The organism is Actinoplanes subtropicus, assembly GCF_000721705.1.
GTDB lineage: Bacteria > Actinomycetota > Actinomycetes > Mycobacteriales > Micromonosporaceae > Actinoplanes > Actinoplanes subtropicus.
Window position 1 is genome coordinate 54,295 of record NZ_JOJL01000027.1, and the last position, 57,671, is coordinate 111,965.

At 72.4% G+C, this 57,671-nt stretch carries 50 protein-coding genes and 2 pseudogenes (2 of these 52 only partly in view); 26 read left to right on the forward strand and 26 right to left on the reverse strand.

Annotated elements, in window-relative coordinates:
- Both IH26_RS63330 and IH26_RS0133715 read right to left on the reverse strand, forming a co-directional pair.
- On the reverse strand, positions 1-1,462 hold the 5' portion of the coding sequence (locus IH26_RS63330; protein ID WP_084599259.1) for an ATP-binding cassette domain-containing protein. It extends 44 nt beyond the left edge of the window; only the first 1,462 of its 1,506 coding nucleotides appear in the window; the start codon lies at positions 1,460-1,462; the stop codon falls past the left edge of the window.
- Entirely contained in the window at positions 1,459-2,604 is a 1,146-nt protein-coding gene (locus IH26_RS0133715) for an MFS transporter (protein ID WP_051808978.1), read from the reverse strand. The genes IH26_RS63330 and IH26_RS0133715 overlap by 4 nt, the downstream gene beginning before the upstream one ends.
- Before the next feature lie 78 nt (positions 2,605-2,682).
- Between IH26_RS0133715 and IH26_RS0133720 the strand changes: the two genes are divergently transcribed.
- From IH26_RS0133720 to IH26_RS0133730, 3 genes are all read left to right on the forward strand, one after another.
- Complete coding sequence (locus tag IH26_RS0133720) at positions 2,683-3,360, forward strand: response regulator transcription factor (RefSeq protein WP_030440312.1); 678 nt, start codon at positions 2,683-2,685, stop codon at positions 3,358-3,360.
- Between the two features lies 1 nt (position 3,361).
- Positions 3,362-4,693, forward strand: coding sequence for a HAMP domain-containing sensor histidine kinase (locus IH26_RS0133725; RefSeq protein ID WP_051808980.1), 1,332 nt, complete (start codon positions 3,362-3,364; stop codon positions 4,691-4,693).
- A gap of 503 nt (positions 4,694-5,196) precedes the next feature.
- Positions 5,197-6,072, forward strand: a complete 876-nt coding sequence (locus tag IH26_RS0133730) for a phytanoyl-CoA dioxygenase family protein (protein WP_030440314.1) — start codon at positions 5,197-5,199, stop codon at positions 6,070-6,072.
- 529 nt (positions 6,073-6,601) lie between these two features.
- On the opposite strand, the gene IH26_RS0133735 is transcribed toward IH26_RS0133730, so the two are convergent.
- The 4 genes from IH26_RS0133735 to IH26_RS0133750 form a co-directional block, all read right to left on the reverse strand.
- A complete protein-coding gene (locus tag IH26_RS0133735) occupies positions 6,602-8,536 on the reverse strand; it encodes a thioesterase domain-containing protein (RefSeq protein WP_030440315.1) in 1,935 nt (644 codons plus the stop codon).
- A complete protein-coding gene (locus IH26_RS0133740) occupies positions 8,533-9,735 on the reverse strand; it encodes an NAD(P)-binding domain-containing protein (protein ID WP_030440316.1) in 1,203 nt (400 codons plus the stop codon). The genes IH26_RS0133735 and IH26_RS0133740 overlap by 4 nt, the downstream gene beginning before the upstream one ends.
- 187 nt (positions 9,736-9,922) lie before the next feature.
- Complete coding sequence (locus IH26_RS0133745) at positions 9,923-11,227, reverse strand: aspartate aminotransferase family protein (protein WP_030440317.1); 1,305 nt, start codon at positions 11,225-11,227, stop codon at positions 9,923-9,925.
- A 16-nt stretch (positions 11,228-11,243) separates the two neighbouring features.
- Positions 11,244-12,596, reverse strand: a complete 1,353-nt coding sequence (locus tag IH26_RS0133750; RefSeq protein ID WP_245665753.1) for an aminotransferase-like domain-containing protein — start codon at positions 12,594-12,596, stop codon at positions 11,244-11,246.
- Between the two features lie 215 nt (positions 12,597-12,811).
- On the opposite strand from IH26_RS0133750, the gene IH26_RS0133755 reads away from it, so the two are divergent.
- From IH26_RS0133755 to IH26_RS0133785, 7 genes are read left to right on the forward strand one after another with little or no spacing between them, the layout of a single operon-like run.
- A complete protein-coding gene (locus IH26_RS0133755; protein ID WP_030440319.1) occupies positions 12,812-13,651 on the forward strand; it encodes a nitrilase-related carbon-nitrogen hydrolase in 840 nt (279 codons plus the stop codon).
- Complete coding sequence (hydA, locus tag IH26_RS0133760; RefSeq protein WP_030440320.1) at positions 13,648-15,048, forward strand: dihydropyrimidinase; 1,401 nt, start codon at positions 13,648-13,650, stop codon at positions 15,046-15,048. Before IH26_RS0133755 ends, hydA begins: the two co-directional genes overlap by 4 nt.
- An 8-nt stretch (positions 15,049-15,056) precedes the next feature.
- Positions 15,057-16,052 (forward strand): TIGR03842 family LLM class F420-dependent oxidoreductase, encoded by a 996-nt coding sequence (locus IH26_RS0133765; protein ID WP_030440321.1) that lies wholly within the window; start codon positions 15,057-15,059, stop codon positions 16,050-16,052.
- Positions 16,049-16,891, forward strand: coding sequence for an ABC transporter permease (locus IH26_RS0133770; protein ID WP_034216562.1), 843 nt, complete (start codon positions 16,049-16,051; stop codon positions 16,889-16,891). Before IH26_RS0133765 ends, IH26_RS0133770 begins: the two co-directional genes overlap by 4 nt.
- Positions 16,888-17,661, forward strand: a complete 774-nt coding sequence (locus IH26_RS0133775; protein ID WP_030440323.1) for an ABC transporter ATP-binding protein — start codon at positions 16,888-16,890, stop codon at positions 17,659-17,661. The genes IH26_RS0133770 and IH26_RS0133775 overlap by 4 nt, the downstream gene beginning before the upstream one ends.
- On the forward strand, positions 17,658-18,410 hold the full coding sequence (locus IH26_RS0133780) for an ABC transporter permease (protein ID WP_030440324.1): 753 nt from the start codon (positions 17,658-17,660) through the stop codon (positions 18,408-18,410). Before IH26_RS0133775 ends, IH26_RS0133780 begins: the two co-directional genes overlap by 4 nt.
- Before the next feature lie 9 nt (positions 18,411-18,419).
- Positions 18,420-19,547 (forward strand): ABC transporter substrate-binding protein, encoded by a 1,128-nt coding sequence (locus tag IH26_RS0133785; RefSeq protein WP_030440325.1) that lies wholly within the window; start codon positions 18,420-18,422, stop codon positions 19,545-19,547.
- On the opposite strand, the gene IH26_RS0133790 is transcribed toward IH26_RS0133785, so the two are convergent.
- From IH26_RS0133790 to IH26_RS63335, 4 genes are read right to left on the reverse strand one after another with little or no spacing between them, the layout of a single operon-like run.
- Complete coding sequence (locus IH26_RS0133790) at positions 19,548-20,327, reverse strand: hypothetical protein (protein WP_030440326.1); 780 nt, start codon at positions 20,325-20,327, stop codon at positions 19,548-19,550. It abuts the gene before it with no gap.
- Between the two features lie 38 nt (positions 20,328-20,365).
- Positions 20,366-20,857: a hypothetical protein gene (locus IH26_RS0133795; RefSeq protein WP_030440327.1), complete on the reverse strand. Its 492-nt coding sequence runs from the start codon at positions 20,855-20,857 to the stop codon at positions 20,366-20,368.
- Positions 20,858-20,866: 9 nt separating this feature from the next.
- Positions 20,867-23,125 (reverse strand): putative bifunctional diguanylate cyclase/phosphodiesterase, encoded by a 2,259-nt coding sequence (locus IH26_RS0133800; protein ID WP_245665755.1) that lies wholly within the window; start codon positions 23,123-23,125, stop codon positions 20,867-20,869.
- 40 nt (positions 23,126-23,165) lie between these two features.
- Positions 23,166-25,586, reverse strand: a complete 2,421-nt coding sequence (locus IH26_RS63335; RefSeq protein ID WP_245665757.1) for a putative bifunctional diguanylate cyclase/phosphodiesterase — start codon at positions 25,584-25,586, stop codon at positions 23,166-23,168.
- Between the two features lie 371 nt (positions 25,587-25,957).
- On the opposite strand from IH26_RS63335, the gene IH26_RS60245 reads away from it, so the two are divergent.
- The 3 genes from IH26_RS60245 to IH26_RS64690 all read left to right on the forward strand — a co-directional run bounded on the left by IH26_RS60245 (position 25,958) and on the right by IH26_RS64690 (position 27,386).
- Positions 25,958-26,395 carry a hypothetical protein gene (locus IH26_RS60245; protein ID WP_157437517.1) on the forward strand — a complete coding sequence of 146 codons (438 nt, stop codon included), beginning with the start codon at positions 25,958-25,960 and terminating at the stop codon, positions 26,393-26,395.
- A 134-nt stretch (positions 26,396-26,529) separates the two neighbouring features.
- Positions 26,530-26,940, forward strand: coding sequence for a hypothetical protein (locus IH26_RS60250; protein ID WP_157437518.1), 411 nt, complete (start codon positions 26,530-26,532; stop codon positions 26,938-26,940).
- 62 nt (positions 26,941-27,002) lie between these two features.
- The gene (locus IH26_RS64690) at positions 27,003-27,386 is read left to right on the forward strand and encodes an Hpt domain-containing protein (protein WP_425394419.1); all 384 of its coding nucleotides are present in this window, start codon (positions 27,003-27,005) and stop codon (positions 27,384-27,386) included.
- Between the two features lie 578 nt (positions 27,387-27,964).
- On the opposite strand, the pseudogene IH26_RS64695 reads toward IH26_RS64690, so the two are convergent.
- The 4 genes and pseudogenes from IH26_RS64695 to IH26_RS0133835 all read right to left on the reverse strand — a co-directional run.
- Positions 27,965-28,693: pseudogene (locus IH26_RS64695) on the reverse strand (response regulator); the annotation flags it as partial.
- Between the two features lie 31 nt (positions 28,694-28,724).
- Positions 28,725-29,354, reverse strand: a complete 630-nt coding sequence (locus IH26_RS0133825; protein WP_051808984.1) for a pyridoxamine 5'-phosphate oxidase family protein — start codon at positions 29,352-29,354, stop codon at positions 28,725-28,727.
- A 56-nt stretch (positions 29,355-29,410) separates the two neighbouring features.
- Positions 29,411-29,827: a response regulator gene (locus tag IH26_RS0133830; protein WP_030440331.1), complete on the reverse strand. Its 417-nt coding sequence runs from the start codon at positions 29,825-29,827 to the stop codon at positions 29,411-29,413.
- Positions 29,818-30,708, reverse strand: coding sequence for an SAM-dependent methyltransferase (locus IH26_RS0133835; protein WP_169789861.1), 891 nt, complete (start codon positions 30,706-30,708; stop codon positions 29,818-29,820). The genes IH26_RS0133830 and IH26_RS0133835 overlap by 10 nt, the downstream gene beginning before the upstream one ends.
- A gap of 87 nt (positions 30,709-30,795) precedes the next feature.
- Here IH26_RS0133835 and IH26_RS0133840 point away from each other — a divergent pair, with 87 nt between their 5' ends.
- A complete protein-coding gene (locus tag IH26_RS0133840; RefSeq protein WP_030440333.1) occupies positions 30,796-32,763 on the forward strand; it encodes a hybrid sensor histidine kinase/response regulator in 1,968 nt (655 codons plus the stop codon).
- Positions 32,760-33,416, forward strand: a complete 657-nt coding sequence (locus tag IH26_RS0133845) for an aspartate/glutamate racemase family protein (RefSeq protein ID WP_030440334.1) — start codon at positions 32,760-32,762, stop codon at positions 33,414-33,416. The genes IH26_RS0133840 and IH26_RS0133845 overlap by 4 nt, the downstream gene beginning before the upstream one ends.
- A 3-nt stretch (positions 33,417-33,419) precedes the next feature.
- On the opposite strand, the gene IH26_RS54305 is transcribed toward IH26_RS0133845, so the two are convergent.
- Positions 33,420-34,163, reverse strand: coding sequence for a hypothetical protein (locus IH26_RS54305; protein ID WP_245665759.1), 744 nt, complete (start codon positions 34,161-34,163; stop codon positions 33,420-33,422).
- A 258-nt stretch (positions 34,164-34,421) separates the two neighbouring features.
- On the opposite strand from IH26_RS54305, the gene IH26_RS0133855 reads away from it, so the two are divergent.
- Positions 34,422-35,927 carry a PP2C family protein-serine/threonine phosphatase gene (locus tag IH26_RS0133855; protein ID WP_030440336.1) on the forward strand — a complete coding sequence of 502 codons (1,506 nt, stop codon included), beginning with the start codon at positions 34,422-34,424 and terminating at the stop codon, positions 35,925-35,927.
- On the opposite strand, the gene IH26_RS0133860 is transcribed toward IH26_RS0133855, so the two are convergent.
- Positions 35,924-36,310, reverse strand: a complete 387-nt coding sequence (locus tag IH26_RS0133860) for an ATP-binding protein (RefSeq protein ID WP_030440337.1) — start codon at positions 36,308-36,310, stop codon at positions 35,924-35,926. The genes IH26_RS0133855 and IH26_RS0133860 overlap by 4 nt on opposite strands.
- Before the next feature lie 2 nt (positions 36,311-36,312).
- Positions 36,313-36,630, reverse strand: coding sequence for an STAS domain-containing protein (locus IH26_RS0133865; RefSeq protein ID WP_030440338.1), 318 nt, complete (start codon positions 36,628-36,630; stop codon positions 36,313-36,315).
- A gap of 175 nt (positions 36,631-36,805) precedes the next feature.
- Between IH26_RS0133865 and IH26_RS0133870 the strand changes: the two genes are divergently transcribed.
- Both IH26_RS0133870 and IH26_RS54310 read left to right on the forward strand, forming a co-directional pair.
- A complete protein-coding gene (locus IH26_RS0133870) occupies positions 36,806-37,504 on the forward strand; it encodes a laminin G domain-containing protein (RefSeq protein WP_030440339.1) in 699 nt (232 codons plus the stop codon).
- 73 nt (positions 37,505-37,577) lie between these two features.
- A complete protein-coding gene (locus IH26_RS54310; RefSeq protein WP_034216566.1) occupies positions 37,578-39,032 on the forward strand; it encodes a serine/threonine-protein kinase in 1,455 nt (484 codons plus the stop codon).
- 115 nt (positions 39,033-39,147) lie between these two features.
- On the opposite strand, the gene IH26_RS0133880 is transcribed toward IH26_RS54310, so the two are convergent.
- A complete protein-coding gene (locus tag IH26_RS0133880) occupies positions 39,148-40,158 on the reverse strand; it encodes a LacI family DNA-binding transcriptional regulator (RefSeq protein WP_030440341.1) in 1,011 nt (336 codons plus the stop codon).
- Between the two features lie 244 nt (positions 40,159-40,402).
- Here IH26_RS0133880 and IH26_RS0133885 point away from each other — a divergent pair, with 244 nt between their 5' ends.
- From IH26_RS0133885 to IH26_RS0133900, 4 genes and pseudogenes are all read left to right on the forward strand, one after another.
- Positions 40,403-41,707, forward strand: coding sequence for a glycoside hydrolase family 3 C-terminal domain-containing protein (locus IH26_RS0133885; RefSeq protein WP_245665760.1), 1,305 nt, complete (start codon positions 40,403-40,405; stop codon positions 41,705-41,707).
- Between the two features lie 31 nt (positions 41,708-41,738).
- The gene (locus IH26_RS0133890) at positions 41,739-43,331 is read left to right on the forward strand and encodes a cellulase family glycosylhydrolase (protein ID WP_030440343.1); all 1,593 of its coding nucleotides are present in this window, start codon (positions 41,739-41,741) and stop codon (positions 43,329-43,331) included.
- A gap of 161 nt (positions 43,332-43,492) precedes the next feature.
- A pseudogene (locus tag IH26_RS0133895) lies at positions 43,493-43,834 on the forward strand (TetR/AcrR family transcriptional regulator C-terminal domain-containing protein); the annotation flags it as partial.
- An 18-nt stretch (positions 43,835-43,852) separates the two neighbouring features.
- Positions 43,853-44,620: an esterase/lipase family protein gene (locus tag IH26_RS0133900; RefSeq protein WP_157437519.1), complete on the forward strand. Its 768-nt coding sequence runs from the start codon at positions 43,853-43,855 to the stop codon at positions 44,618-44,620.
- On the opposite strand, the gene IH26_RS0133905 is transcribed toward IH26_RS0133900, so the two are convergent.
- The 4 genes from IH26_RS0133905 to IH26_RS0133920 form a co-directional block, all read right to left on the reverse strand.
- Entirely contained in the window at positions 44,617-45,450 is an 834-nt protein-coding gene (locus tag IH26_RS0133905) for an ABC transporter permease (protein ID WP_030440346.1), read from the reverse strand. The two genes, IH26_RS0133900 and IH26_RS0133905, sit on opposite strands and share 4 nt — an antisense overlap.
- Positions 45,447-46,364: an ABC transporter ATP-binding protein gene (locus tag IH26_RS0133910; RefSeq protein ID WP_030440347.1), complete on the reverse strand. Its 918-nt coding sequence runs from the start codon at positions 46,362-46,364 to the stop codon at positions 45,447-45,449. The genes IH26_RS0133905 and IH26_RS0133910 overlap by 4 nt, the downstream gene beginning before the upstream one ends.
- Positions 46,361-47,488, reverse strand: coding sequence for a hypothetical protein (locus IH26_RS0133915; RefSeq protein ID WP_169789862.1), 1,128 nt, complete (start codon positions 47,486-47,488; stop codon positions 46,361-46,363). Before IH26_RS0133915 ends, IH26_RS0133910 begins: the two co-directional genes overlap by 4 nt.
- A 247-nt stretch (positions 47,489-47,735) precedes the next feature.
- The gene (locus tag IH26_RS0133920; protein WP_030440349.1) at positions 47,736-49,274 is read right to left on the reverse strand and encodes a GGDEF domain-containing protein; all 1,539 of its coding nucleotides are present in this window, start codon (positions 49,272-49,274) and stop codon (positions 47,736-47,738) included.
- Between the two features lie 81 nt (positions 49,275-49,355).
- On the opposite strand from IH26_RS0133920, the gene IH26_RS0133925 reads away from it, so the two are divergent.
- Positions 49,356-50,084: a hypothetical protein gene (locus IH26_RS0133925; protein ID WP_030440350.1), complete on the forward strand. Its 729-nt coding sequence runs from the start codon at positions 49,356-49,358 to the stop codon at positions 50,082-50,084.
- On the opposite strand, the gene IH26_RS0133930 is transcribed toward IH26_RS0133925, so the two are convergent.
- Positions 49,972-51,366 (reverse strand): M36 family metallopeptidase, encoded by a 1,395-nt coding sequence (locus IH26_RS0133930; protein ID WP_245665762.1) that lies wholly within the window; start codon positions 51,364-51,366, stop codon positions 49,972-49,974. The genes IH26_RS0133925 and IH26_RS0133930 overlap by 113 nt on opposite strands.
- Before the next feature lie 228 nt (positions 51,367-51,594).
- Here IH26_RS0133930 and IH26_RS0133935 point away from each other — a divergent pair, with 228 nt between their 5' ends.
- A complete protein-coding gene (locus IH26_RS0133935; RefSeq protein WP_157437521.1) occupies positions 51,595-54,228 on the forward strand; it encodes an AAA family ATPase in 2,634 nt (877 codons plus the stop codon).
- Here IH26_RS0133935 and IH26_RS0133940 read toward each other — a convergent pair whose 3' ends face one another.
- Positions 54,229-54,831 (reverse strand): response regulator transcription factor, encoded by a 603-nt coding sequence (locus IH26_RS0133940; protein ID WP_030440353.1) that lies wholly within the window; start codon positions 54,829-54,831, stop codon positions 54,229-54,231.
- 149 nt (positions 54,832-54,980) lie between these two features.
- On the opposite strand from IH26_RS0133940, the gene IH26_RS0133945 reads away from it, so the two are divergent.
- Complete coding sequence (locus IH26_RS0133945; protein ID WP_157437522.1) at positions 54,981-55,301, forward strand: hypothetical protein; 321 nt, start codon at positions 54,981-54,983, stop codon at positions 55,299-55,301.
- Between the two features lie 18 nt (positions 55,302-55,319).
- Here the strand turns inward: IH26_RS0133945 and IH26_RS0133950 are convergent, their stop codons facing one another.
- The gene (locus IH26_RS0133950) at positions 55,320-55,787 is read right to left on the reverse strand and encodes an Lrp/AsnC family transcriptional regulator (protein ID WP_030440355.1); all 468 of its coding nucleotides are present in this window, start codon (positions 55,785-55,787) and stop codon (positions 55,320-55,322) included.
- Positions 55,788-55,918: 131 nt separating this feature from the next.
- Between IH26_RS0133950 and ald the strand changes: the two genes are divergently transcribed.
- On the forward strand, positions 55,919-57,034 hold the full coding sequence (gene ald, locus IH26_RS0133955; RefSeq protein ID WP_030440356.1) for an alanine dehydrogenase: 1,116 nt from the start codon (positions 55,919-55,921) through the stop codon (positions 57,032-57,034).
- 55 nt (positions 57,035-57,089) lie between these two features.
- On the opposite strand, the gene IH26_RS0133960 is transcribed toward ald, so the two are convergent.
- Positions 57,090-57,671: the 3' portion of an aldo/keto reductase gene (locus tag IH26_RS0133960; protein ID WP_030440357.1), read on the reverse strand. It continues 468 nt past the right edge of the window; 582 of the gene's 1,050 nt are visible here — the last part of the coding sequence; the start codon falls outside the window, past its right edge; its stop codon occupies positions 57,090-57,092.

Below are 57,671 nucleotides of genomic sequence, written 5' to 3' on the forward strand. Positions count from 1 at the left end.
TCGCCAGGCAGATGAGGGTCCAGCCGGCGCTCACGGCCAGGCCGGTCCGCAAGGGTCCGTGGAAGGGGTGCTCGGCGAAGAGGCCGTGCCACGCCTCGAACGGCGTGGTGAGCAGCAGCTTGCGGGTCAGGTCGAGGCCGCTGACGCTGCCGAGCAACTGCATCGCGAAGCCGGCCACGACCGGCGCGGCGATGCCAAAGGCGGGGTTCCGGGTACGTACGGACAGCAGCAGGGCGAGCGCGGTGAACCCGATGATCGGCGGGATCGCCGTCGCCCACGCCAGGACGACCAGCCGCAGCGCGGGGCCGGAGGCGATGGTCTGCCCGGAGAGCCCGGTCAGCGGCTGGTGGCCGATGATCAGCACGCTGGCGGCGATGGTGCTGGCCGCGAAGACGGTCAGCAGCAACAGGTTGTAGGCGAGCGCGGTGAGCGTCTTGGCCCAGAAGATCTGGCTGCGGCTGACCGACCGGGTCAGGATGGTCTTCCAGGTGCCGTGCTGGTCCTCAGCTGCGAAGATGTCCCCGGCCACGATCGCGGCCAGCAGCGGGAGCGCCCACTGGGCGGCCCAGGCGAGCATGAGCAGCGGCATCGCGTAGCCGCTGAGGTGGACGAGCCGGCCGTAGATGGTGTCCGAGGGCACCTGCGCCTGGCCGTTGAGCACGGCCACCACCGGGATCGGGACGATCAGGGCGGCGGCCAGCAGGGCGCGGCTGCGGATCTGGGCGGCCAGCTTGACGATCTCCCAGCGGAGCGCGGCGGCCAGGCCGGGACGGCGGGTGGCGACCACCGGGGCGGTCATCGTGGCGGTCATCGGGCCGTGGTACACGACCTTGCCCGTACGCATGATGGTCACGTCGTCGCAGATCTCCTCGACCTCGCCCATGTCGTGGCTGGAGAGGAGCACCGTGAGGCCGCTGCCGGCCAATTGCTTGACCAGCGCCCGCATGTCCCGGATGCCGGCCGGGTCGAGCCCGTTGGCCGGCTCGTCGAGGACCAGCAACTTCGGGTCGCGCAGCAGGGACGCGGCGACGCCGAGGCGCTGCCGCATGCCGAACGAGTATCCGCCCACCTTGTCCCCGCCGCGGTCGCGCAGGTCGACCGTCTCCAGCACCTCGTCGAGCCGGCTCCCGCTGACGCCGCCGTCGAGGCCGGCGAGCAGCTGGAGGTTCTTGCGGCCGGAGAGGCCGGGGTAGAACTTCGGGCTCTCGATGAACCCGGCCACCCCGTCCAGCGCCCGGACGCCGTCGCGGTCCCAGCTGCGGCCGAAGACGCTCAGCTTCCCCGAGTCCGGCCGGATCAGCCCGAACAGCATCCGCAGGAAGGTGGTCTTGCCGGCCCCGTTCGGGCCCAGCACCCCGTACACCTCACCCTGGCCGACCCGCACGCTGAGCCGGTCGACCGCGGTGAGCATGCCGTAGGTTTTCGTGAGGCCGACCGCGTCGACCGCCAGCACGTCGCTCATGGCCGGGGACGGTAAAGATCGGGCATGAAAGCCACATGAAGCACCGCCCCGACCGCCAGCAGAAAACCGAGAACCACAAAACCAAGACCCAGGCTTGCGTACGTCGCGACGCCCGCGACCAGCAGCGGCCCGCCGGCGTCGCCGAGCTCGCGGCCCAGCTCGGCGGTCCCCATGGTCTGCCCCAGGCGCTCCTTCGGCGTGCCCGCGGCCAGCGCGGCGAAGCCCAGCGGCGTGATCAGCCCGGTGCCCACGCCGATCAGCGCCGCCCCGGCCAGCACGCCCACGAGACCCGGCAGCGTGGCGGCGGCCAGTCCCCCGGCGGTGGCCGCGAGGCCCACGCTCAGCCCGGTCCGCAGGCGCAGTCGCCCGTCGTCGAGGGCCCGCCCGGCGCGCGGCTGCACGACGGCCGCGCACAGCGCGAGCACGGATACCGCGGCGCCGGTCGCGATCGTGCCCAGCCCCGCCACGCGCCCGAGCACGGGCAGGAAGCCCACGCCCACGGACAGGGCGGCGGTCGCGGCGGCGAGGGCGGCGGTCGGCCCGAGGAAGACCGGGTCGGCGATCCGGCGGGCCAGGTCGAGCACGGTCTGCCGGGCCCTGGGCAGCGGCGGCACCGCCGGGACGGCCGCGAAGGCCCACCCGGCGACGGCCAGCCCGAGCCCGGTGAGCACCACGAAGAGCAGCCGCAGGCCGCCGGCCCAGACCAGCACGCCGCCGAGCAGTGGTCCGAGCGTGTAGCCGATCGACTTGGAGAACCCGTACGAACCAAATGCTCTGCCGTGTCTTGCGGCCGGATTGAGGCGGGCGACCAGGGCCGAGGCCGCCGGGGAGAACGCCGAGGCGGCGGCGCCCTGACCGAGCCGGGCGGCCCACAGCCAGCCCGGGCTGTCCGCGAGCGCGTAGATCGCCGAGGCGAGGGCGAACGCGACCAGCCCGCCGAGCAGGACCGGCCGCGCCCCGACCCGGTCGGCGAGGGTGCCGAAGACCGGCTTGAGCAGCACCTCGGCGCCGTCGTAGAGAGCCAGCAGGCCGCCCAGTACGAGCAGCGACGTCACCGCGTCGGCGGAGAAGCCGCCCAGGTTCGCGGCGACCGCGTGCGCCCCGAACGCGGTGGTGAACCCGGCCGCATACAACGGCCACATCCGTCGCACTCCGGCCCTCCCGCGCTTCGGCCCGCCCGAGCACCATGATGCACTGGCCCTCGTACGACGGAGGTGGGCGTGCGGGTGTTGGTGGTGGAGGACGAGCGGCGGCTGGCCGACCTGCTCGCGCGCGGGCTGCGGGAGGCCGGGCACGACGCCGACGTGCGGCACACCGGCGGGGACGGCCTGCTGGCGGCGACCGTGGGCGGCTACGACGCGATGGTGCTCGACGTGATGCTGCCGGAACTGGACGGGCTCAGCGTCTGCCGGAAACTGCGGGACCGGGGCGTACGCGTGCCGGTCCTGATGCTGACCGCCCGGGGTTCGGTGCCGGATCGGGTGGCCGGGCTGGACTCCGGGGCGGACGACTACCTGAGCAAGCCGTTCTCCTTCGACGAGCTGCTCGCCCGGCTGCGCGCGCTGCACCGGAGGACCACAGCGGACGCCGCCGCCGAGCTGCGGGCCGGGAACCTGCGGCTCGACCCGGCGACCCGGCGGGTGTTCCGGGACGACGCCGAGATCGCCCTCTCCGCGCGCGAGTTCGACATCCTCACGCTGCTGATGAGCCGGGCCGGGCAGTGCGTCACCCGCTACCAGATCCTGGACGAGGTCTGGGACGGCGAGACCGACCTGCGGTCCAACGTCATCGACGTGTACATCGCCAGCGTACGGTCCAAGGTGGACCGGCCGTTCGGCCGGCACGCCATCACGACGCTGCGCGGGGCCGGCTACCGCCTCGAGGCCGACGGTGGCTGAGATGCGGTCCCGGCTGCGGCGGCTGCCGTTGCGCGTACGGCTGATCGCGGGTTTTTCCGTGGCGATGTCGATCGTCCTGGCCGGCGCCGGGGCGTTCGTCTACCTGCGCGTGCGGTACGCCCTCGACCTGCGCCTCAACGAGGACCTCACGGCACAGGCCACCCTGATCACCCAGGAGGTCGCCGCCCGGCGCCCGCTCGCGATCGCGCCCGGCACCGAATACCAGATCCTCGACCCGGGCGGCCACGTGCTGTTCGCCAGCACCGGCAGCACCGGCCCGCCGCTGCTCACCGCCCACCAGCTCGCCACCGCGCGGACCCGCCCGGTGCGCGCCGACCGCGGCGACCTCTTCCCCATTCGCCCCGGCACGCTCCGGTTGTACGCCGTCCCGCTCCCGCCGTCCGGCAGCGGCGGGTCCGTCGCGGTCGTGGCCACCCGGCGCGACCAGCGCGACGAGGCCTTACGGGAACTGATCGGCCAGCTGGTGCTCGCCAACCTCGCCGCGCTGGCCGTCGCGTCGCTGGTCGGCTACCGGCTCACCCGCGCCGCGCTCGCCCCCGTCGAACGCTACCGAGCCGAGGCCACCCGGATCGCCGCCGACGCCACCGGCCTGCGCCTCGACGTGCCCGCCCACCGCGACGACGAGCTGACCCGGCTCGGGCACACGCTCAACGACATGCTCGCCGCCCTGGAGAAGGCGCTCGATCGGGAGCGCCGCTTCGTGCACGACGCCAGCCACGAGCTGCGCACGCCCCTGACGCTGATCAGCACCGAGATCGAGCTGGCGCTACGGCGGCCGCGAAGCAACGCGGAGCTCGAGGAGACGCTGCGGAACGTGGCGGCGGACGCGGAACGGCTGCGGCAATTGGCGGACACGCTGCTGACGGTAGGGGTGCAGGCGCCGCCGGGGGCGGGCGAGACGGCGGACCTGGCGGAGGTGGTGGTTGCGGTCGCCGGGCGGTATCCAGGGGTGCGGGTTTCGGCGGGAGAAGGGGTGATCGCGCGGGCCGACGCGGGGCGGATGCGGCAGGTGATGACGAATCTGCTGGACAACGCGGTTCGGCACGGGGCGCCGCCGATCACGGTGGATACCGGGCGGGAGGAGGGGGCGGTGTACGTGCGGGTGAAGGATGCGGGGAAGGGGATGGAGCCGGGGTTTCTGGCGGAGGCGACGGGGCGGTTCAGCAGGGGGGATACGGCGCGTAGCACGCCGGGGGCGGGGTTGGGGCTGGCGGTGGTGGAGGCGATCGTTCTGGCTCATGGCGGGGAGTTGCGGCTGCACAGCGACGAGTCCGGGACGACGGTCACGGTGATGCTGCCGGCCGCCGAGTAGCACATCCTGCCGATCATTGGGCTTCGTCCACACGCGGGATGTTCGGGATACGCGGAGGGGCGCTGTGCTGCGCGGAGCATGGCGCGACGCGGCAGAACGGGAACGGGCACGGCGGGACGTCGATTCGCGGTGTGGGCCGCCGCCAGGCCCGGCCAATCGCATAGCCGCCGAGCGGGACGCGCGTCAGCGGGCGGGCATCCAGGACGGCGCGTCCAGGACGGGATGTCGGGGGCGGGGTGCCGGGGGCGGGTGTCGTACGCCACACGCAGGGAGGAATCTCCTGGTCATTGCGGCGGTGCGGAAGGGGCGCATCGCCGGGTCCGCGGCGTGGTGCGCCCGGGTTGTCCGGATCGTCGGTGAAAACTGTGCAATTACGGTGGGTAACTTCAAAACTCCTCGAAAAACGTTGCAACGGATTGGGGGGCCGGTCGCGTCTTCACACATGAGGCACCGGATCCCCCGGGGGACAAATGAAGAGCGAAGCATTGAGGGGGTCCGCCACAATGGCATTGACCGGGTTCGAGGCGATCACACCGGAGCAGCGGGAGGAGTTCCAACGGGAGGGCATTCTGCTGATTCGTGGCGCGCTCACCGAGGAGCAGCGCGCCGGGCTCGAGGTCGCGGTCGACCGGGTCTACGCGCGGGAGCGCGAGGCCGGTCGGCTCAAGTCCGACGGCACGCTGCACCTGCTCGGGTTCCTCGATCGCGACGAGGCGTTCGGCGAGCTGCTGACCCACCCCACCACTTTTCCGTACGTGTGGGGGCTGGCCGGCTGGAACATCTACAGCCACCACAACCACCTCGACGTGACGCCGCCGAACCCGTCCGAGGAGCCGCCGGGCTGGGGCTGGCACCAGGACGGCTACCGGCAGAACTCGGATCCCGAGTCGCTGAGCGGCGACCCGCGGCCGATGCTGTCGCTGAAGGTGGCCTACGTGCTGTCCGACCTGTCGCGCACCGGGCGGGGCGCCACCAAGGTGATCCCGGGCAGCCACCTGAACAACACGCTGGAGCGGACCGAGGCCGGGCGCGACCCGAGCGGCGCCGTGGAGATCACGGCGAACCCGGGCGACGCCTTCGTGTTCGACCGGCGGCTGTGGCACTCGCGCTCGGTCAACCGCAGCGCGGTAACCCGCAAGATGCTGTTTGTCGGTTACACCTATCGTTGGATCCGGCCGCTCGACGACATGCCGATCGATCGCGACAGCGAATGGTGGTCGAATCGGACGCCGTTGCAGAGACAATTGCTCGGCGAGGCTACCAGCACCGCCAATCACTGGGGTGTGAACTGGGACGGCTACATCGACGAGAAAATCCCGCTGCGGCACGAATTGCAGAGCCGCGGATTGCTCGATCGCTCCATTCCGTGGCTCCGTTAGCCGAGCACGGAGCGTAGTCACCGCCGGTCCCGCCACGCGACGGAGCCCGCCCCCAGTGCAACCGGACGGGCGGGACTGGCGGCCACCCGCGCGTCCAACCATGGCCGGCACAGGACGCGCGGAGAAGGCACGCGGGCCGACCGCCGGGTGAGCGGTCGCCCGCGTGCCGTGCCGCCTCTCGGCCGGAAAGGGCCCGGTAGGTGGTTGGACCGCGGGCCCGCAGGGCTGCGCCCACACGACGGGCGCAGCCCTGCCCCGCCTGCAGGACACGGGACCTGGCCCGCAGAAGTATGCGCGGCCCGGAACATGCCGGGTGCCCGGAAGACGCACGCGGCCTGGAAAAGCGCACGCGGCCCGGGCGGGCACACGCGGCCCGGGCGGGCACACGCCGCCCGGGCGAGCACACGCCGCCCGGGCGAGCACACGCCGCCCGGGCGAGCACACGCCGCCCGGGCGAGCACACGCGTCGGGCAAGAACGGGGCCCGCGTTCCACGGGGGCAGAACGCGGGCCCCATTCGGTCCGGAGGGTCACTCCTTCGGGGTGTTCAGCCTCTTGGTCAACCGCCGGCCCCAGCGGCTCAGCGGGTGCGACCGCCGCGCCACCGTCCGCTCCCCCAGCTCGATCAACGCCAGCGACCGCCGCGGGACGTCCAGCTTCTCGACCGGCGCGCAGTCGGCCGGGAACAGCGTCAGCACCTCGCCGACCGGGTGGCCGCCCTCGACCAGCAGGTGACAGGTCGGCGTCACCCGGGAGTTCAGCTCGACCAGGTAGGCCTCGCCGTCCGCGTCGATCAGGAAGTCCATCCCGCAGAAGCCGCTCAGCCCGAACCGCTTCACCACGTGCCGGGCCGTCGCGGCCATCCCCGGGTGGTCGATCACCCGGACCACCTCGGCCGGCCCCTGGGTCTGCGTCGCCCGCACCACCTCGAGGCAGATCAGGTCGCGGACCAGCCCGTCCTGGCAGACCACCGTGGCGACCGCCTCGCGGCCCTCGACGTACTGCTGGGCGTTGACCACCGGGCGGCGGCCGCGCAGCCGGTTCGTCAGCCCCTCGGTCTCCCGGTTGACCACCAGCCGTTTGAGCGCCCGAGGGTACGACATCGGCCGGGAGATCCGCGCGAACGTCGGCCCCAGCCGGCTCTCGTCGCGGACCACCGCCACCCCACGCCCGCCCCAGCTGCCGTCGGTCTTCAGCACCAGCGGGTAGCCCCAGCCGGCCAGCGTCGCCGGGTCGGTGACCACCGAGGTGTCCGGTGCCACCGCGCCCGCCTTCTGCGCCTCCTGCGCCACCGACGCCCGGGACGAGATGCGCTCCCAGTCGTCGAGGTGGCCGAGCGAGCGCTCGATCAGCACCCGGGTCTCCGCGTCGCCGGTGTGCGCGTGCAGGCGCCGGATCAGCGCCCACGCCCGCTCGTCGTCGGGCAGCAGCAGGTCGGGCCGGGTCTGGCGGATCGCCGACTCGAGCGACGCCAGCCGGCGGCCGCGGCGCAGCCGGTGGTCGGCGATCAGGGTGCCCTCGAGCACCTCGAGCGGGTGGTCGACCGGCCGGCAGGCGGAGACCTCGAAGCCCGCCTCGGTCAGCGCGTGCCCGAGCCGGGCCGCGGAGAACCAGCGCATGGTGCTGACGATCATCGGGCGTTCGAAGCCGGGGCCGGGGCGCAGGCCGGCGAAGTCGGGGCGGCGGGAGGCCAGGCGGTGGTCGATCATGTGGGCGATCACCCCGGCGGATTCCGGGCGCTGCATGACCGTCAGGTGGTCGCCGGCGATCCGCTGCAGGTGCATCTGCCGGGCCAGGCCGTTCCAGAGCAGCCCGGTGTCGGCGCCGAAGTGCCGGTCCTCCGCCGAGGCGATCAGCGTGACCTCGCCGTCGTAGTACCGCGGGCGGTACCCGCTGAGCGCGGCGAGCGCGTTGGCGGTCACGTCCGGCGTCCCCGGCTCGGCGGGCCGCAGGGTGTCCACCGCGTCGGTGTCCCGGCGCCGCAGTCGCTGGATCAGGCGTCCGCCCCGGCGGCGGAACTCGGCGGCGGCCTGCAGCGGCGGCATCCGCACGATGCGTACCAGCTGCCAGCCGGTACGCCGGACCAGCGCCCGCGCCCACGTCTTGCGCGGCCAGTACCGCTCGTCGAACAGCGCGTCGATCAGGAACAGCGACTCGACGGTCTCCCCAGCCGCCTGTAGCTGTTGTGCCATCTCGAACGCGACCAGCCCGCCGAACGAGTACCCGCCGAGCCGGTACGGCCCCGCCCGCTGCACGCCGCGGACGGCGCTCACCAGCGCGGTGGCCATCGCCTCGAGGCCCGGCTCCGACTCGACGGTCGGCGCCACCGCGTAGACCGCCTGCGGCCCGGTGACGGCGGCCGCGAGATCGGCCAATTCGTTCGGGTCGCCCTCCAGGCCGGGCACCAGGAACAGCGCCTCGTCCCGGAGGCCGGCCCGGAGCAGTTCGATCGCGACCGCGCTCATGCGGTTGTCAGGCGACGGGCGCGGCGGGCGATCCGGCCGGCGACCAGCGGTGCCACGTACTCGGCGCCGACCATGAAGCGCATCAGCGGTCCGTAGCTGTTGGCGGCGGCCGGCCCGACGATGTAGAGCCCGTCGACCGAGCTCTCGAAGCTGCCGTTGAGCACCGCCATCCCGGCGTGCGTGCGGATCCCCCGCCGTACCCGCTCGCTGATGAACTGGAGCCGGTCGACGTCCGGCGAGTAGCCGGTCGCCGCGATCACGTGGTCGGTGACCCGTTCGGTCCGGGTGCCGTCGGGCCCGCGGAGCACCAGCTTGACCCGGCCGCTCTCCTCGCTCGCCGACACGAGGTGGGTGCCGAGCAGGGTCGTGACGCCGGCCTCCATCCGGGCCTTCATCGGGTAGCCGGATGCCGGGCCGAGGTGCCGTTTGACGACCTTCACCCGGAAGTCGCCGGGCAGGAAGCGGAACAGCCCGGGCCGGTTCTGGCAGAGCCACGAGCGCCAGCCGGGGCCGAGGCCGGACGACGGCGCCTTGATCTCTTCCCAGCGGGTGCGGGGCTTGCCGCTGGGCGCGCCGGCGAACTTCAGCTTGCTGCTGCGGGCCACCAGCGAGGTGGTGGCGCCCCACTCGGACAGGAACACCGCGACGTCGACGGCGGAGGCGCCGCCGCCGATCACGGTGACGTCCTGCCCCGCGAAGCCGGACAGGTCGTGGTGCGCGGAGCTGTGCGTGACCAGCCGCGCCGGCAGGGACTTCAGTTCGTCGGGCATCCGGCCGAAGTGGGTGATGCCGACCGCGCTGACCACCAGGTCGGCGGTGAGCGTGTCGCCGTTGTCGAGGCCGATGGTGAAAAGGTCGCCGTCCTTGTCGACCGAGACGACCTGGTTCTCCTGGAGGTCGGGCACGAAGCGCTGCTGGAAGTCGCGCGCGTAGTCGACAAAGGTGTCAACTTTGACCGGAATATCGGTGTCGTGGTACGGAATGCCCTGGTCGGCGCAGTAATTGGCCAGCGTGCCCTTTCCGTCCGGGTCGCTGAGGCTGGAGGCGAAGCCATCCGATTTGAGGAGCATCCCGGCGGGTACGTGCCGCGCCCACGTGTCGATGGGCACGCCGAAGATCCGATATTGAATGCCCAGTGAGCGAAGGTGCGCGGCGATCGAGAGCCCGTACGGTCCCGCCCCGATGATGGCCACTGTCACTGCGACCGTCCCAACGATTCAGTGTGTGTTGACCGCCGATTTTTTTCGGTGGCGCGGGGAATGTTAATGACCCAGAAACTTCACAGGTAGCGCCTGCAAGGCTGGCGAAGTGTCAGATAGTCGCCGGGCCGGCACCGATCTGGCGATGCCGACTCGGCCGAAATAGCGATGCCGATGTCGCGCCGGATCAGCCTATGCGCGACTCCGCGTCGACCCGGGTGATGGCGTCGGTGAGGACCGCCAGTCCCTCGCGCGCCTCCTCCTCGGTGAGGGTGAGCGCCGGCCCGATCCGGATGACGTTGCCGTAGAGGCCGCCCTTGCCGACCAGCAGGCCGCCGGCCTTGCACTCGTCGAAGACCCGTACGGTCGCGGCCGGGTCCGGCTCCGTCGTGCCGGGACGGACGAACTCGAGGCCGACCATCAGGCCCTTTCCGCGCACCTCGGCCAGGATCGGCAGGTCCAGCGCGCGCAGTCCATCCAGGAGGATCGCGCCGACCCGGGCCGCGTTGGCCTGCAGGTCGTGCGAGAGCACGTAATCCAGCACCGCGTTGCCGGCCGCCGCCGAGAGCGGGTTGCCGCCGAACGTGGAGAAGCTGATCGCCGGCACCGCGTTCATCACCGACGCCCGGCCGACCACCCCGCCCAGCGCGAATCCGTTTCCGATCCCCTTCGCGAACGTGATCAGGTCGGGCGTCACGCCGTGCGCCTGATAGCCCCAGAAGTGCTCGCCGGTGCGGCCCCACCCGGTCTGCACCTCGTCCGCGATCAGCAGAATGCCGAATTCCTTCAAGACTTTCTGGTACGCACCGAGCACGCCGTCGGGTGCCGCGACGAACCCGCCGACCCCCTGGATCGGCTCCGCGATCAGCGCCGCCACGTCCCCGGCGGTGACCGTCGCGAGTACTTCGCGCAGGTCGTCCACCGCGGCCTCGGCAAGGTCCTCGGTAGAGAGACCTGCCATCCGGCCGCGCAGCCGGTCGCCGGACGCCAGCCAGGACACGTTGACCGGGCTGAGCGAGCTGGACGACCAGGAGCGGTGTCCGGTGATCGCCATGGTCGCGAACGTACGGCCGTGGTAGCTGTTCTTGATCGCCAGAATCTGGTTGGACCGGCGCACGTTCGTGGCCATCAGCAGTGCGGTCTCGTTGGCCTCGGTGCCGGAGTTGGTGAGGAACACCCGCGCGTCCGGGATGCCGGAGACCCGGGCGATCTTCTCGGCCAGCTCGACCTGCTGGCGGATCAGGTAGAGCGTCGAGGTGTGCACCACGCCGGTGGCCAGCTGCCGGCGGACCGCCTCGTTGATCTCGGCGACGTCGTACCCGATCATGTTGGTCAGCACGCCGCCGAAGAAGTCCAGGTAGGAGCGTCCGGAGGCGTCGGTGACCCGCCGGCCGGAGCCGGACACGATTTCGATCGCCTCCTCGCCGTAGTAGATCGGCATCCAGTCCGGCAACACCGCGCGATGGCGGGCGAGCAGCTCATCGGTCATCAGAATCCCCTCCGGTGGATCAGCGCCAGCCGCGCGGGTGCGGCCGGACTCGGGCGCCGCTGCCGCGGCTGTCCAGGATGGCCGCCGACGCGAGCGCGTCGGCGAGGTGGTCGAAGCCGTCGGCGACCAGCCCGGCGGTGACCCGGACGTGATCGGTGGCGAGCGGGGTGACGCAGAACGGCGCGCCGGGCGCGACCGCGATGCCGCGCGCGGCCAGGGACACCATGGCGATCTGCTGGTCGTCGACCGCCATCCAGAGGTTGATCCCGTCGGCGGCGGTCGCGGAGACCCCGCGGTCGTGCAGCTTGGCGAGCAGGGTCGCGCGTCTCCGGGCGTACGCCCGGCGGGCCCCCGCCACCTGGGCCACCGCGCCCGGGTCGGTGAGCAGGTCGAGCAGCACCCCCTGCAGCAGCCGGCTGGACCAGCCCGGCCCGAGCAGCCGCCGGTCGGCCACCGCCGAGACGATCGAGCCGGGCCCGCCGATCGCGGCCAGTCGCAGGTCGGGCCCGTGGCTCTTGGAGAAGCTGGCCACGTGCACGGTGCGGCCGGGCAGGTGCCGGCCGACGCTGACCGGCGGGGCGGTGGCGATGTCGCCGGCGTGGTCGTCCTCGACCACCACCACGCCCGGGAAGTCGGCCAGCACGGCGGCCAGCGCGGCGGCCCGGGCCGGGGTGATGCTGGCCCCGGTCGGGTTGTGCGCCCGCGGCTGGAGGAAGACGGCGACCGCGGGGTACTCGGTCAGCACCGCGCGCAGCCGGTCGGGCAGCATGCCGTGCTCGTCCATCGGCACCCCGAGCACCTCGGCGCCGACCGTCTGCAGCAGGTCGAGCAGGGGCGGGAAGGCCGGGTTCTCGACGATCACGTGGTCGCCGAAGCGGACCACCGCGTCGATCACCCGGTCCAGGGCGTCCAGGGCGCCGTCGACCACGGTGAGCCCGTCCGGCGGGTACGGCCACCGGTTGCGCAGCACGGTCTCCAGCATTGGCAGCACCGGCTCGTCGAGGTAGCTGCTGGCCAGCCGCCCGTCGCCGATCCGCTTGAGGGCATCGCTGAGGTCGGGCAGCAGGTCGTGGTCGGGCACGCCGGTGGACAGCTCGAGCACGGCCGGCGCCTCGGGGTGGCTCATCTGCGCGTACCGGAAGCTCTGCCGGGAGCCGGCCGCCGGGGTCACGAACGAGCCGGACCGGCCGCGGGTCTGGATCGCCCCGGCCCGGGTCAGGCTGCGCCACGCCTCGCTCACCGTGGTCGGGCTGACCCCGAGCTCCCGGGCGACGTCGCGGACGGTGGGCAGCCGGGATCCGGCCGGCAGCTCCCCGGCACTCACCAGACGGCCGACCGCCGCGGCGATCCCCCGAGCGCTGCGGTCCTCCACCGCACCTGCGATAACGCTGAGCAAGTTACCTCGCAGAAACTTTTTGTTACAGCCGGGCAATTGTCCGGCACGACGTGTGTCGTTAGTGTCCTACGGCATCTGAACCCGCCACGCAAGCTCTAGCGAACCGCCTATAACGGGGAGTAGACACACGATCACGGGCGCTGCCACCGCGCGCCCCGGAGCTCCAAGATCAAACGAGAGGGGCAGCAGTCATGACCGACGTCGTTCGCGCCGCCCTCGTCCAGACCACCTGGACGGGCGACAAGGAATCGATGATCAAGGCCCACGAGGACTATGCCCGCGACGCCGCCGCGCAGGGCGCGAAGGTGATCTGCTTCCAGGAACTCTTCTACGGGCCGTACTTCTGCCAGGTACAGGACGCCGCGTACTACGAGTACGCCGAGTCGATCCCCGGCCCGACCACCGAGCGCTTCCAGGCGCTCGCCGCCGAGCTGGGCATGGTCATGGTCCTGCCGATGTACGAGAAGGAGCAGGAGGGCGTCCTCTACAACACCGCGGCGGTCCTCGACGCCGACGGCAGCTACCTCGGCAAGTACCGCAAGCACCACATCCCGCAGGTCAAAGGCTTCTGGGAGAAGTTCTACTTCCGGCCCGGCAACCTCGGCTTCCCGGTCTTCGACACCGCGGTCGGCAAGGTCGGCGTGTACATCTGCTACGACCGGCACTTCCCGGAGGGCTGGCGCGAGCTGGGCCTGGGCGGCGCGCAGATCGTCTTCAACCCGTCGGCCACCAGCCGCGGCCTGTCCAGCTACCTGTGGCAGCTGGAGCAGCCGGCCAGCGCGGTCGCCAACGAGTACTACATCGGCGCGATCAACCGGGTCGGCATCGAGGAACTGGGCGACGACGACTTCTACGGCCAGTCGTACTTCGTCGACCCGGAGGGCAAGTTCGTCGGCGAGGTCGGCGACACCCACAACCCCGAGCTGATCGTTCGGGATCTGGACCTGAGCCTGATCAAGACGGTCCGCGAGCGCTGGCAGTTCTACCGCGACCGCCGCCCGGAGAGCTACACCCGGACGGTGGAACTGTGAGCATCCTGATCAAGGGCGGCACGGTGGTGGGACCCACCGGGCCGTACGCCGGGGACGTGCTGGTGGACGGCGAGACGATCGCCGCGATCTTCGCACCGGGGAAGGGCCCGGAGGGTCCCGAGGTCATCGACGCCACCGGGAAGTACGTCATCCCCGGCGCGGTCGACGCGCATACCCACATGGAGCTCCCGTTCGGCGGCACGCACGCCAGCGACACCTTCGACACCGGCACCAAGGCGGCCGCGATCGGCGGCACCACCACGATCGTCGACTTCGCGGTGCAGCGCTACGGCGAGGTGGTGCAGGACGGCCTGGCCGCCTGGCACGGCAAGGCGGACGGCAACTGCCACATCGACTACGCCTTCCACATGATCCTGGGCGGCGTGGACGACGACGCGCTCAAGGCGATGGACCAGCTGGTCGCGACCGAGGGCATCACGAGCTTCAAGCTGTTCATGGCGTACCCCGGGGTCTTCTACTCCGACGACGGCCAGATCCTGCGCGCCATGCAGAAGGCGCGGGAGAACGGCGCCATGATCATGATGCACGCGGAGAACGGGCCGGCCATCGACGTGCTGGTCAAGCAGGCCCTGGAACGCGGCGAGACGGACCCGATCCACCACGGCCTGACCCGGCCGCAGGAGCTGGAGGCGGAGGCGACCAGCCGGGCGATCTGGCTGGCCGCCGTGGCCGCCGACTGCCCGCTCTACATCGTGCACCTGAGCGCCTCCAAGGCCCTCGAACAGGTCAAGGCGGCCCGCGACCTGGGCCGCAACGTGTTCGCCGAGACCTGCCCGCAGTACCTCTACCTGACGCTCGAGGACCAGCTGGGCGCGCCCGGCTTCGAGGGCGCCAAGTGGGTCTGCTCCACTCCCCTGCGCAGCAAGCACGAGAGCCACCGCGCCGACCTCTGGCAGGGCCTGCGTACCAACGACCTGTCCGTGGTGTCGACCGACCACTGCCCGTTCTGCATGAAGGACCAGAAGGAGCTGGGCCTCGGCGACTTCTCCAAGATCCCGAACGGCATCGGCAGCGTCGAGCACCGGGTGGACCTGCTCTACCAGGGCGTCGTCGACAAGAAGCTGTCCCTGGCCCGCTGGGTGGAGACGATCGCGACCACGCCGGCCCGGATGTTCGGCCTCTACCCGAAGAAGGGCGTGATCGCGCCCGGATCGGACGCCGACATCGTGCTGTACGACCCGGACGGCCGCACCCGGATCAGCGTCGAGACGCACCACATGAACATGGACCACTCCGCCTGGGAGGGCTGGGAGATCGACGGCCGGGTCGACACGGTCATGTCGCGCGGCGAGGTGATCGCCGCGGGCGGCGAGTACACCGGCCGGGCCGGCCGCGGCCGGTACCTCAAGCGCGGCCTCTCCGACTACCTGCTCTAGGGGCGTACATGGACATTGGTGTTGTGCTGCAGAACGACCCGCCCGCGCTGGGCGTGGTCGAGCTGGCGAAGAAGGCCGAGGACGCGGGCTTCAGCCACGTGTGGACGTTCGACTCGCACGTGCTGTGGCAGGAGCCGTTCGTCGTCTACTCGAAGATCCTCGACGCGACCGAACGGGTGATCGTCGGCCCGATGGTCACCAACCCGGGCACCCGGGACTGGACGGTCACCGCGTCGCTGTTCGCCACGCTCAACGAGATGTACGGCAACCGGACCATCTGCGGGATCGGCCGGGGCGACTCGGCGCTGCGCGTGCTCGGCCTGCAGCCGCAGACCCTCGGCCAGCTCCGCGAGTCGGTCCAGGTGATCAAGGGGCTCGGCAACGGCGAGAAGGTGACCGTACGAGGTCAGGAATTGCAGTTCGCCTGGGCGCCCGACAGCCGGCTCGAGGTCTGGGTCGCCGCCTACGGGCCGAAGGCCCTGGCCCTGACCGGGGAGGTGGGCGACGGGTACATCCTGCAGCTGGCCGACCCGGACATCGCCGCCTGGATGATCTCCGCCGTCCGCAAGGCCGCCGCCGCGGCCGGCCGGGATCCGATGGCGATCAAGTTCTGTGTGGCCGCGCCGGCCTACGTCGGCGACAACGTGGAACACCAGCGGGAGCAGACCCGCTGGTTCGGTGGGATGGTCGGCAACCACGTGGCCGACATCGTCGCCCGGTACGGCGCGGACGGCGCGGTGCCGCAGGCGCTGACCGACTACATCAAGGCGCGGCAGGGCTACGACTACTCCGAGCACGGGCGGGCCGGCAACACCCACACCACGTTCGTGCCCGACGAGATCGTGGACCGGTTCTGCGTGCTGGGTCCGGTCGCCGAACACCTCAAGCGATTGGCGGAGCTGAAGGCGCTCGGCGTGGACCAGTTCGCGGTCTATCTGCAGCACGACGCGAAGGACGAAACCCTCGCCGCCTACGGTGAGCAGATCATCCCGGCGTTCCGGTGAGACGGATCCTCGCCATTCTGGCCGGGCTGCTCGTGATCGTGGCGCTGTGGGAGGGGTACAAGGCGGTCGGCAACCCGGACGGGACGGTCCTGTTCGGGGTGCGCGTTCTCCCTCGCGCCGACGACCTGTCCATGCCCCACGTGTGGACGGTCCTGCAACGGCTCGGCCGGCCGGAGCTCACCGGCGGCCGGCCAGTCTGGATCGTGGTGCTGCAGGCCTGCCTGTTCACGCTCGGGATCACCGCGGCCGGCTTCCTGGCCGGGGCGGCGGTCGGGCTGCTGCTGGCGGTCGCGATGCAACGGTTCCGGCTGGTCGAGCGCGGGCTGCTGCCGTACGTGATCCTCTCCCAGACCGTGCCGCTGGTGGCGCTCGCGCCGCTGGTGGCCGGCTGGGGCGGCACCATCATGCCGCCCTGGGCCACGGTCGCGGTGATCGCCTCGTACCTGGCGTTCTTCCCGGTCGCGGTCGGCATGCTGCGCGGTCTGCAGTCGCCGGCCGCGAGCGGGGTCGAGCTGATGCGCAGCTACGCGGCCGGGTGGTGGCGGACGCTGGTCAAGCTGCGGCTGCCGGCCTCGCTGCCGTACCTGTTCCCGGCGCTGCGGCTGGCCGGCGCGGCCGCCGTGGTCGGCGCGGTGGTCGGCGAGATCTCCACCGGCACCCGCGGCGGGATCGGCCGCCTGATCATCGAGTACTCCCGGGAGGCGACCAGCGACCCGGCCAAGGTCTACACCGCGATGCTCGGCGCCGCCCTGCTGGGCCTGGTCGTCGCCGGCGCGGTCAGCCTGTTCGAGCTGCCGCTCATGCGGCACCGGCGGCACGTGGAGGTGGTGACGCTATGACGGCCGTGGTCCTCGACAAGGTGACGAAGGTCTTCAACCGGGGGCGGGCCGACGAGGTGACCGCGCTCGCCGAGGTGGACCTGACCGTCGGCGACGGCGAGTTCGTGTCGCTGATCGGGCCGTCCGGCTGCGGCAAGAGCACGCTGCTGCGGCTGATCGCCGACCTGATCGAGCCGACCACCGGCACGGTGCGGGTGGCCGGCAAGGAGGCCGGCCGGGCCCGCCGCGACCAGGACTACGGGATCGCGTTCCAGCAGGCCGGGCTCTTCGAGTGGCGGACCGTGCGGCGCAACGTCGAGCTGCCGCTGGAACTGCGCGGGATGGGCAAGGGCGAGCGCAAGGCGCGGGCCGAGGAGATGCTGGCGCTGGTCGGGCTGGCCGAGTTCGCCGGGCACTACCCGGCCCAGCTCTCCGGGGGCATGCAGCAGCGGGTGGCGATCGCGCGGGCCCTCGCCGTACAGCCGCCTCTGCTCTTGATGGATGAGCCGTTCGGCGCGCTGGACGAGATGACCCGGGAACGGCTGCAGGGCGAGCTGCTCGGGATCTGCGCCCAGACCGGCACCAGCACGGTCTTCGTCACCCACTCGATCTCGGAAGCGGTGTTCCTGTCGAACCGGGTGGTCGTGATGTCGGCCCGGCCCGGGCGGATCACCGCGGCGATCCCGGTGGACCTGCCGGCCCGCGACGAGGCGGCCCGGCAGTCCGAGCGCTACTTCGAGCACGTCACCGCGGTGCGGCAGGCGCTGCGTGGCGTACCGGCCACGACATGAGGCGCGTCCTTCCTCCGGTGATCGTCGGGATCGCCGCGATCGTCGCCTGGCAGCTGACCGTCACGCTCGGCCGGATCGCGCCGTTCATCCTGCCGGCCCCGTCCGAGATCTGGGAACAGCTGGTCGAGCAGCGGCAGAACGTGTGGGAGGCGGCGCTGGCCAGCGGCGCGAACGCGCTGATCGGGCTGATCGCCGGCTCGATCGTGGCGGTGCTGGCGGCGATGGTCGCCAGCCGGTTCCGGCCGGTCGCGGAGATCTCCATCCCGTTCGCGGCGGTGGTCAGCGCGCTGCCGATCATCGCGCTGGCGCCGATCCTCAACAACATGTTCGAGACCACCAGCAGCATCCCCCGCCGGCTGGTCGCCGCGATCATCGTGTTCTTCCCGGTCTTCCTGAACACCCTGCGCGGCCTGCGCGAGGTCAACCCCATCCATCAAGAGCTCATGCACACGTACGCCGCCGGGGGCTGGACGTTCGCCACCAAGGTCCGGCTCCCCGGCGCACTCCCCTACGTCTTCACCGGTTTGCGCCAGGCATCCTCCCTGGCCGTCATCGCGGCGGTGGTCGCCGAGTACTTCGGCGGCCTGCAGAACGGGCTCGGCTCGCGGATCACGTCGGCGGCCGCGTTCACCGCCTATCCGCGCGCGTGGGCCTATGTGGTCGGCGCGTGTCTGCTCGGCCTCGTCTTCTACCTCACCACGCTCCTCTTGGAACGCCTGGCCATGCCCTGGCGATCACGCCTTATTTAGGGAGAGTATGTGAAGATATTTAGGACATTTACCGTATTTACGGCACTGTTGCTTGCCGCCTGCGGCACGGCTGACCAGGCCAAGACGACTCCCGCGGCCAGCGGCTCGTTGACGCCGATCAAGCTGCAGCTGCAGTGGTTCTTCCAGTCCCAGTTCGCCGGCTACATCGCGGCCGTGGACCAGGGCTTCTACCAGGAGCAGGGCCTCGACGTGCAGCTGCTCGAGGGCGGCGTCGACATCGTGCCGCAGACCGTGCTCGCCCAGGGCAAGGCCGACTACGCGGTGGCCTGGGTGCCCAAGGCGCTCGCCTCCCGCGAGCAGGGCGCCGGCATCACCGACGTCGGGCAGATCTTCGCCCGCTCCGGCACGTACCAGGTGGCCTGGAAGTCCAGCGGGATCACCACGCCGGCCCAGTTCAAGGGCAAGAAGATCGGCAACTGGGGCTTCGGCAACGAGTTCGAGCTGTTCGCCGGGATGACCAAGGCCGGGCTCGACCCGGGCAAGGACGTCACCCTGGTGCAGCAGCAGTTCGACATGCAGGCGCTGCTCAAGCACGAGATCGACGCGGCCCAGGCGATGGCCTACAACGAGTACGCCCAACTGCTGGAGGCGAAGAACCCGGCGACCGGCAAGCTCTACACCGCCGACGACTTCTCGATCATCGACTGGAAGCAGAACGGGTCGGCCATGCTGCAGGACGCGGTGTGGGCGAACACCGACAAGCTGAAGGACCCGGCGTACCAGGCACAGACGGTGAAGTTCCTGGTCGGCACGATCAAGGGCTGGGCGTACTGCCGGGACAACCCGGAGAAGTGCCGGGACCTGGTGGTGGCCAAGGGCTCGAAGCTCGGCAAGTCGCATCAGCTGTGGCAGATGAACGAGGTCAACAAGCTGATCTGGCCGTCCACCGCGGGCATCGGCGTGATCGACGACGCGGCCTGGAAGCAGACCGTGGACATCTCGATGACCACCAAGAACCAGACCGGCGACACGGTGCTGAAGAAGGCGCCGGACGCGGACGCGTACACCAACACCTACATCAACCAGGCGCTCACCCAGGCCAAGGCGGCCGGGGTGGACGTGAACGGCGCGTCCTTCCAGCCGGAGAAGGTCACGCTGGAAGCCGGCGGCGCCTAGTCACAGCGGGATCAACCGGGCGGCGAGGGCGACCGCGTTGAGGTCGCCCTCGCGCAGCTTCGCGGCGGCGCGCGGCTCGGCGAGCCCCTCCAGCCGGTGCGCCGAGGCGTCGATCAGGGCCCGGTCGCCGTTGAGCAGCCGGGTGGCCATCTTCGCCTGGGCGGGGCTGAGCTCGGCGTACGCGCAGCGGTCCAGCGCGGTGATGGTCGCCTGGTCGAGGGTGCCGGCCAGGGCGCGCTCGGTGACGATCTTGAGAAGCCAGTCGGGCCACCAGCCGTACTTGCCGACCATCAGCCCCACCTTCACGGCGACACTCGGGCCCTGGCCGGCGCGCAGCAGCCGGACGGTCAGCACCGGGTCGAAACGCTCCAGGCGCAGCGCGCCGACGAAGGCGCGCAGCAGCGGCTGGGTGCCGACGAACGGCTCGGCCTCGGCGGCGGCCTGCGCCCAGTCGCCCTGCAGGGCGTGGCAGACCACGTACGTCTCGGTGATCCCGGCGTCGTCGCCGGTGGACCGGTCGGCCAGCCGCTCGACCGTCGCCACCAGCCGCTTGATCTGCTTCTCGGCCCGCTCGGCCAGTTCCGGGCTGGACGGCTTGGCGAGGTGGCGCACCACCACGTCGGCGGCGATCTCGGCCTCCCGGCGCAGCAGCGGCGACTTGATCTTCGGGACGATCAGATCGGTGATCCCCTCGGTCACCAGGGCCGCGTCGAAGCTGCCGGAGACCTCCCGGAACTGCGCCCACCAAGTTGCCGGGTGCGCCCGGTGCTTCGTCTCCACGGCTCTCCCTTCGACCACCGCGAGCGGGACATGAGAGTTCACTCCCAGGGCAACTCCGCCTCCTCGGTGATCTCGAGCACCGTCGAGTGGCGCGGGGCGGGCAGGTCGGTGACCGTGTGCCAGCCGCCCCTCGCCTTCGCCGCCTCCCGCGTCACCAGATGCACCGGCAGCGGCGGCGGGCGGAACGGCCCGTTGCCCCAGCGCACCCAGATCGCCAGGCGCCCCGCGGCGGCCTCGGCCAGGAGCTTGTCGACCGTACGCTGCCGGTCCAGCCGGTCCACCTCGACCGCGATCGGCTGCGCCCCGCCCGGGCGCGCGCAGGCGACATCCAGCACGGAATGGCCGTTCAGCGGCGCCGGCAGCGGAAAGACGCTCGGGGCACGCCGGTAGACCCGCCAGCCCCGCGATTCACCCCACCGGGCGACGGCGTCGACGATCCGGGCCGTGGCCTTGTCCTCGGGCAGGTCGGTGAAGTGCAGCTCGCGCAGCCAGGCCGCGAGCGACCCGGCGGTGCTGGTGCCGTCGTCCATCGCCGTACCCTATGCCGCCACCGCCCGCTGGGCCGCGAGCAGCTGATGGAAGTCCTCGGCCGGCATCGGGCGGGCCAGGTGGTAGCCCTGGCCGAGGGTGTAGCCGAGCGCCCGCAGCCGCTCGGCCTGGGTGGCGTCCTCGATGCCCTCGGCGACCGTGTCGAGGCCGAGCGCGCCGGCCATCTGGATCACCGCGCGGGCCACCGCCTGCCGGGCCGCGGCCTCGGGAGTGCCCTGCTCGCCCTCCTCGATGCCGTCGACGAACGACTTGTCCAGCTTGACGATCGAGGCGGGGAACGCGCGCAGCAGCGACAGCGAGGACTCGCCGGTGCCGAAGTCGTCGAGCGCGAGCCGGATGCCCATGTCGTGCAGCCGGTGCAGGGTGTCCAGCACCTGCGGGCCGCGCAGCACCGCCGACTCGGTCAGCTCCAGCACCACCCGGTCGCTGGGCAGGCCGCTCTCGGCCAGCGCCCGCCGCACGTCGCCGAGAAAATCAGGATCATGAAGCTGCCGTACGGAAACGTTCGGCCCCACCTTCTGCAACGCGTCCGGGCCGAACTCGGCCAGCCACGCCGCCACCTGGCGGAAGGTCTCGCGCAGCACGAACCGGCCCAGCGGCACGATCAGCCCGGTGCTCTCGGCGGCCGGGATGAACTCGGCCGGCGAGACCAGCCCGCGGGCCGGGTGCCGCCAGCGGACCAGCGCCTCGACCCCGATCACCCGGTAGGTGGCCAGCTCCATGATCGGCTGGTAGACGACGAAGAACTCGTCGTTGTCCAGCGCCCGGCGCAGCTCGCCGCCGAGCCGGGCGTGGCCGACCACCGGCAGCTCCATGCCCTCGTGGTAGCGCACCCAGTTGGCCTTGCCGCGCTGCTTGGCCGCGTACATGGCGACGTCCGCGTCGCGCAGCACGGTGTCCAGCGGGGTGCCGGCCGCCGCCGAGGCGACCCCGATGCTGGCCCGGACGAGCAACTGGTGGGCGCTCATCGGGCCGGCGAAGCCGTCGAGGACCCGCTGGGCCACGGCTTCCCCGTCGATCGTGGGGTCGTCGACGAGCACGGCGAACTCGTCCCCGCCCAGGCGTACGGGAAGGCCATCGGAACCGATCGCGGAGCGCAGGATGCCCGCCACCGCGAGCAGCAGGTGGTCGCCGACCTCGTGGCCCAGCGAGTCGTTGACGGTCTTGAAGTCGTCCAGGTCGACCAGCAGCACCGTGGCGTCACCGGCGGACAGCGCCGCGGCCAGCCGGTCGCGGAACAGGCCCCGGTTGGCCAGGCCGGTCAGGCCGTCGTGGGTGACCTCGTGGCGCAGCCGCTCCTCGGAGGCACGCTTCTCCCGCAGCAGCCGCGAGTTATCCCGCATCGCGAAGAACTGGCGGACCGCGACCAGCGCGTTGACCAGCACGGCGACCACGATGTCGAGCCGCCCGGCGAGGGTCAGCTGGTGGTGCGGCAGCTGGGCGAGCAGCGGCGCGTCGGCGGCCGCGACCGCGAGGTAGGGCAGCCAGGTGTTGGGCCGCCGCGGCCGGGCGCCGGTCGAGGCCCCCTGCCGGCGGACCGCGACGGCGGCCAGCAGCGGCGCGATCGGCAGGACCACGGCCTGGGCCGGTACGACGCTACCGGCGCCGCCGGTGACCGCGAGCAGCGCGACGCCGGCGCCGACCAGTCCGGTCATCCCGATCAGCCGGATCGCCACCCGGTCGACCGGGCCGCCGGCGATGTACGAGACCTTGGTGATCCCGCCGACGGCCAGCACGAACGAGAGGCCGAGAAGCACCAGCGTCTGGGTGCTCCAGCCGTCCGGCGAATTGATCATCGGGCCGAGGCCGAAGGTGAACAGCGGGCTGGCGCAGCCGAACAGCGCGATCGACCGATCCAGCCACTGCCGCCGGCGCTGGGCGCGGTTGGTGATGCCCAGCGGCACCCGGGCGACGCCCCACATGGCGGTCAGGAAGGCGGCGCCGGCCAGGACCGCGGCCGGGATCGGCATGGTGGGCAGCACGCTGGTGTCCCGGAAGGCGGCGCCGGCCAGGACCGCGTAGCCGGCCGAGAGCAGGGCGAACGCGACGAGCACGAGGCGCCAGAAGCGGCGGGCCACCGGGTCCAGCGACACATCGCGGATCAGCCGGTGAACCGCGTGCGCGGCGATCGCGGCGCCGGCCGGCAGGGCGAGGTAGGCGATGGCAGCCGGGCCGAGCGGTGCGCCCAGCGCCCACGCGGCGTACCAGGCCGACCAGACGAGCCAGATCGCCGCTGCTGAAGTCACCACCTGGTAACCATCGGCGGGCCGGGGCCGGGTCATGAGACTTCTACGCCGCGTCGGCGTCGTCCTGCTGCCCGGCCAGCATCCGGGTGACCTGGTCCGGGTGCATCGGCTCGGCCAGGTGGAAGCCCTGGCCCAGGGAATAGCCCAGGGCGCGCAGCCGCTCGGCCTGCTCCTCGTTCTCGATGCCCTCGGCGACGGTGTCCAGCTCGAGGGCGCCGGCCATCTGGATGACGGCGCGGGCGACGGCCTGCCGGGCGGCCGCCTCCGGGGTGTCCGGCTCGTCCAGTTCGATGCCGTCGACGAACGACTTGTCCAGCTTGACGATCGAGGCCGGGAACGCGCGCAGCAACGACAGCGAGGACTCGCCGGTGCCGAAGTCGTCGAGGGCCAGGCGTACGCCCAGCTTGTGCAGTTCGTGCAGGGTGCGGGAGACCTGCTGGCCGCGCAGGACGGCCGATTCGGTCAGCTCCAGGACCAGCAGCTCGCCGGGGAGGCCGCTGTCGGCCAGGGCGGCGCGTACGTCATCGACGAAGTCGGGGTCGTGAAGTTGACGGGCCGAGACGTTCGGGCCGGCCTTCTGCAGCACCTCCGGGCCGAACTCGGCCAGCCAGGCGGCGGCCTGCCGGCAGGTCTCGCGCAGCACGAACCGGCCCAGCGGCACGATCAGCCCGGTCCGCTCGGCGACCGGGATGAAGTCGGCGGGCGAGATGACCCCGCGGGTCGGGTGCTGCCAGCGGACCAGCGCCTCGACCCCGATCACCTGGTTGCGGTGCAGGTCGACGAGCGGCTGGTAGACCACGCGGAACTCACCGGCCGCCAGGCCCCGGCGCAGGTCGGCGCCGAGCTGGGCGTCGGCGGTCAGCGGCCGTTCCATGCCGGGTACGAAGCGGACCCAGTTGTCCTTGCCGCGCTGCTTGGCGGTGTAGAGGGCGGTGTCGGCGTCGCGGAGGAGGTGGTCGAGGGGGGTGCCGGCGGGGGCGGTGGCGAGGCCGGCGCTGGCGTGGATGAGGAGGCGGTGCTCGCTGAGGGAGCCGTCCAGGACGGCGACGATCCGTGCGATCAGCTCGTCGCCGTCTACGGCGCTTTCGCCGGTTTCGCCGCGGGCGCCACCCTCACCACGGGCGCCACCGTCGGCGCCGTCGGCGCGGTCGGCGCGGTCGGCGCGGTCGGCGCGGTCGGCGCGGTCGGCGCGGTCGGCGCGGTCGGCGCGGTCGGCGCGGTCGGCGACCAGGATGGCGAACTCGTCGCCGCCGAGCCGGGCCGGCAGGCCGTCGTCGCCGACCGCCTCGCGCAGCCCCTCGGCCACCGCGACCAGCAGATCGTCGCCGATGTTGTGGCCGAGCGAGTCGTTGACCGCCTTGAAGTCGTCCAGGTCGACCAGGATCACGGTGGCCGGCCCGCTCTCGAGGGCGGCGGCGAGCCGATCCCGGAACAGGGCCCGGTTGGCCAGCCCGGTCAGCGAGTCGTGGGTGGCGTCGTAGCGGAGCTGCTTCTGGGCCGCACGCTGCGCGCGGATCAGCCGCCGGTTCTCCCGGTGGCCCAGGAATTGGCGCAGCGAGGCGAGCAGCGTGACCGCCACGGCGAGCAGCACGACCATCCGGCCCGGCCACTTCATCGGACCGAACACGGTGGCGACCAGCGGCACGTCGACGGCGACCACTGCGAGGTAGGGCACCCAGGCCTCACGCCGCGGCCGGGCGCCGGTGCTGCGCCACTGCCGGGACACGGCCATCGTGACCAGCAGCGGGCCGAGCGGAATGATCAGTGCCTGCCCCGGGGTCGCGGCACGCTGCCCGGCGTGACCGGCGACCATCGCGTACGCCCCGGCCACGAGCCCCGAGCAGGCGACCAGGCGTACCGAGACCCGATCGACCGGCCCGCCCGGCACGTAGGCGACCCGGGCGATCCCCACCGCGCTCAGCACGAGGGCCAGCGCCACCGTCACCTTGCTCCGCAACGGCCACGAGTCGTCCGCCTCGACCAACGGCTGCAGCGCGGCGAACCAGAGCAGGGTGAAGCACCCGTAGAACGCGATCAGGCAGTCCAGCAACCGCTTCCAGCGCTCACCCGGAACGGTCTCCCCGAGCGGCACGAAGCAGACGGCGAAGATCGCGCCCAGCAGCCCTCCGGCCGGCAACAGCGAAACCCAGACCGGCGGTTTCGGCATGGCCGGGTAGGCGGCGAAGGCGTACGCGGCCATGACAGCCCGGCTGATCGCCACCGACGCCTCGAGCAGAAGGATCAGCACCCAGAACCGACGGGCCGGCCGCGGCATGGGGACGCCCCGCAGCAACGCGACGATGGCGACAGCACCGATCCCCGCGGTGATCGGCCCACCCAGGTAGGCGGGGAGCGAGGGGCCGCCGACCGTCACGAAGGCCAGGTACCAGAGCATCGACAGCCCCGCGACGGCGGCCGAGGCCAGCACGAAGCGGCGGGGCGTGGACCACCGACGGTCGCTCATGCCGCAGGAATCGGCCGTGGCTCGGGTCACTGTAGGACTTGTTGATCGCTTGTCCGCACCCTCTTCGCCGGTCGGGGCGAGCGCGCTCGCCTCCTGCCGATCTCGCGCACGGCCGGGCTCCGCACGAGTCATCGCTATTCCCGGTCGCGAACGGAATCCGTTTCGATCTCCATTCTGGTATAAGCATGATTGGCATGATCGAATGGCCCTCCGGGCTTACCACCGCATTCCCGTTGGTGCCACAATTGAGGCATGGCACAGCTGACGCTCTTCACCAGGGAACAATTGTCCGGAATGCGCGACCGCACCAAGTCGCGCCGCTATTCACCAGAGGCAGAAGCCTTCCGCCGCGAGCACGAGCGGCACCGCGCATGGGGCTTGGCCCAGCGCCACGCCCAGAAGCTACGCCGCGCCCGCGAGGCCACCGATCCCCCACCACCTGCTTCACCGCGGACACCGCCCACACCAGCAACGCCCCCACCACCAACGGCCACACCAGCAACGCCCACACCAGCAACGCCCACACCAGCAACGCCCACACCAGCAACGCCCACGCCAGCAACAGCCACACCAGCAACGCCCCCACCACCAACGGCCACACCAGCAACAGCCACACCAGCAACAGCCACACCGGCAACAGCCACACCAGCAGCCCCGATGCCGCCACCGCCCGAGCGGTCATCGCCCGAGCCGTCATCGCCCCCACCAGCAACGCCGCGCTCGCGGTCGGCGTGTCCACCTGCCAGCGCGGCCCGAGCCCGCCACGACCCGCACCACAAATAGCGCATGCGCATTTAGTCGAACTCTGAAGAAATGATCAGAATTGACTCCCAGCCTTCCCCGCCAATCCGATGCGGCACAGACTACCGCGTTTTTCTGGCCGCGACCAACCGCAATACCCGGCCGCCAATTCGCGGTGGGTCGCCAGCCTCTGCAGGGAGAATTGGAGGCTGGGCAAAGGTACTCGGCGCTGGGCAAAGGCGCCCAGCGCCGGGCGTGGCGCGCGGCGGCGGGCCGGGTGCGCGGCGGCGGGCCGGGTGCGCGGCGGCGGGCCGGGTGCGCGGCGGCGGGCCGGGTGCGCGGCGGCGGGCGGGGCGTGCGCCGAGTCGGCTGGGTGCGCGGCGGGCCGGCTGGGCGCGGCGGCGGGCCGGGTGCGCGGCGGCGGGCCGGGTGCGCGGCGGCGGGCGGGGCGTGCGCCGAGCCGGCTGGGCGCGGCGGCGGGCCGGGTGCGCGGCGGCGGGCCGGGTGCGCGGCGGCGGGCCGGGTGCGCGGCGGCGGGCGGGGCGTGCGCGACCTGCTGCGCGGCGGGCGGGCGGGGTCGCCGCAGCCGGGCGGGGGTGTTCGACGGCGGTGACCGGCCGGTGGTGTCTGGGCGATATGGCAGCGGGCCGGGCTGGGCGGGCGCAGGATGGGAGCATGGAGGTGAGCACCCGGGAGGGGGAGATCCGGGCGCGGCTGGTCGACATCGGTGGGGACGAGCCGGGGCCCGCGGAGCGGGCGCTGTTGGCTCGGCTGATCCGGTCGTTTGCCGGGAAGGTGCCGGGCAAGGTCGATCGGCTCGCGGAGTTGCTTCGTGGGGGCGATCCGGAGGCGGTCCGGGATCACGCGCATGGGCTGAAGGGGTCGGCGGCCAACATCGGGGCCGACACGTTGTCCGGGATCTTTGCCGAGGTGGAGCAGTCTGCCCGGGACGGGGTGATCCCGGACGCCGACATGACGCTGGGGCGGATCTGTGCCGAGCAGGCCCTGGTGCTGGGTCTGCTCGACGAGCTCGCCCGGGAGATGGAGTCCAGCCCGTAGCCGGCGCGGGCTCGGGCTGCTCGGCAACCCGCCCAGACGCGAGCCGCCCAGACGCGAGCCGTTCGGCGGCCGGCTCGTGGGTTGCATGCCGCTCGGGCGGGGCCGCTCGGTAGCCGGCCAGGGCGCGCGCCGCTCGAATGCGGGTCGCTCGAATGCGGGCCGCACGAGCGCGGGCCACACGAGCGCGGGCCACACGAGCGCGGGCCACACGAGCGCGGGCCACACGAGCGCGGGCCACACGAGCGCGGGCCACACGAGCGCACCAGGCCGTTGGCGGCGACGATGTCCTCCGCCACGCGCATGCCTACCTCGAGGTCGGCTACTCGGAGGCCGCGGACCTTGTCGGTGGCCACCTGGACGACGCCCTTGATGTCGCGCAGGGTCGCCAGCACGGGCAGGGCGCTGTGGTCGCGGCTCTCCAGGACCGCGATCGCGCTCTCCACGTCGATGCCGCGGCTCTCCAGCGTCTCGTAGTCGATGGCGGTCCGGACCACGTCGATCGCGGCCTCGATCAGCGGCGACACCGGCTGTGCCGACTCCGGACGGCCCGCTGGGGGCAGGCCGCGGACGATCTCCACCACGTCTTCGAGGTTGGGGATGCCTTGCAGGAGCTTCACCGCCACGCCGGGCATGGCGTCGATCATTGCCTGCTCGTCCTCGGTGCAGGACATGCCCTTGTCCAGCTTCCGCAGCACGCTCGGCGGGATCGTCACCGCGCCCAGCTGGGACGCCATCGCGGCCACCTCGATCTCCCAGAGGGAGTCGAGTTGGAGCGCCGTGCAGAGTTCGGCCACCAGGGTGCGGATCCGGCCCGCGCGGGCGAAAGCGGCGGGGCTGGCCAGCTCCAGACAGCCGAAGAGGGCCTGGATGCTGGACTTCAGCGTGGTGTCCAGCAGGTGCCGCTCGGTGGTGGACCGGCCGTGCCGTTCGACCGCATCCTGGACGGCGGCGCGCAGCTCGTCCGTCTGCACCGGCTTGGCCAGGTAGCGGTAGACGCCGCCGTCGTTGATCGCGGCGATCGCGGCGTTCAGGTCGCTCTGGGCGGTGTGCAGCACCCGGGTGGTGTCGGGGTATTCGAGCTGGATGCGGCGGAGCAGTTCCACGCCGTCCATGCCGGGCATGCGCAGGTCACTGATCACCGCCGCCACCGGGCCGGTGTCGGCGAGCGCGAGCAGGCGCAGCGCGTCGTCGCCGCTCTCGGCGGTCAGCACCCGGTGGTCGCGGCGCAGCTGCAGCGCGAGCGTCTCGAGGATGGCCGACTCGTCGTCGACCAGCAGCACGGTCGAACGTCCCTGCTCGTTACTCATGTCCTGCTGTTCGGACGACGGGCGTTTCCGGTTAGTGCTTTCCGCGCGAGACGGGCCGGCCCGTGCGGCTCGCGATGTGCGGGGGCGGGTCGATGCCGGCCGGCAGCAGCGCGTCGGCGACCGGGGCACCCCAGGTCGCCACCACCGGGAGGCGACCCGCCCAGAGGCCGAGCGCCGCGTCGGGCCCGTCGCCGTCGGTGGGATCGCCGTCACTGACCTTGACCGATGCCTCGGTCAGCGGCAGGGCGAGCAGCCGGGTCGCCGCCAGCTCTTTGCGGGACGGGCGGCGGGCGTAGTCCCACTGGCCCGGCGCCGCATGCTCGGTGAGCAGCCGCAGGCCGTACAGCAGATCCTCGGGGTCGGTGATCGGCTGCGGGACACCGTAGATCATGGCGCTGCGGTAGTTGACGCCGTGTTCGAAGACCGAGCGGGCCAGGATCAGGCCGTCCAGCACCGTCACCGTCACGCAGACCGTGGGATCCGCGCCGGTCAGGCTGCGGCTGGCCACCGACCCGTGCAGGAAGATGCGCGAACTGTCGAAGCCGTAGACCGTGGGCACCACCATCGGATGGCCGTCGACCAGCACGCCCAGGTGCGCGACCAGCCCGGCCGCCAGCACCGCCTGCAGGTCGGCCGGGTCGGTGCGGCCGTTCTCCTTCATCCGGCGGTGGCGGGTACGCGGCGTCGAGGAAAGCACCCGCCCACTCTAAAGAAGCGCTACACCGAAACCGGCTGGTGGACCGGGCAGCTGGCGCCGTGATGGGCGTGCGGCCCCCGGTCGATCAGCTCCTGCACCACCGCGCGCAGCTTGTCGTTCGGGCAGGGCTTGAGCAGCACCGCGCACACCCCGGCCGAGATCGGCTCGTGGTCCCCCGGGTGCAGATGGCCGCTCAGCATCACGATCGGTGTGTCCGCCAGGTCGGGGTGCCCGCGGATCGCGCGGGTCAGTTCGAGCCCGTCCATCCGGGGCATGCCGAGGTCGGTGAGCACCACGTCGGGGCGATCGACCGCCGCGCGTTCGAACGCCGCCGTGCCGTCCGGCTCGTGCCGGACGCTGTGTCCGGCCCGGGTGAGCAACCTGGTGAGGATCGCCGCGATGTCCTGGTCGTCCTCGGCGACGAGTACTACGGCCATGTCCGCTCCGGCACGCTGATGGCTGACAAGTTCCCATCAGCATGCGCCCGGCGAGTCCGCGATGCAGCGGTTTCCCCCAAGCCCGGCTTGACCGCCGCGCCCACGATGATCTCCCCTCGCGACGGTCGCGGATCCGGCGCCGGGTCCCGCGAGGGCCGCCAGTCCGCCGCCGCCGTCACCCCGGGCGGCAGCAGCGTCCAGTCGCCGAACAGTGCCCGGAACTCGTCCCGCGACCGCAACATCATCGGCGACGTGGTGTGGTTGTAGATCCGCAGGATCTGCTTGGCGTGCGGCGACTCGTCCTCCTCGCACGCGTGCGACATGACCAGCCAGCTGCCCGGCGCCAGCGCCTCCCGATAGCGCTCCAGCGCGCGACCCAGCCGTTCGGTGTCCGGGATGAAATGCGCGACCGCCACCGCCAGCAGACAAACCGGAAGATCAAAATCAAGCGCTTGCCGTACGCCCGGGGCCGTCAGCACCTCGTCCGCGTCGGTCAGGTCGGCCAGCACCGCGGCCTGCCCCGGGTCGTCCGCCGCCACCCGCCGCGAGTGCACGACCGCGACCGGGTCGAGGTCCACCGACACGATCCGGCAGTCCGGCCGCACCGCCCGGGCCACCTCGGGCACCGACCCGGCCGCCGGGATCCCGGCCCCCAGGTCGAGGAACTGGTTCAGCCCGGCGGTGGCGGCCTCGGCGACCGCCCGGCGCAGGAACGCCCGCCCCGTCCGCACCACCACCGGCAGGTCGGGCATGGCCTCCAGCGCGACCGCGGCCGCCTGCCGGTCGGCCGCGAAGTTGTGCGTCCCGCCGAGGTAGTAGTCGTACACCCGGGCGCCGCTGGGTCGCTGCGGGTCGACCTCCGGCACCGCCTGCGCACCCACCCACATCCCCCCGTCGTCCCTGCCCCTTCCCCGAGCGTAGAGAAACCCCCGCCCGACCCGTACGGAATCGATAATGTAGGTCCAGTTATGGGGCAAACGCGCGGTATTCGGGAGCGGTCACCGACCGATGACCTGCTGCGGGCGATGATTCACTCCTCGCACGACGCGATCTTCGCGGTCGACCGGGACTTCGTCGTGCGCATGTGGAACCCCGCCGCCGAGGCCCTGTTCGGCTACCCGGCCGAGGAGATCGTCGGGCACAGCGTGGACGTGCTGATCCCCGCCGACCGCCGCGCCGACCAGCGCGAGATGCTCCTGCTGATGGAGGCCGGCGCCCGGCTCGAGCGGTTCCGCAGCCGCCGCCGGCACCGCGACGGGCACTGGCTGCAGGTCACCCTCACCATGTCGCCGCTGTGCGACGAGTCCGGCGCGATGACCGGCTACACGGTGATCGCCCGCGCGGTCAGCACCCGGGAACGGCTGGAGTCCAGTTTCCAGGCCCTGCTCGAGGCCGCGCCGGACGCGTTCCTCGGGGTCGGCGACGACGGCCGGGTGGCGATGGCCAACACCCAGGCCGAGACCCTGTTCGGGCTGCCCCGGCACGGCCTGATCGGCAAGGAGATCGACAAGCTGCTCACCCCGCCGCTGGCCGGCGACGTCCCGCTCTCCGAGGACGACCCGCACGGCCCGCGGGCGACCGCGCACCGCAACGACGGGACGGCCGTGCCGGTCGAGGTCACCATGAGCATCCTGCCGACCGACGACGGGCGGGTCCGCTGCGCGGTGGTCCGGGACATCACCGAACGCGTACGGGCGCAGGAAAGGTTTTCGCAGTTGCAGGCCGAGGCGGAGCGCGCGCACGTCGAGGCCCAGCTGCAGCGCACCCAGCGCCTGGAGGGCCTGGGCCAGCTGGCCGGCGGGGTGGCGCACGACTTCAACAACCTGATCGCCGTGATCAGCAACTACGCCACGTTCATCGCCGAGACCGCCGCCGAGAACCAGCCGGCCGAGAATGCGCTCGCCGAGATCGCCGCCGACGCCGCGCAGATCACCAAGGCCGCCCAGCGCGGCGCCGACCTGACCCACCAGCTGCTCGCGTTCGCCCGGCGGGAGGTGGTGCGCCCGCGTCCGCTGAGCCTCAACGACGTGGTCACCGACATCGAGCAGATGCTGCGCCGGTCGATCGGCGAGCACATCACCCTGGACGTACGCCTGGAGTCGGGTCTTCCCTCGATCACGGCCGACCCGGGGCAGCTGGACCAGGTGCTGGTGAACCTCGCGGTCAACGCCCGGGACGCGATGCCCCGCGGCGGCACGCTCACCATCGAGACCGGCGGCCTGACCGTGGACCGGGACTACGCGGCCGCCCGCCCGCACCTGCGCACCGGCCGCTACGTGCGGCTGCGGGTCAGCGACACCGGCACCGGCATGCCGCCCGAGGTGATCGAGCGCGCGTTCGAGCCGTTCTACACCACGAAACCGGCCGGCAAGGGCACCGGCCTCGGCCTGGCCACCGTGTACGGGATCATCACGGCGGCCGGCGGCGATCTCGGCATCTACTCCGAACCCGGCCTCGGCACCACCTTCACCATCCTGATGCCGACCACCGACGCCGAGCCGGCCGCCCCGGACGAGCCCGCCGAGCCACCGCCCCCGGACTGCCGGCACGGCACGATCCTCGCGGTCGAGGACGAGCCGGCCCTGCGCGACGTGCTGCGCCGCGTCCTGGCCGGCGCCGGGCACGAGGTGCTGATCGCCGCCGACGGCCCGGCCGCGCTGAGCCTCGCCCAGCAGCATCCCGGGCCGATCGACGTGCTGCTCACCGACGTGGTGATGCCGCACATGCTGGGCCGGGACCTGGCCGAACGGTTCCTGGCCCTGTCCCCCGGCACGTCCGTGCTGTTCATGTCCGGCTACGCCCGGCCGGCCCTCGACTCGCAGGGCACCCTCGACCCGGACGTCACGCTGGTGGAGAAGCCGTTCTCGAAGTCCCAGCTGCTGGCGGCCGTGCAGCGCGCCCTGGAGCATCCTCGCATGTGCGATTCTGGGTCGTGACCACGATCGGGTTCCTGCACACCGCCGACGCTCATGTGGCGACGTTCCGCCGGCTGCGCGAGGAGCTCGCGCCCGGCTGGCAGGACCTGCACGTGGTCGATCCGGCGCTGCTGGCCGGCGCCCGGCGGGAGGGGATCACCGCCGAGCTGGCCGGGCGGATCGACGCCCGGCTGCACGAGCTGGCCGACCGGGGCGCCGACGTGATCGTCTGCACCTGTTCGTCGCTGGGCGGGCACGCCGAGCTGCGTACGGCCGATCTCGGGGTGCCGGTGCTGCGGGCCGACCGGCCGATGGCCGAGGCCGCGGTGGCCGCCGGCCGCCGGATCGGGGTGGTGGCGACCGTCGACTCGACCCTCGGACCGACCCGGGCGCTGCTGGGCGACGCCGCCGCGCGGGCCGGGCGGCAGGTGGAGCTGGTCGAGGTGCGCTGCCCGGAGGCGTTCGCCCTGTTCGAGGCGGGCGACTTCACCGCGTACGCGCAAATGGTCGCGCAGCGAGCGCGAGCGGCGGCACCCGGGCTGGATGTCCTCGTGCTCGCCCAGCCCAGCGCCGCGCCCGCCGCGCCCCTGCTGAGCGATCTACCGATCCCGGTGCTGACCAGCCCCCGGACCGCGGTGTCACGTGCGATCGCGGAGGCTGGTCCCGTACTGTGAGGCTCAGCGCTCGCTGAGCTCCTCCTCGTCCTCGCCGACCTCGTCCTCGGCGGACTGGCGCTGGGCCGGCACCGCCTCCTCCGGCTCGTCGGCGCCGTGCCGGCCGGCCGGCGAGACCGGGGCCGAGACCGGGGCCGGGGCGGGCGGCGCGGCCTGCTCCGGCAGCTCGCCGAGAACCTGCGGCTGGTCGACCCAGAGGGCGCGCAGCTGGCCCTGCATGAAGGTGGTCAGGCGGGAGCGGTACTCCCGGTCGAACTGCTCGAGCGCCTCGATCTGGTTCTGCAGTCCCTCGCGCTTGGTGGCCAGGCTGCCCACCACGTCGTCGTAGCGCTGGCGGGCCTGCAGGTTGAGGTGGTCGGCGTTGGCCTGCGCGTCGACGCCGATCTGCTCGGCCTGGGCGCGGGCGTCGTTGACGATCTTCTCCGCGGTACGGCGGGCCTCCTCGGTCCGCGCGTGTGAGTCGCGGGCGATCTGCTCGGCCGCGGCCCGGGCGTCGGTGAGGATCTTCTCGGCCTCGCGGCGCACGTTGTGCGCGTGCACCTGGGCGTCGCGGGCGATCTGCTCGGCCGCCGCTAGGGCGTCCGTCCGGATCTTGTCGGCCTGGTGGTGAGCGCGGGCGACATGCTCCTCGGCGGTGCGCTGCGCGAGCGTCAGCACCTGAAGGGCCTGGTTGGGGTGGGCCTGTGGCGGCGGAACCACCGCCTGCTCGGAGGTCTGGCCGTCCGCTGACGTCCCGTTGAGAAGCACTTTGACTCGATCCTTCATGCCTTTGTCGGACAAGAGATGACCTCCGTGAGCCCTTCGAACGGGCGCTGGCGTGATCCGGGCGGGACTCTACCAACTTGAGCTGGCCTTTCGCGAGGGCCGGAAGCGCATGATAGGGACATCGTCGTTTTCCGCGCCGACCTGCAGGTCAAACACGGTCGGATCGGCCGGACGAACGGCTCGTCCGAATCACCCTTCGGTCGTACGGGACAGACGACCGGCCGCCCGTACCCTGAACACGTGGCAGACGACGCCGTGACCTCCGCCGTCCGCGAGGTGCTGTCCGTCATCCCGGCGGGCTGCTCCTGGCTGCTGCCGGTGCGGGGCGCCGGCGGGGAGGTCACCGACTTCGAGATCGGCGCGGTCGGCGGCAGCCACGACATCTACCGGCGTGGCACCGAGCGGGTCCACTCCCGGCTCCGGGAGATCTATCCGAGCATGGTCGGCGGCCGGCTCTGGCGCCTCTACCTCGAGGTGCTGGCCACCGGCGAGCCGGGCGAGCTGCGCGAGTTCCGGTACGAGGAGAAACGCGCCGGCGTGGTGGCCCGCTCGCTGTTCGACGTGACCGTCCACCCGGTGCTGGGCGGCCTGCTGGTCTGGTGGCAGCGGCTCGACGAGGACCGCCGGCGGATCGAGCGTACCGAGCAGCTGGGCAACCTGGGCTGGGCCGAGTACGACCTGGTCACCGGCGAGAGCAGCTGGTCGCCGGGGATGTACCGGCTGTTCGAGCGCGATCCGGAGCGGGGCCCGATGACCCGGGCCGAGCAGACCGCCGCGATCGACCCGGAGGACCGCGGGCTGGCCGAGTCGGCGTGGCTGACCATGGAGAGCGGCGGCGTCTCCGACGTGACCGTACGGTTCCGGGTCGGGTCCACGGTCAAGCACACCCGGATCCTCTCCGACGTGGTCACCGACGCCGGCGGCGCGCCGCTGAAGGTGCACGCCGTGGTCCAGGACGTGACCGCCCGGGAGCAGACCCGGGGCGCGATCGAGCGGCTCAGCGACCAGCTGCGCTCCCGGGAGCTGACCGCGCTGGCCGAGCACCGGCTGGCCGCCCAGCTGCAGCACATGATCCAGCCGGTGCCGGCCGCGCCGCTGTTCCTGCCCGGCCTCGAGGTGATGGTCGGCTACCTGCCGGCGGAGAGCGCGGTCCGGGTCGGCGGCGACTGGTACCACGCGCAGGAGCTGGCCGACGGCCGCGCGGTGCTGGCCGTCGGCGACGTGGCCGGGCACGGGCTCTCCGCCGCCAGCAGCATGGCCCACCTGCGGTTCGCGCTGATCGCGTGGCTGGCGATCGGGATCGACGACCCGGCCACCCTGCTCGGGCACCTCAACCGGCTCTCCGGCCGGCTGCGGGTCACCGGCACCGCGGTGGTCGCCGTCTACGACCCGCGGTCGCGGGCGCTCTCCTGGGCGCGGGCCGGGCACTCGGCGCCGCTGCTGGCCCGCAACGGCACGGCGATGCCGCTCGAGCTGCCGGCCGGGCTGCTGCTGGGCGCCGACGACGAGTCGTCGTACCAGGTGCTGACGCCCTGCCTGGCGGCCGGCGACCTGCTGCTGCTCTACACCGACGGCCTGGTCGAGCGCCGCGTCCCGGACACCCCGAGCCTGCTGGCCGACGTGCTGAAGAGCCTGGCCGCGGCCTCCGCCGAGCCGGGCGAGAGCGCGCTGGCCGGCCTGGCCGCCGGCCTCAACCGGCCGAGCCCCGACGACGACACCTGCACCGTCGCCGTGCGGGTGCTTTAAAGAAGCATTCCCAGCCGTACGGCGGTGCCCTCGCCGTCGGGATGGATGCCCACCTCGTCGCAGATCCGCTCGACGATCGCCAGGCCGCGACCCCGGGGCGCGTCGGCCGAGGGCATGGCCCGCCCGAAGCCGGGTGGGTCGCCGCCGTCGACCACCTCGCAGCGCACCCGGCCGGGCTCGGCCCAGATGCGCACCAGGCCGCCGCCGTCGGTGTGCTGCAACGTGTTGGTGGCCAGTTCGCTGACGGCGACCGCGAGCAGGTCGGCCCGGATCCGGGTGAGGCCCAGCCGCTCGGACTCGGCGCGGACGAACTCGCGGACGGTGGCCAGGTCGCCGGGCACGCGGTAGGCGGTCTCGGCGGGGCTGGGGGCGGGTGGCGGCACGGTCACTCCCGGCCGTTGCGGCGCAGCAGGGCGCGGACGCCGGTGAGGTCCAGCACGGCGGCGACCGAGCCGGTCGGGTTCTCCAGGTACAGGTGGCCGCCGCGCTCGAGGGCGGCGCGGTGGGCGGCGACCAGCCCGTGCACACCGCTGGAGTCGAGGAAGTCGACGTCGGCGAGATCCACCGTGACCACCGCGGACCGGCCGACGGCCGCCAGGAGGGTGGCGACCAGCTCTTCCCGTACGGCCAGATCGCAGTCACCCCGAAGGAACACCCGCAGGCCGCTCCCGTCCTCGGAGGTCGTGGCCGCGAAGCGTGCCATCGGCGCCTCCTCCCCCGGTCCGGTCGCAGTCATCATGTCATCCGGCCCCGCCTGGTTCCAACCGGTTCCGGCCTCCGGGGCGACCGCGTGCCGACTTTGCGGACGGCGGCGCCGTTTTTCCGTTTAGTATCTGTTTGTCTTATCCGGCGGATGGACTGGCTAACGGGGGAACGCCTTGGGAATCCGACGTTTTTGGATCGTCACGCTGGCCGCGTCGACCGCGCTCGCGGCGGGCGCCGTCCCGGCCCGGGCGTCGTCGACCTACGAGGTGGCCTATTGGGCGATGGACGAGCCGTACGGCGCCCAGGTCATGCACGACGGCAGCGGGCACGGGCTGGACGGGCGGATCGGCGACGAGGTGGGCACCGGCGGCGGTTACCGCTTCGCCCGGCTCGACCCGGACACCCCGCCGCCGCACCCGCGGCACCTGGTCGTGGTGCCGGACAGCCCGGCGCTGAACCCGGGCACCCGCACCTTCCAGGTCACCCTGCGGCTGCGCACCCTCTACCACTTCGGGAACATCATCCAGAAGGGACAGGCGACCGTCCCCGGCGGCAGCTGGAAGCTGCAGATCCCGAACGGCCACGTGCAGTGCTGGTTCCGCGGCTCGGCCGGGGAGGTGCTGGTCACCGCGCCGCGGCCGGTCAACGACGGCCGCTGGCACACGATCTCCTGCACGCGTTACCCGGACGGTGTCGCGCTGGCGATCGACGGCACCCGGGTGGCCGGCCGGTGGGGATCGACCGGGACCATCGCGAACTCGTGGCCGCTGTCGATCGGCGGCAAGACGGTCTGCGACCAACGCTCGGTCGGCTGCGACTACTACGCCGGCGATCTGGGCTGGGTACGCATCGACGCCTCCGACGGTTGGTAGCCGCGGGACCACGCTCCGCGTGACGTCACCCGCGAGGTTGACACTCGGGGGCGAGACGGGCGAATGTTCCCCAATGACCGATGAGTGGCCGAGCGCGGGAACCCTGCTGGCAACCCGCTACCGGCTCGTCTGCCTGCTCGAGACCGGCGGCATGGCGCAGATCTGGCAGGCCGCCGACGAGCTGCTGGGCCGCCCGGTCGCGATCAAGCTGCCGACCGGTCCGCAGGTCGCCTGGCGCGAGGCGCGGATGGCCGCGAAGCTGTCGCACCCGGGCATCGCGGCGGTGCACGACTACCGCGAGGCGGTCCGCACCGACGGCACCGTGGCGCCGTTCGTGGTGATGGAGCTGCTGGCCGGCGAGACGGTCGCCGCCCGGCTGGTCCGCGAGACCTTCAGCTGGCAGGAGGCGGCCCGGGTGGGCGCCGCGGTGGCCGACGCGCTCGCCTCGGCGCACAAGGGCGGCGTGGTGCACCGGGACATCAAGCCGGGCAACGTCATGCTCACCCCGACCGGCGTGAAGATCCTGGACTTCGGGATCAGCGCGACGGCCGGCGAGCCGGACGACGACGACAGCGGATCCACCTTCGGCACCCCGGCCTACGTGGCCCCGGAACGCCTGGACGGGCTGCCCGCCGAGCCGGCCACCGACGTGTACGGGCTGGGCGTGCTGCTCTTCGAGATGGTCACCGGGCAGCCGCCGTACCCGGTGGAGACCTGGGAGGAGCTGGACGAGGCCCGGTTGACGGGCCCGGACACGCTGCCCCCGACGCTGCCGGCCGACTTCCGCGCGGTGGTCGACCGCTGCCTGTCCGAGGACCCGGAGGACCGCCCGCCGGCCGACACCGTCCGCTTCGAGCTGACCGCGCTGTGGCTGGCCGACCAGCCCGAGCCGGAGCCGGGATCGGCGCCGGCCGAGCCGCCGGCCCCGCCGCCGGCCGCGACGATCGAGCGCCCGCGGGTGGCCGAGGTGGTCTGGCCGTCCCCGCCGGAGGGCTACGCCGCCGGCCGGGTGAGCGTCGACACCCTGCCGATGCCCCGCGACCAGCAGCCGAAACGGCGCCTGGCCCTGGTCCTCGCGCTGCTGGCCCTGCTGCTCACCGCGGGCGGCGCGTACGTGGTGGTGAACCGGCCGCCGCACGACCGGGCCGCCGCCACCGCGGCCACGCCGACGAACCAGGCCACGCCGCTCTTCTCGGCCGTGCCGAAGGTCGCCACGCCCACCACGTCGCCGCCGGCTACCACCAAACCGTCGCCCACCCCGAGGCTGAGCTTCGACGACGCGGTGGAGCGGATGCGCCGCGCGGTGGAGAACGGCGCCGCCGGCGGCCAGATCCGCGGTGACGTCGCCGTCGACCTGCTGAACTTCATCAAGCCGCTGGAGTTCGCGGACGGCAAGAACGTGGACGCCCAGGTCGCGGCGCTGCGCCAGAAGATCGCCGACCGCGCCGGCAACGGCGACCTGAGCCGTGCCCAGGTCACCATCCTCCGGGCCCGGCTGACCGATCTGGATCGCGCCGCCGGCATGTGAGGGGCGCCCGCGGGCCTGGGAGCGGGCTTTCGTCATGGTGTGCGGCTCGCCGGCGCTGCCGCACGATCCGCGGGCCGAGGTCGTGGTCCACACGCCCGCGGGGTGACGCCGCGGGTTACGCCGACTCGCGGATCACCAGGCGGGTGGGGAGCACGACCTCCGCGTCGCCCTCGTCGTCGCCGTCCAGCTTGGCCAGCAGCAGGCGGACCATCTCCCGGCCCATCTCGGCGATCGGCTGGTCGACGCTGGTCAGCGGCGGCTCGGTGTGCAGCGCGATGGCCGAGTCGTCGAAGCCGATCAGGGCCACGTCCTCGGGGACGCGCCGGCCGTACTGCCGCAGCACCCGCAGGGCGCCGGCCGCCATCGCATCCGAGGCCGCGAACACGCCGTCGACCTCGGGGTACTGCTCGAGCAGGCGGTACATCGCCGCGGCGCCGCTGTCCTGGCTGAAGTCGCCGAACGCGACCGGGCCGTCGCCGACCACGTCGCGGTAGCCGTCCAGACGCGCTATACCGGCCGCCATGTCGAGCGGGCCGGTGATCGCGGCGATGCAGCGGCGGCCCTGGGACCGCAGGTAGCCGACCGCGTCCCGGGCGCCGGCCCGGTTGTCGGCGTCGACGAAGGTGCCGCGCTCGGCGTACATCGGGCGGCCCACCCGGACCGTGGCGACGCCGCGCTCCTCCAGCAGGTGCGGCAGCGGGTCGTCGCCGTGCAGGGACAGCAGCAGGGCGCCGTCGACGTGCTGGCGGGTCAGGTAGCCCTCCAGCCGGCGGCGCTCCTCGGGGGCCTGGGCGATCATCAGGACCATCTGCAGGTTGCGCGCGACCAGGACCGAGGAGACGGCCTGGACGATGCGGCCGAAGAACGGCTCGGCGAAGAACCGCTCGCCGGACTCGAAGACCACCAGCGCCACCGAGTCGGTCCGCTGGGTGACCAGGGTGCGGGCCGCCCGGTTCGGGACATACCCCAGTTCGGCGATCGCGTCCTCGACCGCCTGCTTGGCGCGGGCGCTGACCTGCTGGGACCCGTTGACCACCCGGGACACCGTGCCGCGGCCGACGCCGGCTCGCAGCGCGACCTCTTCCAGGGTCGGCCGGCCACTGGCCCGGTTCCGCTCCGCCGTCATCCGTGGCACCTCCTCCACGCGACTCCCGTCGCGCCCGACAGCGCGACATCCGACGCGCTCGATGGCGCGACCGGAGTCGCGCCCGACAAAACGTACCCGCCTTGCGCAGCGCGGGACATGATCAGGCTGTCACCCTCGCCCGGTCCGACACGCTGATCCACGCGGGCACCGTAGCAAGACATTGAGATGGGAGCGCTCCCATGACACGATGATGTCATTCGATCGACACACTGCGGAGACCAGCATGCGAGTCCACCGACGTTTGGCCACCTGGCTGACGGTCCTCGGCCTCGTCGTGCTCTCCGCCGGTTGCCAGGCGGACGCGGAGCCGCGGAACAGGGTGGACGAACTGCTCAGCCGGATGTCGCTGGCCGACAAGATCGGGCGGATGACCCCGGCCGAGCGGGCCGCGCTCACCCCGGAGGAGGTGCGCGTCACCGCGCACGGCACGACGGTCTTCCCGCCGGCGATCGGCCTGCGGGCCACCCGCGACCCCGGCCTGGTCGAGCGGGTCGACGCCGCCACCGCCGAGGAGGTCACCGGCGGCTACCTGCGCGACGCGGTGGCGACCGGCAGGATCCCGATGTCCCGGATCGACGACGCGGTGCGGCGCGTTCTCGCCGAGAAGACCGACGGGGGCCTCTCGACCGGCGACGCGGCGCATCGGGATCTGGCCCGGCAGGCGGTCCGCGAGTCGCAGGTGCTGCTCAAGAACGACGACGACGTGCTGCCGCTGGCCAAGACCGGCGGGAAGATCTTCGTGGCCGGCCGGAGCGCGGACGACCTCGGCGCCCAGTGCGGCGGCCGGACGCCGGCCGGGCCGGGCACCACCGTCCTGCAGGGAATCCGCGACGTCGCCGGCCAGCACACCACCATCACGTACGACCGGGACGGCGCCGGCGTCGACGGCACGTACCGGGCGGCGATCGCGGTGCTGGGCGGTCTCGACGCCGGCGACCGGCGGGTCCTCGCCAGGCTCGCAACCGCCGGCATCCCGGTCGTCGTGGTGCTCGTCGCCGGCCGCCCGCTCGACGTCGCCGCCCAGGTGGACGACTGGCCGGCGCTGATCCAGGCGTGGCTGCCCGGCAGCGCGGGCGGGGGCGTGGCCGACGTGCTGTTCGGTGATTACCCACCGACCGGGCGGCTGCCGGTGGCCTGGCCGCGGTCGCCCGGCGAACCGAAGATCAAGACCGGGCTCTACGCGTACGGCTATGGGCTTGGTTATCCGGACCGCCCGGCCGACAGCGCGGCACCCAGCCGGCCCGGCATGCCGGTCGCGACCGCCGGCAAGCTGAGCTGGACGGCGTCGACCGACGAGGCCGGCGGCAGCGGCATCGACGGCTACGACGTGCTGCGCGACGGCACCCTGATCGGCACCACCACCACGGCCGGACACCCGCTCGGCACGCTCCCCCCGGGCGTGCACGACTTCACGGTCGTGGCTCGCGACAAGGCCGGCAACCGGTCGGCCCCCTCGGCCCCGCTGGAGATCACCGTCCCGTTCCCCGGCGGTTGCAAGACCCGGCACGGCCCCTGCGCCGTGACGTGACCACTCCCTCTCCCCCACGTAGGAGCACCCCATGTTCCGACGAGTCGCATTGGCCACCGCCGCGGCCGGCGCCCTGGTGGCCGGCCTGCTCGCGGCCCTGCCCGCCGCGTCCGCCGCCACCGGCGGAACCGGCACCGGCTACCTGCACACCAGCGGCAACAAGATCCTCGACAGCACCGGGGCCACGGTGCGGCTGACCGGCATCAACTGGTTCGGCATGGAGACCGACAACAAGACCTTCCACGGGCTGTGGTCCAGCAACCCGTGGCGCAACCAGCTCGACACGATGGCCTCGCTCGGCTACAACACCCTGCGGATCCCGTTCTCCGACGACGCGCTCAAGCCGGACGCGGCCGCCAACAGCATCAACACCTACACCAACCCGGACCTGATCGGCCTGTCCCCGCTGCAGATCCTGGACAAGGTCATCGGGTACGCCGGGACCAAGGGCATGCGGGTCATCCTCGACCGGCACCGCCCGACGACGGCCGGCCAGACCGCCCTCTGGTACACCTCGGCCGTCCCGGAGAGCACCTGGATCAACGACTGGAAGAGCCTGGCCCAGCGGTACGCCGGGAACACCACGGTGATCGGCGCCGACCTGCACAACGAGCCGCACGCCGAGGGCACCAAACCGGACTCGACCGGCGCCTGCTGGGGCTGCGGCGACCAGGCGCGCGACTGGCGGCTGGCGGCCGAGCGGGCCGGCAACGCGATCCTCGGCGTACAACCGAACTGGCTGATCTTCGTGGAGGGCGTGTCCTGCCCGAGCGGCGGCCTCAACAACGTCTGGGACAACGACACCAGCAACGACGAGGACTGCGGCTGGTGGGGCGGCAACCTCTCGCAGGCCGGAACCTATCCCGTACGGCTGAATGTCGCGAACCGGCTGGTCTACTCGCCGCACGAGTACGCGACGTCGGTCTACCACCAGACCTGGTTCGACGACCCGACCTACCCGGCGAACATGCCGGCGATCTGGGACCACTACTGGGGCTACCTGTACAAGCAGAACATCGCGCCGATCATGATGGGCGAGTTCGGCACCACCCTGGCCAGCGACATCGACAAGGTGTGGCTGCAGAACCTGCTCGCCTACACCGGGACGGGCGTCAACGGGATGTCGTTCACGTACTGGGCGTGGAACCCGAACTCGGGCGACACGGGCGGCATCGCGAACGACGACTGGACCACGATCAACCAGGCCAAGCAGGCGATCATCGGGCCGTACCTGATCCCGCCGGTCGGCTCGACCACGACGACGTCGCCCTCGCCGTCGGCGTCCGGGTCGTCCTCGCCGTCGACGCCGCCGACCGGGGCGTGCACGGCGACGTACCAGCAGGACAACGCGTGGCAGGGCGGCTTCCAGGGCTCGCTGACGGTGAAGAACACCGGTAGCGGGACGCTCAACCCGTGGTCGGCGACCTGGAGCTGGCCGTCCGGCGTGACCCTGGGCAGCGGCTGGAACGCGACCGTGACCCAGAGCGGCACGACGGTGACCGCGGCGGCGCCGTCGTACGCGTCCTCGCTGGCGGCCGGCGCGTCGGTGACCATCGGCTTCACGGCGAACGGGACGGCGAGCGCGCCCGCGACGGTGAAGTTGAACGGCGCTACCTGCTCCTAGCAGCGGGTGGGCGGATCGAGCGGTGCGGGCCAACGGGCGGCCCGCACCGCGCATCCCTTACGAAGTCGGGGTCGCCGAGTCGGTCGGCGACGGCGAGTCGGTCGGGGTCGGCGTGACATCGTCGGGCGGTTCCGGGCTGGTGGTCGGGTCGCGACGGCGCGCGCCTCTTCTCCGGTGTCTTCTTTCCCCTGCCCAACGCGCTCGCCTACGGCGACACCATGATCGCGACCCTGCGCGGAGGCGGCCTGTCCAGCCGGGACGCCTCCTGGGCGGCGGACACGCTGACCTACTACGTCGTCGGCCACACCATCGAGGAACAACTCGCCGCGAGCCTCCCGGACGGCGGCACCTCCGCCACCGCCCGGCTCACCGAGGCCGTCGACCCGCACCGCCATCCGCACCTGCACGCCGCGCTCGCCCACGTCCCCGCCCCGCACCACGAAGAGCACTTCAGCTACGGCCTCGGCCTGGTCATCGCCGGCATCCGCGGCGGCTCCACCTGACGAAGGCATCATGGAGTGGTGTCCCCACGACGACGGCTCCTGCTGCTCGGCGTGGCCGGCGTCGCCGTCGTCGCGTTGCTGATCGTGCTGGGGCTGCGGATCCTCGGCGGCAGCCAGGACACCGGCGCCCGTCCCGACCAGGCCCGCCCGGGCACCGTCATCCTGGTCCCCGGTTACGGCGGCAGCCGCACGGCCCTGATCCGCCTCGCCGATCGCCTCGAGGCCGCGGGCCGCACCACGGACGTGCTGACCCTGCCCGGCGACGGCACCGGCGATCTGCTCGAACAAGCAAATACCCTGGATGCGGCCGTACGGGCGGCGCTGCGCCGGGGCGCCCCCTCGGTCGACGTGATCGGCTACTCGGCCGGCGGCGTGGTGACCCGCCTCTGGGTGGCCCGCCACGACGGCGCCGAGGTCGCCCGCCGGATCGTCACGCTCGGCTCCCCGCTGCACGGCGCGCGGATCGCCGGCGTCGGCGCCGCCCTGGCCCCGGACGCCTGCCCGCAGGCCTGCCGCGAGCTCGCCCCCGGCAGCGACCTGCTGCGCGGCCTCGACGGCCCACTCCCGGCCGGCCTGCCCTGGCTGTCGATCTGGACCGAGAACGACGAGACCGTGCAGCCGCCCGACTCGGCGCGGCTCCCCGGCGCGGTCAACGTGCCGCTGCAGAGCATCTGTCCGCGGGCCCGCGTCGCGCACGGCGACCTGCCCACCGACCCGGCGGTCACCGCCCTGGTCCTGGCCGCCCTCGGCACCGCACCGCTGGTCGCGCCGACCACCTGCCCCTAGTTGGCCACGTCCTTGGTCAGGAAGTTCGCCCAGGCCGCGCCGAGCAGCACCACCAGGTAGACCAGCTGGATGCCGGCGCCCCGCTCGATGTCCCGCCAGAGCACCGGTTCCCGGAAGAAGTCGATCCAGGCCAGCCAGTACCGGGTCGGCAGGTACGGCCGGATCGCCTGCGCCGCGTCCAGCGTCACCAGCACCTGGCTGGTGACCAGCACCGCCAGCGCGCCCATCGCCGCGCCGAGCGCCGAGTCGGTGACCGTGGAGAGGAACAGCGCGATCGCGGCGACCCCGACCATCGAGATCACGATGTACGCCACCGTGCCCAGCAACCGCAGCACGAGCCCGGCGGGGCTGATCGTCACCCCGGACAGCGAGGTCACGTCCGGCGGCAGCGCCACCCCGGCCGAACTGGTGGACGCGCCGAACAGCGTGATCCCGGTCAGGTACGAGGTGACCAGCACCGCGGAGATCGCGAACAGCACGAAGACGACCAGCGAGATCAGCTTGGCGACCAGCAGCCGGCTGCGGCCGACCGGGCGGACCAGCAGGTAGCGCAGCGTGCCCGCGGACGCCTCGCCGGCCACCGCGTCGCCGGCCAGTACCGCCACCGAGACCGGCAGGAAGACCGGCAGCACCAGGGCCATCGCCGCGGCCGGATAGAGCGCGCCGTTGCTCAGCACCGCGGACAGGAACGCCCCGCCCTGCCCGGGCGGCGGCGGGATCCGGGTGGTGGCCAGGAAGATCGCGACGATCAACGGCAGAGCACAGAGCAAACCCGCGATCACGTACGTACGCGGGCGCCGGAACAGCTTCGCCAGTTCGACCCGGATCATGCCGCCTCGACCCGCTCGACCCGGTCGGAGCTGCCGGTGGTGGCCGCCAGCACCACCTCCTCCAGGGTGCGCCGCTCGGCGGCGATCGCGGTGACCGTCACCCCGGCGGCGACCAGTTCGGCGTTGAGCGCGCCCGGGTCGTCGTGCCGTACGGTCAGAATCTCCCCCGCCCGATGCTCGACCCGGCCGTCGAGCAGCGCCACCGCCCGCTCGGGCGTCGGGGTGCCGAGCGTGACCCGGCCGGTCGGGACGCGCAGGTCGTCGAGGTCGTCCTGCACGACCAGGCGGCCGCGGTCCATCACCCCGACCCGGCTGCAGAAGGCGTCGATCTCGCTGAGCAGGTGGCTGGAGAGGAAGACCGTGACGCCGTCCCGGTTCAGCTCGGCGAGCAGGTCGCGGACCTCGCGGATGCCGCGCGGGTCGAGCCCGTTGGTCGGCTCGTCCAGGATCAGCAGCCGGGGCGGGCGCAGCAGCGCGGCGGCCAGCCCGAGCCGCTGCCGCATGCCGAGGGAGTACGCCTTGACCGGCCGCCGGTCGATGCCCCCCAGCCCGACCCGCTCGAGGGCCTGGTCGATCCGGGCGCGCCGGTCCCGGCGGCGGCCGCCCGGCCCGGCCGCGTCGAACACCGCCAGGTTGGTGCGCCCGGACAGGTTCGGGTACGCCCCCGGCCCCTCGACCAGGGCGCCGATCGAGGGCAGCACCTCACGGACCCGGCGGGGCACCGGCCGGCCGAGCACCTCGATCTCGCCCCGGGTGGCGAAGACCAGGCCGAGCAGCATCCGCACCAGCGTGGTCTTGCCCGACCCGTTGGGGCCGAGCAGCCCGTACCGGTCGCCCTCGCGCACCTCGAGATCGACCCCGTCGACGGCCGTGGTCCGCCCGTACCTCTTGGTCAGGTCCTTGGTTCTGATCACGTTTGGGCCTCCGCGAGGGCGGTGGCGACGCGTTCGAGCAGCGTGGGCGCGACCGGGCCGGCCACCAGGTAGGTCCGGCCGGGGTCGCGGACGACCAGCAGGTTGAGCAGCCCGGTGGCGATCAGCGCGGCCTGGCTCCCGGACGGCGCCGGCACGTCCTGCCCGTACGTGCTGATCTGCCCGAACGCGGCGGCGCCGAACCGGCCCGGCAGGGCGGTCACGACGAACGAACTGAGCCCGGTCCCGTAGACCCCGGCCGCCGAGAGGCCACGGACCGCGTCGCGGCGGGGGTAACCGGCGAGGGACGACGGCAGCGACACCGGCCGCCGCCGATTGATCACGCCGAGGATGTCCGGCGCCTCGGTGACGGTGTAGCCGATCCCGGCCCGCGGCGCCGGCGGCGTCAGCACCGCCGCGCCCGGCGCCGCGAAATGAATCTCCAGGAACCGGGTGACGAAGACCGGCCGGGTCCCGCCCTTCGCGGTGATCTCGGCCTGCAGCGGCAGACCGTGCCGCGGGTCGGCCCAGATGTCCACATGGGCCACGGTCGTGTCCGGGCTCGCCGGGGTCAGCCGCAGGCCGGGCGCGTCGACGCCGGCGACCCGCTTGGCGGCCAGCCCGGTGACCTTGTCGCCCTCGGCCGCCGACAGCAGCCAACGGACCAACTCGGGCGGGGTGAGGTCGGCCGCGCGGGGCAGCCGGACCGGCTGGTCGCCCTCGATCCGGATCAGCTGGTTGTCGCCGAAGTCCCAGCTGTACTGGGCCTCCGGGGTCTGGTAGAGGTCGCGCTCGGTGCCCTCGCCGAGCACGTCGACCCGCCAGCTCCGCGGGGAGGCATACCAGGTGCGCATCTCGGTCGTCCCGCTCAGCGGCGCCGTCACCTGGGTCAGGTTGGGCAGGGCGGGCAGGCCGAGGAGGCCGGCGCTCTGCACGTACCCGGAATAGGGCTGCGAGCTGGAGAAAGAGATGCGGTCGAGGGCCTTCGCGTGGACCGGCCAGAGGTTGATCGCCACCGGGATCGCCGCGAGCAGCAGGGCGACGCCGAGCACGAGCGCCCACCTGCGCAGCCCCTGCGCAGTGACCACGGTGCGGCCGGTCCCCACGTGCAGCAAAGCTACCGTCACCGATCAGCGCCAACCAGCGATCGCCTTTGCGATTACCGAAGGCAGTTCGAAGCGGTCTGCCGCTCGGACACTACCTGCGGGCAAAGTCGAACCTGATGGGCAGGCGTCGTGATTTGACCCTGAGCAACGACGAGCAGGACGAACGCGACCGCCACACCGACGGCATCATCCGCCGGGGCCATGGTGGAGGGCCCACCGCGCACCGCCGCCCTGATCCGTGCCTTCGCCAGTTCCGTGTGACCCGGCGTCAGCCGGTCGCGACCCGGCTGCGCCCCTCGCTCTTGGCCTGGTACAGGTGCCGGTCGGCGTCGCCCAGCAGCGTCGGCAGCTCCTCCCGGCAGCCGTGGTGCAGCCCCACGCTGATCGACACGCGCAGGCCGGCGGCCACCTGGTCCCACGGGTACCGGCCGACCGCGTCGAGGATCGCCTGCGCCCGGTCCTGGGAGACGCCCGGCTGCACCTCGGCCAGGATGACCACGAACTCGTCCCCGCCGAGCCGGGCGGCGAGGTCCGCCGGGCGTACGCTGGCACTGAGGATCTCCGCGATGCGGGCCAGCACCCGATCCCCGACGTCGTGGCCGAACTGGTCGTTGACCTGCTTGAACTTGTCCACGTCGATCATCATGGCGGCGTAGTCGCCGGGCCCGGCCGTGGACTGCACGGCGGTCAGGTACGCGTGATAGCCGCGCCGGTTGGCCAGCCCGGTCAGGTGATCCGTGAGGATCTCCCGCTGCAGCTGCTCGTGCTCGCGCCGGCGCCGCTCGACCGCGATCGCGTCGCGCACGGTGGTCATCCGCACCAGCCGGTCGTTCCAGCGCAGCACCACCAGCTCGTCGGCGAGGCGCGCGGCCGCCTCGCCGCCGCGCCGCCGCCCGGCGATCTGCATGGCGAGCAGCCAGACGTGCAGCGGCACCGTGTGCCCGAACCCGTCGGCCAGCCCCCGCGCCAGGGCCGCCGCCCGCTCCGTCTCCGGCACCCGGGCGGCCCGGATCGCCGCGCCGAGCGCCAGGATCGGCGGCGCCACGTCCGCCCCGCCGGAAGACGAACCGGAAGACGAACCGGAGGACGAGCCGGCCAGCGCGGCCAGCAGGTGCAGGTGCCCCTCGTACTGGCGGACCCAGGTCGGCGGCCAGTCCGGGCCGACCACCTCCCGGCTGCCCGGGATCGCCGCCGCGGCCCGCTCGGCGGCGGCCGGCCAGTCCCCGATCATCGCCTCCGCCGCGGCCCAGTCCAGCAGCAGCTCGATGCGGTTGACCGCCAGGACCGTACGCTGCCGGTCGGTGGTGCTGCGCCAGCACCCGTCGTCGGCGTCCAGGGCCTTGCGGGTGCGGTCGTAGTGCTCGAGCGCGAGCTCCCACAGGCCGAGCGCGTGCGCCACGCAGGCGACCTCGATCAGCGCGGCGGCCCGGTGCACGACCGGGCTGCTCTCGTCGTCCAGCAGCACCGCCGCGCGGACCAGCGGGCTCGCCGCCGACTCGCCGAGCTCGAGCGGGCGCGGGCTCTCCACCTTGCGGGCCGCGCTCGCCGCGAGGGCCAGCGCGAGCAGGGCCGGGTCGTCGAGCACGGCGGCCACGTCGAGCATCGCCCGCACGTGGCCCGAGTCGTCCCGGCCGGCCTCCCGGTCGGCGAGCGAGCGGGCGAAATGCAGCAGCACCTGCACGTCCCACCACTCCGGCCGGCCGATCCGGGTGGCGACGGCGTCGACCTGGTCGGGGTCCAGCTCACCCTGGGCGGCCTCGATCAGCGCATACGCCTCCGCGACGGCGTCGACGTGCTCGCCGGTCATGACCGTCACCTTACCGAGCGTATTCCAGGTGTGTGCACGCATGCACTACCCTGTGTTCCCGGACTTCCTCCCTGGCAGGGCATGGTGGTCGCCGCCTTCCGCAAGCGTGGCCCGGCGGTCACCGTGGAGGCGGCCGGGTCGCGGACCATGGCCTGCGACAGCGATCCGCGCAGCTACGATTTCGCCTTCCCGGGCAGCGTGCCGGCCGCGGCGGAGGTGCTGGCCAAGGCGATGCCGCCCGGCGTGGTCTCCGCCGACTTGCAGACTTTCAACTTCGACAAATACCTCAATCAGGTCGTACGGGCGAAGAAGCGCTGGCGGGATCTGCGGCTCCCGGCGCCGTACCCGCTGTTCCAACGGGCCGTCCTGCTCAGCACCCGGCTGGACACCTCGAACTCCGCCGAGCTGTATCTCGCGCCGGCCAGCTATGCGGCCAACGGTGACGCGCCCATCCCGTCGGCCGACCCGGGCGCGGTCACCGACCAGGCCGAGGAGCTGTTCCGCTCGGCGGGCAGCACCGCGTTGACCAGCGAGGAGCCGTTCGACCAGTACTTCTCCGCCGAGGGCTACCAGCTGCCGATGCAGGTGGTCCACGAGGCGCAGTTCCTGGACGCCGCCTGTTCCTGGTGTGGAACGCCAACGCCCGCCCGACCGGCGGCGACCGGGACAAGAGGTCCGGGCCGCCGCCGGGTAACCCTTAGGACAGAATGCCGCGGTCGTGGAAGGCCTTGCGGACCTTCGCGGCCGCGTACGGGCCGTACAGCGCCCGCGCGGCGGCCACGGTCTGCTGCGCCGCGGCCGGCATGGTGATCGTCGGGTTGAAGAAGAACTGCGACTCGAGGACGATCCGGTTCGCGGTCGTCCGGCCGAGGGCCCGGTTGATGTCCCACAGCGCGTGCGACCAGATCTCGCCGTCGTCGTGGACCTCGCCGTCCAGGTCACCGGGGTAGACCTTGGGCCCGTCGGTGCGCCGCAGGCAGTGCGGCTCGTCCGTGGTGTACGCGGTGGAGTCCCAGTCCATCACGCACGCCCACGGGGTGGTCCTGGTGTCCGGGCTGGTCGCCTGGGACATCGTGACGGCCCAGTAGTCGCCGAAGCCCTCGCCGATCGCCCCCGCCTCCTCGGACTCGCCGAAGCCGGGCACCTGGTCGTCCTGGATGGCGTGCCCGTACTCGTGCCAGATCACCTCGTTGTCCTCGGCGTCGTCGACGCCGCCGGTGCCGAAGGTGATCGCGTCCACGCTCGGGTCGTAGAACGAGTTGTCGTCGGTGAGCCCCGTCGTGCTGAAGTCCTGCGGCTCGTTGTTGACCTGCCGGAAGCCGAGCCGGTGGATGTACTGCTGGGCGCCGGTGATGCTGTAGTAAGCCATCACCTGCTCGAACCCGTCCTGCGACCGGTTGAACAGGAACACCCGGTGCTTCGAGGTGATCGGGTTGTCGCTGATGTTGTTCGCGTACGCCCCCTGCAGCGTGGTCGCCTCCCGGTTGAGCTGAGTCAGCGGCACGATCCGGTAGGCGCGGGCGAACTGCGGCCCGTCCGCGTTGTCGTTGTCGGTCAGCGACTCGTTCTGCAGCGCCACCACCGGGTTCGGGTCGAAGACGCGGCCCACCCCGACGTCCCGCCGGGCGAGGTTCTTCTCCTGCAGCACCGCGCCGTTGCCGGCGTCGACCAGCGTCTGGTACGTGCCGCGGCCGGTGCTGGTCAGCGTCTTCCAGGCGAGCTTGGCCGGCGACCCGGGCACGATCACCAGCTGGGCGCTGGCCGGCTGCTTGCCGAGCCGCCCGGCCACCGCCGACTCGGCCCGCTGCGCGGTGAACCCGGCGGCCGTGCTGCCGAGCCCGGTGACGGCCTTGCGACCGTCGTCGACGGTGAGCTTCCCGCCGACCAGGTGCGTGGCGTAATAGCCGCCGACGACGGGGATTCCCCGATAGGCCTGTTGATACCAGGTGTGCGTGCCGAGCAGGCTCTGGCGCGACTGGACCTGCCGCAGATCCGCCGGTACGGACGGCGGCGCGGCCTGTGCCTGCGCCCCTCCCCAGAGCACCAGACCGATCGCGACCAGCGGCGCGAACACGCGAACTGTTCTCGTCAAGGACACTCCCCACGTAGTTCCTCAGAGGCTGGCGAGCCTAGTCAAAGACCACTAGTGATGGAAATACTTGAATGATCATCCCGCGCTACGCACCGTTGGCAGGCTTGCGCACAGCGTGATGGCGATCAATGGCAGGGTCATGTCATCGTGAGCGAGCATGGCGGGGCTCGCGGGAGGTGGCCATTGTCACGGAAGGCCCTTTTCCAGGCATGCACCGGCGTTCTGCTGGTGTCCCTTCCGAGCGCCCTGGGCACGCTCACCTCCATCGCGGTCAACGAGGCCACGAAGCCGAACACCTGGCCGATGCCCTTCCGGCTGATCCAGCACGATCCGTGGGCCTGGGTGACCGTTTCTACCCTCGTCGCCATCGGCTCGGCTGTTCTCCTGCCCTACCTCAACCGCAAATCCACTGCGGAGGGTGCCCATGACGCCGGTCCCGCCATCGGGGTCAGCGTAGAGGTGCGGGACGGGGTCGGCGTCGGCGTCGGGCAGATCACCGTCGGCTCGCTAGGGCAGTTAATCTTGGGCGCCCACCGCGACGACGCCCCTGCTTCACCGCCTCCGGCGGCGAAGCAGCAGCCCAAGCCGGAGGTGGCCGGGCTGCCGGAGTTCGTACCGGGAACACTGCATGACCGTCGCACGCTGATGACGAACCTCGAAGCAAAGATGGACCGGACGAACGGCGTGTTCGTGGCGCTGGTGGGTGCCGCCGGCATCGGCAAGACCGCGATCGCCGCCGAGTTGCTGCGCAAACGGGAGAAGAAGGTCGGGGCCGGCTATCTCGCCGCCCGCGGATACCCCCGGGTGAGTGCGTTCTCCGTGCTCGAGCGGCTCGCGGAGGCCGTCCCGGCGAAGGGCCGCCGACAGCCGCTGGTGGAACGGCTGAACGAGGGCGAGACCGATCTGCTGACGCGGCTGAAGGACGTGCTCGACCGGCTCGGTAACCGCCAGGTGTGGCTCGCCGTCGACGACGCCCAGGATCTCTTCGTGACCAGTACCGGAAAGTGGCGCGACGACGCCCTCGGCACGCTCTTCGACGAACTCGCTAAGAGGCGCCGCCATCGGATCAAGGTCCTGTTCATCGGCACCGATCCCCTGCCCTTCCCGCACGCCGTGACCGAGCGGGTGACGGAGGGCCTGCCCCGGCCCAACTTCCCGGGGTTCCTCGCCGAGCTCACGATTCCGGGAGCTCCCGCTCCGCTGGTGATGGCCGGGCTCGCCAAGGCGACGAACCGGCACCCGCGAACCGCCGAGCTGGTGCTCGGCATCCGGGCGATCGGCTCACCGGCCGCGGCCGATCCACTCGACGCCGCGCCGGACGCTTCCGCGCTGATCAGCGCGTTGCTGGCACGCCTCACCGACGGTCAGCGCGCCGCCCTGCGCGCCCTGGCGATCCTCGACCGGCCGGCGCGGCCCGCCGTGATCGCGTACCTCGCCGACGCCACCCCCGGCGAGGTACGCGCCGCACTCGACGAACTCGTCCGGTGCCGGCTCCTCCGGCGGTACGACGATCACTACTACCTGCCCGACGGCGAGTCCGCACGGATCACCGCCGATGTCCCGGACGCGGAGATCGCCGGGCAACGGGTCCGGGCCGCGGAGTACCTGGAGAACGCGGCCCGCGGCCGGGATGCCGCCCGCCTGGACGACCTCGAGGACGCCTTCCACGCCGTCGACCTCTACGTGACCACCGGCGAGTCGGGACGGGCGGTCCGGCTGATGGCTCAGCTCGATGACCGCTACCTCAGGAGCTGGGGGCAGACCGCCGAGCTGGCGCCGTGGCTGAGCCGCCTGAACGGCGGTCTCGCCGGCTTCCGGGACCAGGTGCGCTACGTCATGCTGGCCGGCCGGGCGCTGGCCCAGCAGGGCAAGCTGCCGGAGGCGATCGAGACGGTCGACGGCGGCGCGACGATGAGCGCCGGGCCGGAGAACCTGTCGGCCCACCTCGGGTTCCTCGTGCAGTCGGCCGGGTACCGCTTCCGGGCGGGTGCGGTAGCGGCGGCGGCCGAGCGGTACCAGGCGCTGATGGACCGCGCCCCCGCCGGGCACAAGGCCGTTCCCACGGCGCATCTGGGCCTGGCGCTGTGCCTGGCCGAGGCGGGCGACTTCACCCGGGCAAGCGAGCATCTCGACGCGGCGGAGTCCGGCGGCACGTCCGCCGATCCGGGCCTCGACGTGCCGCTGCGCTACCTGCGCGCGCTGATCTCCTTCGAACGCGGCCAGGATGGCGTGAGCCTCGAGCAGTTGGAGCGGGCCCGCGACGCCGCCGAGAAGGCCGGCGCCCGGGTCGCCGCCGCGCGATGCGACGACCTCTCGGCCTGGGCGTGGCTGCTCAGGCACAACCTGGGTGAGGCCACGAAGGCGGCGCGGCGCGCGCACAACGTGTCGGTCCGGGTCGGAGATCCCGATCTGTGGAGCACCTCCGGCACGACAGTGGCCGTCATCGAGCTGCAACACGGGCACCAGGAGCCGGCCCTGGCCGCGGCCGAACTGGCCGCCCGGTACGCGGACGGCATCTATGCGGCCGAGGCCATCGCCGTGCGGGGCGTCGCCGCGATCCGCAACGGCGACACCGGCGAGGAGACCCGGCGCGCCTTCGTCACGGCCGCCGGGCTGGCCCGTGACCTGCGGGCCGTGGCGCCCGGCACCTACCGGCCGTACGAGGTCGAAGGTCTCGCGCTCGCCGGGCTCGCGCTGCTGCGGCCGGAGCAGGGCGAGGGCCCGGCGGCCGACGCCTACCGGGCGGCCCAGGGAATCCTGGACCTGCGCGGCGCACGCTTCCGGCGGCGTGTGCTCTTCGCCGCCCTGACCGCGGGCTGGCCGGGCGACCCGCTGCCCGGGATCAGCAGCCTGCTGGCCTGATCACAGCCAGCCGCGGTGCTGCGCGGTGATCAGCGCGTCGGTGCGGCCGCGGGCGCCCATCCTGGTGTAGAGGTCGCGGAGCAGACGGAACATCATGCGCTCGGAGTAGCCCGCCTCGGCCGCCAGCCGCCCGACGGTCACGCCCCCCGCCAGGCTGCGCAGCCAGTCACGCTCAGTCGGCGACGGCTCGCCCGAGGCGGCGCCCTCCGCCTCCGGCGCGGCCAGCGCGCGCAGCACCTCGACGGGAATCAGGCTCTCGCCGCGCACCAGTGCCCGGAACCCTTCGCGGAACGCCGCGGGGCTGGTGTCCCGGGCCATCACGCAGGCCGCCCCGGCCCGCAGGGCGCGCACCGAGTCGCCCACCGACATCTGCTCCAGCAGGGCCACCAGTACGAGCCCGGCGGCCGTCCGGCGTAGTCCCTCGAGCGTCCGCCAGTCGGCGTCCGTCCGGAGCGTGAGGATGACGATGGTGGTCTGCTCGTCGCGGACCCAGGCGAACAGATCGTCCGGTGTCTCCGATGTGAAGCCGGCGTCGCGCAGGATCTCGACGATGCCGTGCCGGAAGACGGGCAGGGGGTCCGCCACGGCGATCCGCACCAGCATGGAACCGTGACCTCCTCCGAACGGGGCAAGCGCCGTCGATCCTTGTCGACATGCGGACCCGTGCGCCAGCGAGCCACTCCCGTGGCAGGGTCATGCCGCCCGGATGGCGTCATGGACCGGCGACTCGCGCCGCACCTAGCGTGATGGACATGTCACCGCCCGCCATGATTCCGGAATGGTCGTCCGACGACTACTTCGACGACGACGGGGCCGACCTGCAGTGGCCACCGCGGAACACCCGGGAGCTCAGGGCCGCGGTCGGGAAGAGCCTCGCCACCGCGGCGCACTCCCAGGAGGAGCTGGCGAAGCACGTCCGCGCGCTCAGCCTGGCCGCCACTCGTCTCGAACAGGCCGCCGAGCGGACCAGCGATCCGTACCTGGCGGGCGCGCGGGAACAGCTGCGTCAAGCCGCCGTCGTGGTCAACCGCGCGCGGACGTTGCTTCAGGAGACGCTGAACGGCCGCCGGTGAGGCCGGACGCGCCCGGCGCTAGCTGCCGCGGCGGTGTTCGAAGATGAGGTGGGTTTCGGTGCCGGCGACCAGGTGGGTGCCGCTGAGCCGTTCGGTGATGATCGAGCGCAGGTCGGCGACGTCGGCGGTGGCCACGTGCAGGAGGAAGTCGTACGAGCCGGAGACGAAGTAGACGTCGCGCACCGCCGGGATGCCCGCCAGGGACGCGGCGAACTTGCCGATCGCGTCGCGGGCGTCGGAGCGGATCCGCACGGCGATCATGGCCTGGATCGGGCGGCCGATCCAGGCCGGGTCGACGTCGGCGTGGAAGCCGCGGATCGCGCCGATCTCGCGCAGCCGCCGGATGCGGGTCAGACAGGTCGAGGGGGCGACGCCGACCCGCTCGGCGAGCGCGTTGTTCGGCATCCGGCCGTCGACCTCGAGCAGCTCCAGCAACTCCAGATCGATGTGGTCGAGGCCTCGAAGATCCTTCGGCGAATCCGGCATCATCGCGGGTCGTTCCGCATCTTCTTCGGCTTGGCGGGGACACACAGAATCTTCTGCGACCCCATTGCGCTCATCCTGCACATAGTTTCACCCTAACCCCACGACAGCGAAGCCGTGAAGGGGAGTCAAGAATGATCGTCGGTGTCCCGACCGAGGTCAAGAACCACGAGTACCGGGTGGCCATCACCCCGGCGGGCGTGGCCGAGTTCGTCCGCCGCGGGCACCAGGTGCTCGTGCAGGCCGGCGCCGGCAACGGCTCGGCGATCACCGACGACGACTACGCCACCGCGGGCGCCCGGATCATGCCGGACGCCGACAGCGTGTGGGCGCGGGCCGACCTCCTGCTCAAGGTCAAGGAGCCGATCGCGGTCGAGTACCACCGGCTGCGCGAGGGCCAGGTCCTGTTCACCTACCTCCACCTCGCCGCCGACGCCGCCGGCACCGATGCGCTGCTCAAGAGCCGGACCACCGCGATCGCGTACGAGACGGTCCAGCTCGCCGACGGTTCCCTGCCGCTGCTGGCCCCGATGAGCGAGGTCGCGGGCCGCCTGGCTCCGCAGGTCGGCGCGTACTCGCTGATGCGCAACTCGGGCGGCCGCGGCGTGCTCCCCGGCGGCGTCCCCGGGGTCAGCCCGGCCAAGGTCACCGTCATCGGCGGCGGCGTCTCGGGCGTCAACGCGGCGACGATCGCGCTCGGCATGGGCGCCGACGTGACGGTGCTCGACCTGAACATCAACCGGCTGCGCCAGATCGACGCGCAGTTCGGCGGCCGGGTCAAGACGCTGGTCTCCTCCTCGTACGCGATCGAGCAGCAGGCCGTCGAGGCCGACATGGTGATCGGTGCGGTCCTGGTGCCCGGCGCGAAGGCGCCGACCCTGGTCTCCAACGACCTGGTCAAGCGGATGAAGTCCGGCTCGGTGCTGGTCGACATCGCCATCGACCAGGGCGGTTGCTTCGAGGACTCGCACGCCACCACGCACGAGGACCCGATCTACCGGGTGCACGACTCGGTCTTCTACTGCGTCGCCAACATGCCCGGCGCGGTGCCGAACACCTCCACGTACGCGCTGACCAACGCCACCCTCCCGTACGCGCTGCGGCTCGCCGACCTCGGCTGGCAGGCGGCGCTCGAGCAGGACCCGGCCCTGGCGAAGGGCCTCAACATCCACGCCGGCCACCTCACCAACGGTGAAGTCGGCGAAGCGCTGGGCCTCCCTTCGGTCGAGGTCTCCTCAGTCCTCGCCTGACCCAGCAACGAAGGCCGCCGCCCCGGGAGCCCAGACCCCGGGGCGGCGGTCTTTGCTATAGATGCCGCGAAATTTGCGACAGATCCGCCGCGCTGAGCCGGTCCGACGACGTCTTCGCCTGGTGCCAGAACGGGTAGCGCAGGGGCTCGCCGCTCACGTCGTCCAGCGACTGGATCTCGTCCGGCGTCAACTCGAGGTCGGCGGCCGCCAAGTTGTCGCGCAATTGCGATGGGGTCCGCGCGCCGACGATCACCGAGGTGACGCCCGGCTTCTGCGCGATGTACGCGAGCGACACCCGGGCCGCCGACACGCCGTGCGACTCGCCGATCTTCACGGCCACCTCGATGGTGTCGTACAGCTTGTCCTCGTCGTGCACCGGCGGCTCGTCCCAGTCGCTCAGGTGCCGGCTGCCGGCCGGGGCCGCGACGCCGCGCCGGTACTTGCCGGAGAGCAGCCCGCCGGCGATCGGGCTCCACACCAGGATGCCGACGCCCTGGTCGAGGCAGGCCGGCACGATCTCGGCCTCGATGTCGCGGGCCTGCAGCGAGTAGTACAGCTGGTTGCTGGCGAACCGCTCGAGCCCGCGGGCGTCCGAGGCGGCGAGCGCCTTCATCATCTGCCAGGCCGCGTAGTTCGA

Bases quoted from the DNA above. Each gene is read 5' to 3' on its own strand.
- IH26_RS0133865 (WP_030440338.1), bottom strand. From the start codon at position 36,630: ATGGCACGCTTCGCGGCCACGACCTCCGAGGACGGGAGCGGCCTGCGG.
- IH26_RS63335 (WP_245665757.1), bottom strand. From the start codon at position 25,586: ATGAGCGACCGTCGGTGGTCCACGCCCCGCCGCTTCGTGCTGGCCTCG.
- IH26_RS0133905 (WP_030440346.1), bottom strand. From the start codon at position 45,450: ATGATCCGGGTCGAACTGGCGAAGCTGTTCCGGCGCCCGCGTACGTAC.
- IH26_RS0133840 (WP_030440333.1), top strand. From the start codon at position 30,796: ATGGGGCAAACGCGCGGTATTCGGGAGCGGTCACCGACCGATGACCTG.
- IH26_RS0133795 (WP_030440327.1), bottom strand. From the start codon at position 20,857: ATGGACGACGGCACCAGCACCGCCGGGTCGCTCGCGGCCTGGCTGCGC.
- IH26_RS0133765 (WP_030440321.1), top strand. From the start codon at position 15,057: ATGGACATTGGTGTTGTGCTGCAGAACGACCCGCCCGCGCTGGGCGTG.
- IH26_RS0133755 (WP_030440319.1), top strand. From the start codon at position 12,812: ATGACCGACGTCGTTCGCGCCGCCCTCGTCCAGACCACCTGGACGGGC.
- ald (WP_030440356.1), top strand. From the start codon at position 55,919: ATGATCGTCGGTGTCCCGACCGAGGTCAAGAACCACGAGTACCGGGTG.
- IH26_RS0133725 (WP_051808980.1), top strand. From the start codon at position 3,362: ATGCGGTCCCGGCTGCGGCGGCTGCCGTTGCGCGTACGGCTGATCGCG.
- IH26_RS0133730 (WP_030440314.1), top strand. From the start codon at position 5,197: ATGGCATTGACCGGGTTCGAGGCGATCACACCGGAGCAGCGGGAGGAG.
- IH26_RS0133715 (WP_051808978.1), bottom strand. From the start codon at position 2,604: ATGTGGCCGTTGTATGCGGCCGGGTTCACCACCGCGTTCGGGGCGCAC.
- IH26_RS64690 (WP_425394419.1), top strand. From the start codon at position 27,003: ATGGAGGTGAGCACCCGGGAGGGGGAGATCCGGGCGCGGCTGGTCGAC.
- IH26_RS0133825 (WP_051808984.1), bottom strand. From the start codon at position 29,354: ATGAAGGAGAACGGCCGCACCGACCCGGCCGACCTGCAGGCGGTGCTG.
- IH26_RS0133890 (WP_030440343.1), top strand. From the start codon at position 41,739: ATGTTCCGACGAGTCGCATTGGCCACCGCCGCGGCCGGCGCCCTGGTG.
- IH26_RS0133925 (WP_030440350.1), top strand. From the start codon at position 49,356: ATGGTGGTCGCCGCCTTCCGCAAGCGTGGCCCGGCGGTCACCGTGGAG.
- IH26_RS0133940 (WP_030440353.1), bottom strand. From the start codon at position 54,831: ATGCTGGTGCGGATCGCCGTGGCGGACCCCCTGCCCGTCTTCCGGCAC.
- IH26_RS0133735 (WP_030440315.1), bottom strand. From the start codon at position 8,536: ATGAGCGCGGTCGCGATCGAACTGCTCCGGGCCGGCCTCCGGGACGAG.
- IH26_RS60245 (WP_157437517.1), top strand. From the start codon at position 25,958: ATGGGGCTTGGCCCAGCGCCACGCCCAGAAGCTACGCCGCGCCCGCGA.
- IH26_RS0133780 (WP_030440324.1), top strand. From the start codon at position 17,658: ATGAGGCGCGTCCTTCCTCCGGTGATCGTCGGGATCGCCGCGATCGTC.
- IH26_RS0133830 (WP_030440331.1), bottom strand. From the start codon at position 29,827: ATGGCCGTAGTACTCGTCGCCGAGGACGACCAGGACATCGCGGCGATC.
- IH26_RS0133920 (WP_030440349.1), bottom strand. From the start codon at position 49,274: ATGACCGGCGAGCACGTCGACGCCGTCGCGGAGGCGTATGCGCTGATC.
- IH26_RS0133880 (WP_030440341.1), bottom strand. From the start codon at position 40,158: ATGACGGCGGAGCGGAACCGGGCCAGTGGCCGGCCGACCCTGGAAGAG.
- IH26_RS0133945 (WP_157437522.1), top strand. From the start codon at position 54,981: ATGTCACCGCCCGCCATGATTCCGGAATGGTCGTCCGACGACTACTTC.
- IH26_RS0133885 (WP_245665760.1), top strand. From the start codon at position 40,403: ATGCGAGTCCACCGACGTTTGGCCACCTGGCTGACGGTCCTCGGCCTC.
- IH26_RS54310 (WP_034216566.1), top strand. From the start codon at position 37,578: ATGACCGATGAGTGGCCGAGCGCGGGAACCCTGCTGGCAACCCGCTAC.
- IH26_RS0133950 (WP_030440355.1), bottom strand. From the start codon at position 55,787: ATGCCGGATTCGCCGAAGGATCTTCGAGGCCTCGACCACATCGATCTG.
- IH26_RS0133775 (WP_030440323.1), top strand. From the start codon at position 16,888: ATGACGGCCGTGGTCCTCGACAAGGTGACGAAGGTCTTCAACCGGGGG.